Raw genomic sequence first — 57,671 nt, forward strand, 5'->3', positions numbered from 1 at the left:
TGTTGTTTGACATAATTGCAAATCAGTTGTAATGTTTCTATTTTAGTCTGATAATTAGCCGTTATTTTTTTTACTGGTTTATGACCAAATAATAGTAGAATTTTATGTTTCCGTTTGGCATAATCTAACAATTTTATAAGATATGGGACACTGAAATTGGGATGATCCGTATCGATGCCTATTGCGAAAACTAATTTCGAATGATTAAAATAGCAATTTTGGAAAAAAGGATCTTCAGCCCCGTAAGTCGTACCTCTAATAATTTTGAATTTTTTTAAAAGGGCAATATCTATGGCTGAATTTCTAAAACCAAAAGGATAGGCAAATGAAGTTACTTTTAAGGAATAAAAATGCATGACAGCAAGCATCGGATTTATTTCCTGATCAATGTAGGCGTCAATTTCGTTTTTCGCAACAAATTTAGGAGCATCAAAATGATTAAGGCTATGTCCTGCAATTTCATGTCCCTCCTTTTGTAAATCCAAGAGTTTCTTTATTTCAGAACGGTTTAACGTATTTATTTTAGAAACACAAAAAGTAGCTTTCCAAGAATATTGACGCAATATTTTATCTGCTTGGAACCATTCATTGATACTTGCATCATCAAATGAGATTACAACTCCAGGATTAATCTCTTTGGGTTTGCTTTTTTGAGGAGTGTTTTTATTTTGACAAGAAAATAAAAAAAAAGTGCAAAGTAATATGAATTTAAATTTTTTTTTGTTCGTATTGCTTTGCACTTTGGATTTGTTTTTGTTTAAATTCCCAAGAAATTACTTGGAGTGATTTGCATTAATTCGGCTTTAATTTCATCCGAAACCTCTAACGTTGCAATGAAACCATGAATTGCTTTTTTGTCAATTGCTTCATTGGTTCTAGTCAATCCTTTTAATGCTTCATAAGGATTAGGATAGGCTTCGCGACGTAAAATAGTTTGAATTGCTTCAGCAACAACTGCCCAGTTTTTCTCTAAATCTTCGTGGAATTTTGGTTCGTTCAATAGCAATTTGTTTAATCCTTTCAAAGTAGCTTCAAAAGCGATTATAGTATGTCCGATTGGTACACCAATATTTCTCAAAACCGTACTGTCCGTTAAATCACGTTGTAATCTTGACAATGGCAATTTAGCTGATAAATGTTCGAAAATAGCATTTGCAATTCCTAGATTCCCTTCCGAATTTTCAAAATCAATTGGGTTTACTTTATGTGGCATCGCTGAAGAACCAATTTCTCCCGCTTTGATTTTTTGCTTGAAATATTCCATTGAAACATACGTCCAAATATCTCGGTCTAAATCAATGATAATCGTATTTATTCTTTTCAACGCATCAAAAAATGCAGCGAAATGATCGTAATGCTCAATTTGTGTAGTAGGGAAGGAGTGGTGTAACCCAAGATTTTCTTCAACAAATTTCCCTCCAAATTTTCTCCAGTCAATTTGTGGATACGCCACGTGATGCGCGTTATAATTTCCTGTTGCTCCGCCAAATTTAGCTGCAAAAGGAATGTTGAACAACAAACGCATTTGCTCTTCTAAACGTTCTACAAAAACACCAATTTCTTTACCCAAACGCGTTGGTGAAGCCGGTTGTCCGTGTGTACGTGCAAGCATAGGAATGTCCTTCCATTCAATACTTAAATCTTTCAATTTGGAAGTTAAAGTAATCAAAGAAGGCATGTACACTTTCTCGAAAGCTTCTTTTGTGGAAAGCGGAATAGCTGTGTTATTGATGTCTTGGGAAGTCAATCCAAAGTGGATAAACTCTTTATATTCAGATAATCCTAATTTTTCAAATGCGTCTTTGATAAAGTATTCTACCGCTTTTACATCGTGGTTGGTCACTTTTTCGGTTTCTTTTATCCAAAGTGCATCTTCAGTAGAGAAATTTTTATAGATATTACGTAAACTTTCGAATAAATTCGGGTTTACGTTTTTTAGTTGTGGCAAAGGAACTTCGCACAAAGCAATAAAATATTCAATTTCAACCAATACGCGGTATTTGATTAAAGCTTCTTCAGAGAAAAATGGAGCTAAAGAAAGGGTTTTACTTCTATATCTTCCATCAATAGGAGAAATAGCATTCAATTCGTTTAAAGTAGTCATTGTTTTGTTGTTTGTTCGAAAGGCGCAAATATAAACTTTTCGTGACAAAATAGAAAACGAATGGTTTTTAAATAAGTCCGATTAGCTTCTTTTTTAGTATTTTCATTCCTTCAGAAGCCACTTCAGGAATTACATCTAGTGGATTTCTAAGATTTGGGATTTTTATGGGTTTTGGATCGATATAAAATATAGGCGTTTCGCGGACGGTGAAATCTACTAATCCAGCCGCAGGATACACTTGCAACGAAGTCCCGATAACAGCAAAATAATCTGCAGTTTGTGTTAGTGCAATAGCTTCTTCTAGTGCAGGAACTTCTTCGCCAAACCAAACAATATGCGGTCTTAGTTGGTTTTGATTGTCATCTAAATCACCAAAATTCAAATCATCATGCCAATCCAATATATAATTTACATTTTTAGTGCTTCTCACTTTTAATAACTCTCCATGAAGATGCAAGACATTGGAACTTCCGGCGCGTTCGTGTAAATCATCAACATTTTGTGTGATAATAAAAACATCAAATTCATTTTCTAATTCAGCGAGAATTTGATGACCCAAATTGGGTTGTACTTCTTTGAGTTGTTTTCGTCTTTGATTATAAAAATCCAGCACTAAAGCAGGATTTTTATGCCAGCCTTCGGGAGTGGCAACATCCATAACGTTATGCCCTTCCCAAAGCCCGTCACTATCGCGGAAAGTTTTTATACCACTTTCAGCACTTATTCCTGCTCCTGTCAAAACCACTAATTTCTTTTTCATATTTATTACAACTATACTATTTATTTGATGTATTCAAAGATAATCAAATGATAAATTTTTCAAACTAAATACTTATTTTAGCCAATATCAAATTATATAAAAATTGGCAACAGAACTTAAAGTGAAAATTAAAAGAAGCTTTTTAGACAATTATCAGAGACCCTTGTATCTTCATCCTGAATTTATACAATTTGAAGATAAAGATTTAGTTAATGATAGTTTTACATCTTTTAAGACTTCTGAAATTAAGGATTTTCGGTGGGGAGTTGTTTGGTATAAATATTATTTTGTTTTTGGAAGAGAATATCAGTTTTATATTAGAAATTGTAATAACGAAATTTTAAAAATTAACTTTAATACTTACTTTGGAATAAAGAAAAAAGAATGTCATGATCTTTATGTCAGCATAATTGATTCGCTTTGGGATTTATATTTTAATAAGCAAGTGAATGACTTTGTGGAAGAATTCGGAACCGGAGAAACATTTTATATAGGAGATGTTGTTATTAATCCTGAAGGTGTCATAATCTCAGTTTCTAAACTTTTGAAACAGGAAAAGGTTCAAATTCCTTGGGAATATTTGAGATATAGATTGTATGACTCGTATGTTTCTATTTATTCTAAAGAAAACCCAAAAGATATTAATCGAGGATTTTCGTATAAAGAAGATTGGAATACCTTTGTATTATACAATGTGATTAAAACTATTCTTAGCAATAAAAAAATAACCCATAATGATTGACATTGATTATCTTAATTTTCTCGAAAACATCCTGACCGATAACCGAAAAGAAAAATTTCTGAAAGTATTGGAAAACAGAACCAATCATTTTACCATTGCTGTTGAAGATATTTTTCAGATGCACAATACGAGTGCGGTAATGCGCAGTTGCGAGATTTTTGGGATTCAGGAATTGAATGTGATTGAGCAACGGTACGGAAAAAGTATCGATAAGGAAATTGCGATGGGCGCTCAAAAATGGGTTGACATCAATACATTTGACAGTATTACGAATTGTGTGGATACCTTGAAAAGTAAAGGTTACCAAATTATTGCCACGACACCTCACGAAAATGATTGTTTGATGGATGATTTTGATATTTCGAAACCAAGCGCTTTATTTTTTGGAACAGAAAGAGACGGGTTGTCTGAAGAAATTTTACAACGTGCCGATGGTTTTCTGAAAATTCCCATGGTTGGTTTTACAGAGAGCTTGAATATCTCGGTTTCAGCGGCCATAATTATTCAAAACCTGACAAATCGATTGCGCAATTCAAACATTGATTGGCATTTATCCGAAGAAGAAATTTTAGTAAAAAGATTGGCTTGGGCCAAGAATTCCATAAAAGATATTAAACGAATTGAGGAAAGGTATTTTGAAGAGAATCTAAGATAGTGTAAACGAACTCTTAAATTAGATTTTAGCGCTTTGCTGAGTCATTGCGAGGAACGAAGCAATCACATCCAGTATTTCGACAAAGTAAGTGACAAGTTTGTGGAAGTATGTAGTTTTTAGGTTAAGAAACTGCTTTACAAACGCTACGATGGTGCTCCAAATTAAAATGGGTACCCGTTGCAAACGAGGAACAAAGCAATCACATCTAGTATTTTCTTTTGATTAAGTGCTTATCGTGGTGGGCACGGATTGCAAATCCGCGCAATCGGGCTTTTGTTCTTAATATGTTTTGCCTTCTTGTTGTCAATGTTATTGTGCTAAAGTGAAAATATTTAAGTTAGGATTTTCTTTGTCCGTTTCTAATGATTTTACAAAATTGAATTTTAACAGAAGATTGGTTGAATTCTGATTCTCATAATGTGTAAAGGCGAGTATTTTTTTAAACTTTAAAGTCTGAAACACGTAGTCAATTACTACTTGAGTAGCTTCTTTCATAATTCCTTGCCCTTGAAATTTTGTCATAAGCTCATATCCAATTTCACAACTATTTTTTTCGTTTGAAAAGTCAAAAAGGCAAATTGTCCCAACAAATGTTTTTGTCTTTGTCAAGGTAATTACCCAATAAATTGAGTTGTTTTTTTTAATGTTATCATTAACCTTATTGATAAAGTTTATTGCATCTTCAATTGTCTTGCTTGGTTCTCTGTCAAGATATTTATTTATTTCTGTGTCGGAACGCAAAGCAAAAACATTTTGCTTGTCGTCACTTGATAATTGTCTAAGAGTTAGCCTTTCAGTTGTCAAAATTGGGAAAGGTGTGAAATTTCTATTTAACATTCTGTCATATTTACGTTGTCTAAGTTGAGGGTGTCATCGCCTGACCGCTACCGTTTGACCGCTTGGCGATGTGGGAGATTAAGGAAGCCTAAACTTTCGGTTAATGACTAATTTTTCAAGTACAAAACCAACTTCAAATTAAGCCTAAACCCGCCATATTGCCAAACGGCGATTATTGGCTGGTTTTATATTCAGTTTCATTTTTTATTAAATTTTTCCCCATAAAATATATTCCGATTATAATAAATGGAATACTCAAAATTTGTCCCATATTTAATTTCATTCCTTCTTCAAATTCCACTTGATTTATTTTTACAAACTCTATTAAAATTCTCATTGTAAAAATTAAAGTTATTGCCAAACCAAACAAAAATCCATTTCCTAACTTTATATTTTTGGTTTTGTAAACTGTAAAAACTATAATGAAAATTATTAAATAAGCGATTGCTTCATAAAGTTGCGCTGGATGTCTTGGTATATTGTCAACTTTTCTAAAAATAAACGCCCAAGGCATTGTAGTCGGATTACCAATCATTTCCGAGTTCATTAAATTAGCAAGTCTAATAAATGTTGCTCCAAGTGGTGCAACGATTGCAATTAAATCAAGTATTTTAAGATATTTTATTTTGTATTTTTTTGAATATAAATAAAGTGAAATAATTAGTCCAATTGTTCCTCCGTGGCTTGCTAATCCGCTATAACCAATAAATTTTACTTCTCCAATTTGATTTATTTTTATTGGTAAAAATATTTCTAAAATATTTTTTGAATAATATTCAAAGTCATAAAATAAACAATGTCCAAGTCTTGCCCCAACAAAAATTCCAATTATTCCATATACAAACAACGCTTCGTGTGCATTATCTTTTAAGTTTTCTTTTTTATAAATTCCTTTTAGAATATAAGTACTTAAAAGTAAACCACAACCAAATAGAAGTCCGTAATATTTTAACGGAAACCCAAAAATGTTAATTATTTCAGAGTCAAAATCCCAATTTATGTATGATGCAATCATATTTTTTATTAATTTTTGTTTTCTGCGGGTTTTTTGGTAAACTAGCCACTAACTAGTATATAGTACTGACGTTTATCAGACCTATCACCCCAAAATAGGGAAGATAGGTCTGATAAACGTCAGGCTTTATTATTTTCAAATATATAAATAAATCGCTGTTAATACTTATAAAATAAAATAGTGATTCATTTATTCTCAAAGATATATTCTTTGTTTACAGGATTAGTACGGGAAACCATAAACGGAGTTATTTACAGTAAATCCCTAGCCCCGACAGCAGCGTAAAGCCTATGCCGGTTGAAAACCACTTTTTTCTGATGGTGGCAGAGCGACCAAAGGAAGCTCCTGCCAGCGGCTAGAAAAAGGATTTGAAACCAAATAGCTTGCAGCGTAGGGCGGGAATTGCTCCAAAAAAAATCCCCAACTACTTTCGTAATTGAGGAATTTAATTTTAAATAAGAAATCGAAACGGTTATTAGTTAACAATAACCCATTGACCTGAGGCGATTAAGCTTTCGGCTTTTTTGAATTTCATTTCTTGTGTTTGTCCGTTAGCCACGTTTTGAATTGTAACGTTATCATTGCGATTGATTTTTGGCATATCTCTCACGATAGTTTCGGTTACTTGTCGTTGTTGCGTTTCTCCAGCCTCACGATTTATATTTTCGCTATTTGGAATTTCGTCTTTGCTCAATTTATAATCTTCTTTTTGACGAACTTCTTTTGCTTCTTGAATTTGTTGATTCTCTTGAGCCGGTAAATCACCTTTGAACAAGAATGAAATAACTTCTTTATTTACATTATCAAGCATTCCTCTAAACAAATTGAATGCTTCCAGTTTGTAAATAAGTAATGGATCTTTTTGTTCGTGAACGGCTAATTGAACAGATTGTTTCAACTCGTCCATTTTACGTAAGTGTTTTTTCCAAGCCTCATCAACAATAGACAAAGTAATGTTTTTCTCAAAATCAGCAACTAATTGCGCTCCTTGAGTTTCGTATGCTTTTTTCAAATCGGTAACCACATTTAAGGTTTTGATTCCATCAGTGAATGGAACTACGATACGCTCAAATTGATTGTTTTTATCTTCGTAAACATCTTTTATGATAGGAAAAGCTTCTCTGGCACTTCTTTCTGTTTTCTCCGTATAAAATTCTAGTGTCGCTTTATATACTTTACCGGTTAATTCCATTTCAGTTAATTTCACAAACTCACTTTCTGTAACCGGAGAAGTGATAGAGAAATAACGAATTAACTCGAATTCAAAGTTCTTGAAATTATTTGTTGCTTTGTTTTCGTCAATAATCAATTCGCAAGTGTCGTAAAGCATGTTCGCAATATCCAATTTCAAACGCTCTCCAAACAAAGCATGACGACGACGTTTGTATACAACTTCACGTTGTGCATTCATAACATCGTCATATTCCAATAAACGTTTACGAACACCAAAGTTGTTTTCTTCTACTTTTTTCTGAGCACGCTCGATAGATTTTGTCATCATAGAATGCTGAATCACTTCACCTTCCTGCAATCCCATTCTGTCCATCACTTTAGCCACTCTTTCAGAACCAAACAAACGCATTAGGTTATCTTCAAGAGAAACATAAAACTGAGAACTTCCCGGGTCACCTTGACGACCTGCACGACCACGCAACTGACGGTCAACACGACGTGAATCGTGACGTTCCGTTCCTACAATAGCTAATCCACCCGCCGCTTTTACTTCGGCAGATAATTTGATATCGGTACCACGACCAGCCATGTTAGTAGCAATCGTTACCACACCGGATTTTCCTGCTTCTTCAACGATTTGAGCTTCTTGTTTGTGCATTTTTGCATTCAATACATTGTGCGCAACACCTCTCATTTTAAGCATTCGGCTTAATAATTCTGAAATCTCTACCGAAGTTGTTCCAATTAATACTGGTCTTCCTGCATTCGATAATTGGGTTACGTCCTCAATTACGGCATTGAATTTCTCACGAGTAGTTTTATAAATAAAATCCTCTTTGTCTTTTCTGGCCATTCCTCTGTTAGTAGGAATTTCTACCACATCCAGTTTGTATATTTGCCATAACTCACCTGCTTCAGTTACAGCAGTTCCAGTCATACCGCCTAGTTTGCTGTACATTCTGAAATAGTTTTGTAATGTTACTGTTGCAAATGTTTGTGTAGCTGCTTCAATTTTCACGTTTTCTTTGGCTTCAATTGCTTGGTGCAATCCATCAGAATAACGACGACCATCCATGATACGACCGGTTTGCTCGTCAACAATCATGATTTTGTTGTCCATGATTACATATTCCACATCTTTTTCAAATAAAGCATAGGCTTTCAAAAGCTGTGTCAACGTGTGAATACGCTCACTTTTAATTCCGAAATCTTGGAATAATCTTTCTTTTTCTTCCGCTTCAGTATCTTTGTCCAGTTTTTTCTTTTCGATAGCTGCGATTTCGGTTCCAATATCCGGAAGTACGAAAAAGTCAGCATCGGTATCTCCTGAAAGGAATTTTATTCCATTATCAGTCAATTCAACTTGGTTGTTTTTTTCTTCAATTACAAAATACAATGCTTCATCAACCTTATGCATTTCGCGATTGTTGTCCTGCATGTATTGGTTTTCGGTTTTTTGAAGCAATTGTTTAATTCCTTCTTCACTCAAAAACTTAATTAAAGCTTTGTTTTTAGGTAAACTTCTGTACGCTCTTAACAATAAGAATCCGCCTTCTTTAGTATTTCCTTCTTTGATTAATTTTTTAGCTTCAGATAAAAAACCGTTAGCCAATTGACGTTGTAAACTAACTAAGTTTTCAATTTTTGGTTTCATTTCCATGAATTCATGACGATCTCCTTGGGGAACCGGACCTGAAATAATCAATGGTGTTCTTGCATCATCAATCAAAACAGAATCGACCTCATCGACAATGGCATAATTGTGTTTTCTCTGAACTAATTCATCTGGCGTATGCGCCATGTTATCTCTTAAGTAGTCAAAACCAAATTCATTATTTGTTCCGTAAGTGATGTCAGCATTGTATGCTTTTTTTCTTCCTTCTGAACTTGGTTGGTAATTGTCAATACATTCAACAGTCAATCCATGAAATTCGAATAAAGGTGCTTTCCATGTACTATCACGTTTTGCTAAGTAATCATTCACGGTTACTAAATGTACCCCGTTTCCAGTCAAAGCATTTAAGTACAGCGGTAAGGTTGCTACCAATGTTTTTCCTTCACCCGTTTGCATTTCAGCTACTTTTCCTTCATGCAAAACCATTCCGCCAATTAACTGTACGTCATAGTGAATCATGTCCCAAGTAATTTCTTTACCGGCAGCACTCCATGAATTAGCCCAAATTGCGTTGTCACCATCTAAAGTGATGTAGCTTTTAGTTGCTGAAAATTCACGGTCTTTTGCTGTTGCAGTTACAACGATTTGTGTGTTGTCTTTAAAACGTCTTGCTGTTTCTTTTACTACGGCAAATGCTTCCGGAAGAATTTCCAGTAATGTTTTTTCCGAAATATCATAAGCTTCTTTTTCCAGCGCATCGATAGCGATATAAATATCTTCTCTTTTATCAATGTCTTCAATGCTTTCCACTTCTTGTTTCAATGCGTCGATTTTCGCATCTTTTTCAGAACGGGCTTGTTTTATTTTATCTTTGAAAAATGCGGTACGCGCTCTAAGTTCATCATTAGATAATGCCATTAGAGGATTTTCAAAAGTTTTAATTTTGTTAAGATAAGGCTGTAAAGCCTTTACATCTTTTTGAGATTTATCTCCAACAAAGACTTTAATGATACTGTTTATAAAACTCATAATATGTTTTTATTTCTATTTGTGTAATTGTGTAAATTTAAACAAAAAAAAAGCCTCTTTTGAGACTTTTTCTTGGTTTACTTTTTAATATTCATCCTCATTCCAAAGATAATCTTCGTCTGTAGGATAATCTGGCCAAATTTCTTCCATTGATTCATATATCTCGCCTTCATCCTCAATAGATTGAAGGTTTTCTACTACTTCTAATGGAGCTCCTGCTCTAATAGCGTAGTCAATAAGTTCGTCTTTGTTAGCAGGCCACGGGGCATCACTTAAATAAGATGCTAATTCTAATGTCCAATACATCTGTTGTCGATTTAGTTTTGTGCAAAAATAAATTTTTTACTGAAAAAGACAAGTAAAAAATCATTTATTTTTAGTTAAAGTTAAGAACGTCTTTTTTTGTTTAAAGTTTAAGGTTTAAAAGTTTAAAGTTTTTGAACCAAAAATACAGCTGAAACTGACCACTGCATACTGAAAACTATTTCCTTGGAATCCATTGAATTTCCGCAGCGTTCAAATCATGAGACAACTTTCGTGCCAACACAAAAAGATAGTCAGAAAGTCGGTTCAGGTATTTGATTGCGATTTCAGCAACGGGTTCATTGTGGCTTAAATGTACTGCTAGACGCTCTGCTCTGCGACATACGCAACGTGCTATATGACAATATGACACAGTGGTATGTCCGCCGGGAAGTACAAAATGAGTCATTGGTGGCAATGCTTCTTCCATAGCGTCAATTTCATTTTCCAATAATTCAATATCGGACTCGATAATCCCCAATTTTTTTAAACGCAATTCCCCGTTTTTCATCACCTCTTTTTCCGGAGGCGTAGCCAAAAGGGCGCCCACGGTAAACAATCGATCTTGAATTTCGATAAGGATTTCTTTGTAATGGTTATTCATTTCTTGATCCCGAATTAAACCTATATGAGAATTCAATTCGTCAACTGTGCCATAACTTTCTATACGGGCATGGTCTTTTGGGACTCTGGTTCCGCCAAAAAGTGCTGTTGTTCCTTTATCTCCCGTCTTTGTATATACTTTCATCTCCCGTTTATTTGATTTTAAAAGAACAAATTTAGGATATTAATTCCACTATTGCCGCTACAAATCGGTCCAGTGAACCTTCACTGAGATTGAAATACAAATCGGGTTCGATGCATTCAATTTCCATTACGTACAAATCATTGTCAATTACTATTCCGTCCACTCTGGCATACAATAAATTGTCTTGAAAAGTATGGACAATTTTTAGTGCTTTTTCGATAAGTTCCTGACTTGGTTGAACCAAATTGTATTTTCCTCCAAATTGGGATTGTACTCTAAAATCCCCTTCAACGGGTTTCTTGTTGACACAATGGGAGAATTTTTTATTGAAAAAGATAAATGAAGTTTCACCCAAAGTTTGAATTTGGGGCATGAATTCCTGTAAAAGCAATTCTTTTTTTCGGGCGATAGTTTTGTATTGTTCGTTTATTTTTGGAATATCCGATATTTCAAAAACTTCGGTGTGATACGAGCCCGCAGAAAAGGCAGGTTTTATAACTGCTTTTTTCCAATGTAAGGGAATCCGTTCTGCAAGATTGAGATTATCTGTTTTATCTATAAAAACAGTCGGAAGAATTGTAATTCCCTGCTTTTCCATTTCACGCAAATAAAACTTATGTATATTTTGCTTGATTACTTCAATGGGGTTGAGTGTTTTAATTCCTAATTTTTCTATTTGGTCGAGCCAAATAGTAAATTCGGTTTCTTTTTCGAAATAATCCCAGGTATTGCGAAAAATTAAATAGTCAAAATCAGTCCAATTGATGGTTTTGTCACTCCAAATTACTGCTTTGGCTTCTATGGTATGTTTCGCTAATGCAGGGATTAATTTTTGGTCTTCGGGATTTAAGTCCGAGAGTTTTTCACAGGTCAGTAAAGCAATTTTCATTTGCTATGATTATTTGGAATTTTAAATATAATTGTAAGTAGGATTCCCTAGCCCGGATAGCAGCGATATCCTCTTTCTTTTTCTCTTTAGAAAAAAGAAAGAGATACAAGCAAATAGCCGGAAATAGCTCCTAAAAAACTATTTTATAGTATCACTTTCAATAAGTCCATCTCTTAAACGAATGATTCGGTGCGCATAAGCCGCGATTTCCTCTTCGTGCGTTACCAGAATAACGGTGTTTCCATTGGCATGGATGTCTCCAAAAAGTTTCATGATTTCTAATGATGTTTTACTGTCTAAATTTCCCGTAGGTTCATCGGCAAGAATGATAGATGGTTTGTTGACCAAGGCCCTTGCAATAGCCACACGCTGACGTTGTCCTCCCGAAAGTTGGTTGGGTTGGTGGTCCATTCTGTCTGCAAGATTTACTTGTTCCAAAACTTCAGTAGCTCGGACATTTCTTTCTGATTTAGAATAACCTGCGTAAATCATGGGTAAAGCCACATTATCCAGCGCAGTTGTTCTTGGCAAAAGATTGAAAGTCTGGAAAACAAATCCTATTTCTTTATTGCGAATTTCAGCTAATTCATCATCTTTCATTTGGCTGACATCTTTTCCGTTCAGAATATAACTCCCGGAAGTTGGCGTGTCTAAGCAGCCTAATAAATTCATTAAAGTAGATTTTCCGGATCCTGAAGGTCCCATTAATGCCACGTATTCCCCTTTATTTATTTGTAAATCAATGCCTTTTAGGACGTAAACGATTTCATTTCCGAGAACAAAATCTCGTTTGATATTAGTTATTTTGATTAACGGGTTTGCCATTGGGATTTTTGATTGCTAATTAACGATTTTTGGCTTTAAAAGTACAAAAGACTTTCGAATTATTAATAAGTAGTTGTTTTTTAAAATTTGTTACATTTTTTTGCTTCAATTTAGAATAGCGGAATGATTTATATTGGAATAACGTTTTTGTTTTCTTTAGATTTCTCTTAAACACGATTTTTAATATATAAAAACCCTCTTTATTGTTTTATACTATTTTAGTAATAATTTATATAATTTACGCTTTATTTCTTTTTATTTCATAATTATATGAATAATTTATAATATTTTTGTATTTGTATTAATTAATTAGCAATATTGTGTAGCTTTGTTTAAATAATATTTAATCAAATTCAAGAAATTATGGAAAGTAAAAAGTTATTATTAGGAGTAGCGGTAATCGCTTTAGGATTTACCTCTTGTAAGGATGAAAAAGCGGAGCAAGCTGAGAAATCAGTTGATAGCTACGTTATGTATGTAGATTCAGTTGGTAATGTTGCAGCAGAAGATGCTAGAGGGAATTGGCAAGGAATTGAAGCTACTTATGAATTGAAAAGCGGAGAAGCTGAAGCTGCTATAGCAAACATGAAAGATAATGCAGCAGCGCAAGAGCGTCTTGATGCAAGTAGAGCTAAATATGAAGCTTTAAAAGCTAAATATGAAGCTGAAAAAGCGCCAGAGCAACCAACTACTGATGTAACAATTAGCTCAAAACAACAATTAAGAAATGCTTTATTTGGTCAAGGAAAAATTGGGGATGATATGAATTTTAGCTGGGTAAATGCAGCTAATATACATAGTGTTTACCAACAATTTATCCATACTGCTGAAGATAATAAAGACAGTTATACACGTGAAGACTGGGATGAAATTAAATTAATGTACGAAGCATTGGACAGCAGAAAAAATACTGTTGAAAAAGAAGGACTTTCGTCTGAAGATAACAGAAAAATTGCTGCTTTAAAATTCAAATTTGCTCCAATGTTGAAAGTGAATAGAATGGGTGCAAAATCAGGAGAAATGAAAAGAGCAAAAGAATAAACGACTTACTAATTCAAGGTTAGAAATGACAGTCAGCAATGGCTGTCATTTTTTTTTGCATTAAATGCGAATTATAAAATGCTCTTTGGGCTGTTCTCTTCTAAAAAATACCAATCCCCATTGAAAAGTGTCAATCGTAACAGTAACTTTTGGATTTTTTTTTATGATTTTCCACGCTTCTTCCATTTCTGGTGACCAATGAATGTCATCGAATATCCAAACGGTTTCATTAGTAATCGTAGGAAGTAATAATCCGAAATATTCTAAAGTTGCTTTTTTCGAGTGATTGCCGTCGAAGTAAATGAGTTTAAAGTTTAAAGTTTGAAGTTTACTCAAATAAGCGTTGAATTCGGTTACTTCTGAATTTATATTGGTTAAACCAAATTGTATAAATTGGCTTTTTGCAATTGCCATTGTGTTAGGGCAACCTTCCAGCGTTGTGATTTTTGCTTTTAAATTACCTAATGAAAGCGCGGAAGTTGCTAATCCTAATGAAGTGCCAATTTCTAAAATAGATTGCATCGCCTGTTCGTTATCGCTCGGGTCTGGCTGTAAATAATTTGTGATTCTAAATAATAATTTGGCACGTTTTGGAGAAATTCCAGCCGTTTTTGCGATCTTGGAGATTACTCTAGTATTGAACTTGAAAACTTTCGAACCTACACCAAAATCAGTTACTTCAATGGTATTGCTGTTTTCTAAAAGTGAATTTCTGTAACTCTTTAAAACAGCATATTCGGGTTTTGATTTTTTGTCATAAAAGCATTTGGTCAATAAAGTAAATACAAACGGTGAATGTACTGCATGCTCATTTTTAGAGTGCCAAAGGAATTGTAAGTACGATTTTATTTGGAAAAACATAGATTATTAGGGCTTTTATAAAGAAAGCACGAAGATACAAAAAAGGAGTAATTAGTGCGGACTGAATAATCTGCGTAAATCTGTAAAATCTGTGTGAAAAATATAGGCACGCAGATTTGGCAGATTCTAAAGTGGAAACGTCTTAAAAGTTATTCTGGTATAGGTTAAACGCTATTAACTCTAAAAGCGATGCCTTGGTAATTAGTAATAATTCAGGTATTACATGAATCACTTCTCCCTAAATACTATTCACTTTAAATAGTATATTTGTACCCTTGGTATTTTTGCTAATAAAAATGCCTGTTTTATATAATGATAACATCAGCAATAGAAAATAAGACTGCCATAAGCTCGGAAGAAATTGACCGATGCATCGCTATTTTGGCGCAATTGAATACCGATACAGATCAAATATTTGATATCCCGAAAGAACAACGAACGGCCTTAATCAAAGCGGCAGGAATGTTTTCCAGACCGGATCGTGACGAACTTTCCCGTAGAAAAAAAGACGGGAAACTGGCAATCAAACGCAAAATGGAAAAGCGGGACAGAACCGCCCGTAAAGAAACCGGAATTCGACATGCCCGTGAAGCGAGTGTTTTTGTGGCACCCAAATTGTTGGCTATAAACCATCTCGCTCTTAAAGAACAATTAGAACTGGAAACTCCTAGAAATTGTTATGTATGTAAAACCGAGTTTACTAAAATGCACCACTTTTATGATACGATGTGTACCGATTGTGGTGATTTTAATTATGCCAAACGTTTTCAAACCGCAGACGTAAAAGGTCAAGTAGCTGTTATTACGGGTTCTCGCTTAAAAATAGGCTATCACATTACGTTGATGCTCTTACGCGGAGGCGCAACTGTTATTGCAACGACTCGTTTTCCGGTGGATTCAGCATTGCGTTTTTCTAAGGAAGATGATTTTATGGAATGGGGACATCGTTTAAAAATTCACGGATTGGATTTACGACACATTCCCAGTGTGGAAATTTTTTGCAATTTCATTGAGCAAAAATACGAACGATTGGATATCTTAATCAATAATGCGGCACAAACGGTAAGACGTCCCGCCGGATTCTATACTCATTTAATAGAAAACGAAGAACTTTCCATTGCTTCTTTGCCAAAACAAGCACAAGAATTATTACTGGATCATACCAATTGTCTGGATGAATTAAAAGTCTTGACATCAGGCGTTTCTTCGAATCAAAATATGCCGGTGACTTGGCATGGACCAGAACCTGGAATTGGTTTGCGCGCTTCCGCCAAATTATCCCAGATTCCGTATTCGTTTGATAATGCGCTCGTGGCAAATGAAGTTTTTCCGGAAGGGGAACTTGATGCCGATTTGCAGCAAGTAGATTTAAGAAAAACCAACAGCTGGCGTTTGCGTTTGGGACAAATAGAAACGACGGAAATGATTGAGGTGCAATTAGTTAATTCAGTAGCGCCTTTTGTATTGTGTAACCGCCTTTCGGAAGTGATGAAGAAAGACAATACTGGACAAAAGCACATCATCAATGTTTCGGCTATGGAAGGAAAGTTTCATCGCTTTTTCAAGGAAGACCGCCATCCGCATACCAATATGGCCAAAGCCGCTTTGAATATGTTGACCCATACTTCCTCTGGAACTTTGGCGAAAGATGGAATTTTTATGAATGCGGTTGATACCGGTTGGGTAACAGACGAAGATCCGGCAGAATTAGCCAAAAGAAAACAGGAAGAAGAAGACTTCCAACCACCACTGGATATTGTGGATGGTGCTGCACGGGTTATGGATCCATTGTTTGACGGTATCAATACAGGAAAACACTGGTGTGGGAAGTTTTTGAAAGATTACAATCCGATTCCTTGGTAAAAGCCATAAAGTTTATGAAATTTTTAGAGTTTTAAATTAGGTTCAAAACCGTTTTATTAATTATTTTTGTTGTAAATTAATAATTTAGGGGCTGTTATTCTGCAGTTTTCTTTATATTAGTATCTTTAATGTAGAATTCAATAAATATAAAAGTTGAGCATTATCTAATTTAACCACATTTTAATTTTAAATACTATGGTAATAGAGTATCAAGGGGAACAAAACGGAATTCCAACAAAATTTACTGTAAGAATCATCGGAAATAATATATCGAAAACGAGTTCGAATTACCAAATTGATTTATTGGTAGGAGACAAAAAATTGCCAACTTTTAAGACCTTAATCCATAAGAGTTTGGCTAATTGTTTGAAAGAAATTTACTTGTTCCGCAAATACAACGGTATCGAGTTTGATGCTTCTTCAGAAAAAGTTGCGCCTAAAGTAACCCTATATGATTCGATTTTATATAATTATCACAAGAAGACCTTGTTTTTTGCGTAAACCATTACAAAGGTTACGAGTTTTTAAAATAAAAAACCACAACAGAATTTGATTTTGTTGTGGTTTTTTGCTTAATTATTTTGTTGCTCATTGTAATGGGCGCAAAGTCAGAGACATTTGCAGCTTAACCAAGAACTATGTAAACTTCAAAGAGCGGGTTAAATAGTTATTTTAATTTTTCATTTAATTTCATTTTTGTTGCAATAATGATATCTTGAACATATTTTTTCATATACTTTTCTTCTTTGATTTGCATGTGGATTAATCCAGAGTGATTTGGAATATATTGTAATAGTATTGATTTTTCAGAACTTTCTAGTTTTCTAATGATGAATAAAAAAACATATCCGTTTATTATAAGTTTACAGTATTCATTTCCATTTTCATTAAGATATCTAGGATTTATAATTAAATTTTTTTCATCAACTTTATTTAATAAGTATGAAATAATTGGGTAATCTTCAATATTTTTTGCTTCATTATTTAAAAGCATTAATCTTATATTTTCAGAGTTAACCAAAGTTAAATTTACTTCTTTAAAAAACTCTAAATTGGATATTGAGGTTCTCCATAAAATTGACAATAACCCTAATTTAAACTTTTTATAATCAATATTTTTGTAAATCTTAAATTCTATATTTTTATCATCAGTATAAAAGTCTTCTTTATTATAATTTTCTTCATTTTCAATTAATATTTTACTTAAATTAGTTTCTAAAGAACCAATAATCACATTATCACAATTTTTACAGAGTAAATTCCCTTCATACATAGCGCCCGAAGGATTTTGCCAATGTTGTCGTTTTCCTTCAATAAACTTATCAGGCATCATAAGGTTATATTTTTTTTTATCGTCTTTTAAACCATAATGAAAAAATCTAGGAATTATATGAGATTCACTCAACAATTCGATATTATCTGATAAGCATAATTTACATTTACCAATTTTCATTCTTATTATATTTTTTTCTACGATTTGCCTTTAGCTTTGGTTTAAGACTAAACTTTGGAAATATAAGAACAACTTTAAATTATGCATGTAGTCCTAGATTTCTCCAAACTCTTGTTGTTCATTAATTCATATGCTATTCAATATTCTTTTCTTGAGCCTGTTAGTTTATTAATACCCTTTTGAAGATCTTCAATTGATTTAGCATTATCTATCCAGTAAGGCATGTAATTTTCAAAATTATAAAACATTTTTGTTAGTCCATCTAAATCTAATAAGGTTATTGGTTTTCCACGACAAAAATCCATTGTAGATTTACTAAAACCACCAGGTGCAGTTAAATAGGCATGTTTTGCATTTTGGGCAACCATTGTGCCATAAAGGTCTCTAGCCGAATTTGGACCTAACACTTTTTTATATGTTTTACATTGAACAATAGCATTAAAACCGTCTTTTTCAATAAATAAATCAACTCCTTGGTCTCCTTTGTAAGATGTTGTTCTAACATTCCATCCATTATCTTCAAATAATTCAGCTACAGCATTTTCGAATTCGATTGCACTTAATGAAAGCCAATAATTCCAAGCCGTTCTTCTTATATTTCTTTCAAAAAGTTCGTTTTTTTCGTTATAAATTGATTTTGCTTTTTCATATTTTGTAAAGTTCAAGTTTATAATTTCAAGGTTTTTACTTTTTGTTAAATCAAAAATTAATTCTACAAGTTCTTTTTTAGTTATTAATCTAATTATTTTTATAAATGTAACATATGATAAAAATAATGATGGGATAAAAAATATGACTTCTAATTCCCATTCAAATTTGAATATATGTATAATTAACCCTCCAAATGTCATCAATAACAAGAAAAGAGAGAATAAAATAATTTCATTTATTTTTTTGCAATTATTTCTAAAATTTTCTAATTTTTTGATAGATTCTTCGGTCAAATCGAATTCATCTATTTTTGGTTTAATAGGTTTACTATCTAAAATTGATTTTTCAGTTTGATTTTCGCTCATACTTTTATAATTTTATTTTTTTTCTCTAATTTAACGTTTGAATTACTGTCTACTAATATAAGGTCTTCTGAAATTATCCCAATCCGAACAGATATAGCTTGATTTGTCTGACAAACGTCAGGCTTTATTTCTCTCAAAAATATATAAAATAAACTACAAAACATCAAATGCACTTCTAATTTACTCAAATTTTTCTTACTAATTTCAAATCGCTTTTTTTGCCTAAAAAAAAACATCCCCAACATTTTTAGCGGTAACGCTGAAAATGTTGGGGATGTAAATAATATAAAATGATTCGTAGTGCTTTGTCATTTCGACGCAGGAGTAATTACATTAATTGCTCTCGTTATGTGATTTCTCCTGCGTCGAAATGACAAACTAGTCTTTTCTCGAATGAAACCTTATCCCTCTATCTTCGCACTCAACTCAAACCAGCGTTCCTCTTTCTCTTCAATTTTATTGATGATGTTTTTCAATTCATTAGCTTTCTTTTCAATATCAGCTTCTGCAATTTTTCCGTCGGAGAATAATTGTTCGATAGTTGTTTTTTGAATCTCTAAATCTTTGATTTCTCGTTCCGTTTTTTGGAATTCTTTTTGCTCGTTGAACGTTAGGTTTCCAGTTGGATTGTTTTGTTTCCAGTCTTTTTTGTCCGCTTTGTTTTCCTCTTTTTGGGCAACATCAGCACTGTCTTCATAGGCTCTAAAATCAGAATAATTTCCAGGGAAATCTTCCACCACACCGTCACCTCTAAAAATGAACAAGTGATCCACAATTTTATCCATGAAATACCTGTCGTGAGAAACTACAACTAAGCATCCCGGATAATCCAAAAGGAAACTTTCCAAAACATTTAGTGTTACAATATCTAAATCATTGGTAGGCTCATCCAGAATCAGGAAGTTTGGATTCTGAATCAATACCGTACACAAGTACAAACGTTTCAATTCTCCACCGCTCAATCTGTCGACAAAATCGTATTGTTTTTTGGAATCAAACAAGAAACGCTCCAACAATTGTGAAGCCGAAATCAATTTTCCTTTCATCAATGGAATAAATTCTCCGTATTCCTTAATCACATCAATAACGCGCTGACCCGGTTTTGGGTTAATCCCGCTTTGGGTATAATATCCTATTTTTATAGTCTCGCCAACCACTACTTTTCCACCATCAAGCGGAATGTTTCCGGTCAATAAATTCAAGAAAGTAGATTTTCCGGTTCCGTTTTTTCCAATGATTCCAATGCGTTCCCCACGTTGAAAATCAAAACTGAAATTATTCAAAATCACATGATCTTTGAATTTTTTGGAGATTTTGTGAAGCTCGATAATCTTGCTTCCCATGCGTTCCATATTAATTTCCAGCTCTACTTTGTTTTCACGACGGCGACTTTGCGCTTTTTCCTTGATGTCATAAAAATCATCCTGACGCGATTTCGATTTTGTCGTTCTCGCTTTTGGCTGACGGCGCATCCATTCCAATTCTTTCACAAAAAGATTCTGCGCTTTATCCACACTCGAATTCTCGGATGCGATGCGTTCCTCTTTTTTCTCTAAATAATACGAGTAATTTCCTTTGTATTGGTATAATTTTCCGTTGTCTAATTCGATGATTTCATTACAAACACGCTCTAAAAAGAAACGGTCGTGCGTCACCATAAACAACGTAATATTTTCTTTAGCAAAATAACTTTCCAGCCATTCGATCATCTCTAAATCCAAGTGATTCGTAGGTTCATCCAGAATCAATAAATCAGGACGATTGATCAAAATGATAGCCAGTGACAAACGTTTTTTCTGTCCACCCGAAAGATTCTTCACTTTCAGTTTGAAATCTTCTAACTTTAGTTTGAACAAAATTTGCTTGTACTGCGTTTCAAAATCCCACGCATTGTGCTGATCCATTCCGTCAAAAGCTTTTTGGTATGCTTCTTCGTCTTCAGGATTTTCTAATGCTTTTTCATATGCTTCAATCACTTTCAAAGTCTCGTTATCCGAAGCGAAAATGCTTTCTTCAATGGTCAGTTCGTCTTGCAAGTTGTTATTTTGCGAAAGGAAAGCCATTTTTATGCCTTTTCTCAAAACTACTTGTCCCGTATCAGACTCTTCTAAACCATTAATAATACTCATAATGGTAGTTTTTCCAGAGCCGTTTTTGGCTATGAAGGCAATTTTTTGGTCTTTATTGATTCCAAAAGAAATGTTTTCAAAAAGCGTTCTTTCTCCAAAAGATTTCGAGATATTTTCGACAGATAAGTAATTCACTTTGTAGGGTATGAGTTATAAATTATAAGCTATGAATTCGTTACGAAACATAACTTTTTTGCAAAAGTAATTCATTTACACCAAGTTTCAAGTTTTTGTGGTTCAAGTAATGTTAAAACTAAAAATTTAGGCTAATTTTTAGGAGCGAATGATTGGGTTTTATTTGGAAACATTGTTCCCGCTTTACGTTACAATCTTTTTCTTTTTAAAAGAAAAAGAAAAAGGATTTTCACTTCAATCGGGGCTAAGGAGAAACATGTTTTTGTGTTTTTTAATCTTCTTAAAAAAGCGTATATTTAATACTATTTTGGAACAACAAACAAAATCCAAGTCTTCTCAAGAAATTATTAAGATAATTTTCTAATTTTCTAATTGGCAAGTTTTCTAATTATATTTGTCAGATGCAACTATCCGTCATCATCCTCAATTACAATGTTTGTTATTTTCTCGAACAATGTGTTTTAAGCGTCCAAAACGCATTAGAAACAATTGATGGTGAGGTCATTGTAATTGATAATAATTCCCAGGATGACAGTTGCGAAATGATGAAAAAGCTTTTTCCAAACGTAAAACTCATTCAAAACAACGAAAATTCAGGTTTCCCAAAAGGTAATAATATTGGCGTTGCTCAAGCTCAAGGAGAATACATTTGCATTCTCAATCCGGATACCGTCGTCGCCGAAGATACTTTTACGAAAGTATTGGCTTTTGCAGAATCGCTTCATTCTTCGCAATTATGCGATTCAATGGGAATTATAGGTTGCAAACTCATTGACGGAACCGGAAATTTTCTACCTGAAAGCAAACGCGGCGTTCCAACACCTTGGGTCGCTTTTACCAAAATTACCGGTTTGTACAAATTGTTTGCCAAATCAAGAACATTCGGAAAATATTACGCACAGCATTTAAACGAAAATGAAACGGGAAAAGTGGACATTCTCGTAGGAGCTTTTATGTTGATGAAAAGAGAATTATATCTTGAAGTAGACGGTTTTGATGAAGATTGTTTCATGTATTCAGATGATATTGATTTGTCTTATATGGTGTTGCAAAAAGGAAAATCCAATTATTATTTCCATGAAACCACCGTAATACATTATAAAGGGGAAAGTACCGTTAAGGACGAAACCTATATGAAACGTTTTCAGGAAGCCATGAGTTTCTTTTATAAAAAGCATTTTCGTATATCCGCATTATTCTCTCTTTTTATGAAAGTAGGAATTGTCTTTTTTTCTTTTATAAAAATGTTTCAAGGGAAATCTGCAATAAAAATGACTCCAAAATCATATCTATTGTTTTCGGCTAACCAAAAATTAGTGGATAAACTCAGTTTAGTTTTGCAAAAAAAAGTTTCATTTCATGATTTAAAAACAGAAAAAATGGTAATTTCGTCTTCGCTAAGAAGCGGGGATGGAACCGAAATTATTTTGGATAACGAATTCGTTTCTTTTAAAGAAAGTATCGCAATTCTCGAATCTTCAAGGAATAAAGGATTTACCTTTAAGATCATACCAAAAAATGCTAATTTTTTAATTGGAAGTAATAATAGTAACGAAAGAGGTGAGATTATAAAAATAGAGTGAAAAATTACATTAAATGTAATTTATATTTAAAATATTTAGTAATTTCGCAAACTGAAAATCAAAATCACCTTCTAGGTTAACAATATGGCAAGATTTGAATTAAAGCTTCCAAAAATGGGAGAAAGCGTTGCTGAAGCGACCATTACAAATTGGTTGAAAGAAGTTGGAGACAAAATTGAAGCCGATGAAGCGGTACTTGAGATTGCTACTGATAAAGTCGATAGCGAAGTGCCAAGTGAAGTTTCGGGTGTTTTAGTCGAACAATTGTTTGGTAAAGATGATTTGGTTCAAGTAGGGCAAACCATCGCCATCATTGAAACAGATAGTACTGCCGTTACTGAAACAGTAAAAGAAATTGCAGCTCCGGCTGCCGTTGCGGCAATTGAAAAAACAGTTGATACAGCTAAAGAAGCGGTTTCGGTTCCGGCAGATTTCTCAAATTCTGAAAAATTCTTGTCGCCTTTGGTTAAAAATATAGCCAAAGAAGAAGGCGTTTCTGTTGCCGAATTAGAATCGATTTCGGGAACTGGAAAGGATGGAAGAGTTACTAAAAATGATATTTTAGAGTACGTAAAAGATAGAACAAGCCAGCCTGTAATTTCTACTGCGGTTGCAGCAGTTCAAAAAATAGTTTCAGCTCCAGTTGCTCAAAAAGCAGCTCCGGTATCTTTAAGTGGTGGGGATGAAATTATAGAAATGGACAGAATGCGCAAGCTAATTGCGGGTTATATGGTCGCTTCGGTACAAACATCAGCTCACGTACAATCGTTCATTGAAGTGGATGTGACGAATATTGTAAAATGGAGAGAAAAAAATAAAGTTGCTTTCGAAAAGAGAGAAGGGGAGAAGTTGACTTATACTCCAATTTTCATGGAAGCAGTTGCCAAAGCAATAAAAGATTTTCCTGGAATGAATATTTCGGTAGATGGTGATTTTATCATCAAGAAGAAAAATATCAACCTTGGAATGGCAGCGTCATTACCAAACGGAAACTTGATTGTTCCAGTAATTAAAAATGCAGATCAACTGAATTTAGTTGGAATGGCAAAAGCGGTCAACGATCTAGGAGGCCGTGCAAAAGCTGGAAAACTAAAACCAGACGATACGCAAGGCGGAACGTATACGGTTACGAATGTGGGAACTTTTGGAAGTGTTTTTGGTACGCCGATAATCAATCAGCCGCAAGTGGGGATTTTAGCGCTTGGAGCAATCCGAAAAATGCCAGCAGTAATCGAAACTCCAGAAGGGGATTTCATTGGTATTCGCCAGAAAATGTTCTTGTCACACAGTTACGATCATAGAGTTGTAGATGGCGCATTAGGAGGTAGTTTTGTAAAACGAGTAGCGGAATATTTGGAAGCTTTCGATATAGACAGAGATTTTTAAAAGTATATAATTGCAATATAAACCCGATTGATTTTTAAAATCAATCGGGTTTTCTTTTTTTGATATTTTATGGAACTTTAAAGTTTAAAGTTTAAACCCAAATTTCTATATTTGTACTCATACAAAATTTAAAAATGGAACTTAAACTCAATAAACCAATTTGCTTTTTCGATCTTGAAACCACAGGAATTGATATCGGAAAAGATAGAATTGTAGAAATATCAATATTTAAAGTTTTTCCAAACGGAAATAAAGAAAGCAAAACGTGGTTAGTGAATCCAACGATTCCTATTCCGCCTCAAACAACGGCTGTTCATGGAATTACGGACGAAAAAGTAGCCAATGAACCTACTTTTAATGAATTAGCGACACAGGTTTACAATATGATTAAAGACAGCGATTTGGCTGGATTTAATTCGGATCGTTTTGATATTCCGTTGCTTGCTGAAGAAATGTTGAGAGCCGGAGTAGATTTTGATATGAAAGGCAGAGTTTCAGTAGATGTACAAACCGTTTTTCATAAAATGGAAGAACGTACATTAGGCGCAGCACACAAGTTTTATTGTGGAAAAACGCTTGAAAATGCACATTCTGCCGAAGCGGATACTATGGCAACTTATGAAATTTTAAAAGCGCAGCTGGACCGTTATCCTGACTTGGAAAACGACATGAAATTATTATCGGAATTTACTACAAGAAAGAAAATTGCTGATTTTGCCGGTATGATTGCTTTTGATAAAGATGACGAAGAGATTTTTGCTTTTGGAAAACACAAAGGAGTAAAAGTGAATAAAGTTTTAGAAACAGAACCAGGTTATTTCAGTTGGATGCAAAATGCTGATTTTCCTTTGTATACCAAAAAAGTTTTAACAGCAATCAAACTTCGAAAACTGAATACGAAATAAGTATTAGTTTATAGGTATTGGGTACAAATTGTTCCTAAAAACCAGAACTCAAAATCCAAACCCTAAGTTATGAAAATAATCTGCATTGGTAGAAATTATGCCAACCATATATCCGAATTGCACAACGAAAGACCCACAGAACCGGTGGTTTTTATGAAGCCGGATTCCGCTGTCTTATTGAAACAACATCCGTTTGTAATCCCTGAGTTTTCGGAAGATATTCATCACGAAATTGAAATCATTGTCAAAATAAATAAGGTTGGTAAATACATCGAACCTAAGTTCGCCCATAAGTATTATGACGAAATTAGTGTGGGAATTGATTTTACTGCACGTGATTTGCAAAGTAAATTAAAAGCTAAGGGTTTACCTTGGGAAAAAGCAAAAGCATTTGATGGCTCAGCGGTTATAGGGGAATTTTTACCAAAAAATCAATTTAGTTCATTAGAAAATATTACTTTTGAATTAACCAACAACAATAAAACGGTACAAATTGGTAATTCTGGTCTTATGTTGTGGAAAATTGATGAGCTAATTTCGCATGTTTCTCAGTTTTTTACGTTAAAGATTGGAGATATCATTTTTACGGGAACACCGGAAGGAGTCGCTGCTGTAAAGCCAGATGACGTTTTAGAAGGGTTTTTAGAAGGACAACAACTATTTAGAATACAAGTAAAATAATGGCTATAAATTACAACCTTTCAAAAGTGTACGCGCTTTCAGACAACGATCCAGAATTTGTGACTGAAATTTTGACTTTGTTCGTTACTGAAGTTCCAGACGATTTATTGCAAATCAAAGAAGGAATAAAAAAGAAAGACCATAAGCATGCTTATGCTTATGCACACAAGATAAAACCAACGCTGGATTTAATGGGTTTAAACGTGGCTTTCGAAGAAATTCTTCAAGTTGAAGCCTGGACCAAAGCGGAGGGTAAAAAGAAAGACATCAAAGAAACTTTCAAGAGCGTTAAGAATCAAGTCAACGATGCCATCAAAGAAATCAAAAAAGACTTCAATTTGTAAAACTTGGGCGTGACCCGCTGAAAAAAAGGGTCGGGCTATCCGTTACAAACGAAGTTCACTGAACTCCTATGAAAATAACTATTAGGTGAAGTAATCTCCCGAAAAACGGGAGGATTTTTCACTTCTATCCCTCACGTAAAAAAAAAGGAACGTATTAATTTATACCTTTTTTTTTGGATTACAATCTCACAAAAAAAAACAGTACTAAAAAAATGAAAGCAACCATAGTTACTATAGGTGACGAAATTTTAATAGGCCAAATTGTCGATACAAATTCTGGTTTTATTGCCAAATCGTTGGATAAAATAGGTGTTGAAATCAACGAAATGATTTCGATAAGCGACGATAAAAAACACATTTTAGAAACGTTTGCGAAGCTTCAAAACACAGTGGATCTGGTTATTATTACCGGCGGTTTAGGCCCGACAAAAGACGATGTTACCAAGAAAACATTTTGTGATTATTTTGAAGATGAATTAATTGTCGATCAGAAAGTTCTTGCTCATGTTACCCATCTTATAGAAGGTTTTTATAAACGGACAATTACGCAAATCAATAAAGATCAGGCGCTGGTTCCTTCAAAATGCACCGTACTTCACAATCAGGTAGGTACGGCCCCAGGAATGTGGATGAAAAAAGAAAATACGGTGTTTATTTCGCTTCCCGGAGTCCCGTTCGAAATGAAATATTTAGTAGAGCATGAAATTATTCCAAAAGTAGTTCGAGAATACAAGCGTCCCTACATTCTACACAAAACAATTCTTACTTACGGTCAAGGCGAAAGTATGGTTGCTGAACGTATTGAAGAATGGGAAAACAGCCTTCCTGAATTTATAAAATTGGCTTATTTGCCTGCTCCGGGAAGAGTTCGTTTGCGCCTTTCAGCGCGAGGAACCGACAAAGAAAAATTAGAAGCCGCCATTGAAGAAAACGTAAAATCGCTGGATGCTATAATCCATGATATCATCGTTGGTTTTGATGATGATGAAACGCTGGAAGTGGTAGTAGGGAAAATATTAACAAAACAACATAAAACCATTTCAACTGCCGAAAGTTGCACGGGAGGAAAAATCGCTGAGGTTTTGACTTCGGTTTCAGGTTCTTCCCAATATTTTAAAGGAAGTGTTGTTTCGTACGCGACGGAGGTTAAAATTAATGTTTTAGGTATTCCGGAAAGCCTCATAAAAGAATATTCTGTTGTGAGCAGAGAAGTAGTTTCGGCTATGGCTTTGAGTGTACAAAAGATGATGAAAACGGATTATGCAATTGCTACAACCGGAAACGCAGGACCGTCAAAAGGAGACTCAGATGCTGAAATTGGATCCGTTTTTATCGCATTGGCTACACCAAGCGAAGTAATTGTTGAAGAATTTAATTTTGGCCAACCACGTGAAAAAGTGATAGATAGAGCCGTAATTAAAAGTTTAGAGCTATTACAGAAAGAAATTTTTAAAAATGTGTAATATTTTCTTTGCTTAATAGGTTTATTTTTCTTTTCTTTGCACCCTGATTTTGAATAACGATAAAAGATAAGTATAATGTCAAGAGTTTGTGACCTTACAGGTAAAAGAGCGATGGTAGGAAATAACGTTTCTCACGCTATGAACAAAACTAAGAGAAAATTTTCTGTAAACTTAGTTAAAAAGCGTTTTTATCTTCCAGAAGAAGATAGATGGATTACTCTAAGAGTAGCTGCATCTACGATAAAAACAATTAATAAAAATGGAATTGCTGCAGTTTTGAAAAAAGCTCAGTCAGAAGGATTTATTAAATAATCCCTTCCAAAATAAAAAAATAGCAAGATGGCAAAGAAAGGTAATAGAATCCAGGTAATTTTAGAATGTACTGAACACAAAACATCAGGTGTTGCAGGGACTTCAAGATACATCACAACAAAGAACAAGAAAAATACTCCGGACAGATTAGAGATTAAAAAATTTAATCCAATCTTGAAGCGTGTAACAGTTCATAAAGAAATTAAATAATAATTAGTCATGGCAAAGAAAACAGTAGCATCGTTACAGACATCTTCTAAGAGATTATCAAAAGCCATCAAAATGGTGAAATCTCCAGTAACAGGGGCATATACATTCGTAGAATCTATTATGACTCCAGAAGCAGTTGATGAATTCTTGAAAAAGAAATAATTCAGACGCACATTATATAGAAAAGCTACTTTCATTCGGAAGTAGCTTTTTTATTTTCTATATTTACCGATTAGAAAAACGTATGGGTTTTTAGGAATTATACATCATTTTTTACACCACAAATACAATGAGTTTTTTTAAAAGAATATTTTCTTCAGAGAAAAAAGAAACATTAGATAAAGGTCTTGAAAAGTCAAAAACAAATTTCTTTTCGAAATTAACTAAAGCCGTTGCCGGAAAGTCAAAAGTTGATGATGAAGTTTTAGATAATTTAGAGGAAATCCTTGTTGCCTCAGATGTTGGTGTGAATACTACATTGAAAATAATCACCCGAATCGAAAACCGCGTTGCCTCAGATAAATATCTGGGTATAGAGGAACTAAATGAAATTTTGCGGGAAGAAATCGCAGCTTTATTATCGGAGACCAACTCAGGTGAAGCAACCGAATTTGTAATTCCAATACAAACGAAACCATACGTTTTAATGGTGGTTGGGGTAAATGGAGTTGGGAAAACTACCACTATTGGTAAATTAGCGTATCAATTCAAAAAAGCGGGTTATAAAGTAGTTTTAGGTGCAGCAGATACTTTTCGAGCAGCAGCCATTGATCAATTGCAAATTTGGGCAGATAGAGTGGGTGTTCCCATTGTGAGACAAAACATGGGAAGTGATCCGGCTTCTGTAGCTTTTGATACTTTACAATCAGCAGTGGCTCAAAATGCAGATGTTGTTATTATTGATACAGCAGGACGTTTGCATAATAAAGTTAATTTAATGAATGAATTGACCAAAGTGAAGCGTGTAATGCAAAAAGTTGTTGGCGACGCGCCACACGACGTATTATTGGTTTTAGATGGATCTACCGGACAAAATGCTTTTGAACAAGCGAAACAATTTACTGCAGCTACAGAGGTTACTTGTTTAGCAGTTACCAAACTTGACGGAACTGCCAAAGGTGGAGTTGTCATAGGAATCTCAGATCAATTTCAAATTCCTGTAAAATACATTGGTGTTGGAGAAGGAATTGAGGATCTTCAAGTTTTTAATAAGTACGAATTTGTAGATAGTTTTTTTAAATAATATTTAGGCAATGAATTTTTCTTCTATCAAAAACACTAACCCAATCTATTTTTACTTTGTAAGTATTGTTTCTTTTATATTGGCTAATTTTATCCGAGATAAAAGTATTGGGTTCTATTATTTTTTGTTGGTAATTGGCTTGGTTTTCTTTATTTTAGGTTTTATTAAACGATTGAAAACGAAGTAGATTTATTGATGCAAGGCATTGATTTTTTGCCATAAAACATCATCAAAATCAGACAAAGCCAGATTGACATTGTCAGCTGCGTCGCCCATTCTGATTACTACCATTTTCTTACTTGGAATCACATAGATTTTTTGGTCATTTTTCCCTAATGCCATAAACATATCGTTTGGCGCAGATGGTATAATGCTTCCAGGAATTGTAAGTTGTGATTGTGGTAAATGGTAACTGGCTTTGCCATTAAGCCACCATAAATATCCATATCCAAGGTTTATATTTTGTGAAGTAGTAGTTGCTTCGGTAAAGTAGTTTTCATTCAAAATTATTGTGTTATCCCATTTTCCTTTATTGTACATCAACAGTCCAAAACGCGCCATACTTCTAGCTGTACTTCCATAAACAGAATTATTGCCAGACTGAAACCAAGTGCCATCCATTCCTATTTTGTCCCTTAATCGTGCATTGAAATAAGTGTTCCAAGTTTGACCGCTTGCCTGAGCAACCACATCTTGTAATTTTACATACACATTATGATAGGCCCATCGCGTTCCTGCATCGGCTTTGTATTGCAGACTTGCCGGAGAGACATCATCGCCATTAGCGATGTCCTCGATACCAGAAGTCATGGTGAGTAAGTTTTTGCAGGTAATTAGATTTTCTTTGGCTAATGTTTCGCTTGTCCAACCCGTTCCAATGTATTGTGAAACTTTATTGTTGATGTTCAAAAAACCTTCTTGTTGTGCAATTCCCGTAAGTGTTGCTGTCAATGTTTTTCCGGCGCTTGCCCAATACCAATTGGTTGCTGCTGCATGTCCGTTAAAATAATTTTCCATTACAATTCGGCCATTGACTAAAATAATGAAACCTTTGGAGTGTTTTAGCTCTAAATAGTTTAAAAGTGGCTGAACGGCGGTTTGTTTCCAGCCCAAACTTGCAATTGATTTTGTTTCCCAAGTTGTACCTGTTAACGGAGGAAAATAGAGTGTTTCTGTTGGTGTAGGCGTAGGATTTGGGTCGGCAGATTCTGAACTGCAACTCATGCACAAAAATGCGAAAAGCAGGCTGTAGATTGTTTTTGACATGTTCTGGCTATTTGTAGGGTAAGACCAAAAATATAGAAAATAGTTTAATGTGTTTTGAATTTTTTGTTTTTGTTTGAATTTATTAAGTTTAACTTTGTCGTTGGGATTAAGCTTCTTTTTAATTCGAATGCCATAGCCCTGATTGTAACGTAAATCCTTTTTATACGCCTTTTTCGGCGGATAAAAAGATTGAAGTGGAAAGCAGGAAATAGCTCCTAAAAAATAAATTAAATATGAAAAACACATTTAGTATTCTTTTTATAGCACTCTTTTTTGTGGCTTGTAAGCAAAAGATAAAACCTGCCGATGTTGAGAAATTAAATGGGTATTGGGAAATCGAGAAGGTTACTTTTGATACCGTAAAAGATAAGGATTACAACATCAATGAAAGTTATGATTATTTCAAAATTGACAAAAATAATAAAGGAATTCGGAAGAAAGTGATGCCGCAATTAGACGGGACTTTTTTAGTGAATGATGCTTATGAAAACGTGACGGTACGATTCAAGGACGATAAAACTTATATTGATTATTCAACTCCTTTTACGAAATGGAGTGAGGAATTAATCACTTTGACAGATGATGAATTAGTGTTGTTGAATGCAGAAAAAAAAGAATATCATTACAAGAAAACGGGACCAATAAATTTACTGGGCGATGGCAAAAAGGTTAAATAATCAAAGTACGATTGGGGATGTTTTGAAACAAATTATCCAAGTGAATAAACTGCAACCCGGAATGGATCAAATTGACGTTAAAGACGCATGGAAAAATCTGATGGGGAACGGTGTGAACAGTTATACGAATAATGTGGTTTTGAAAGGAAGTACATTGTACGTTGAGTTAACTTCCTCAGTATTAAGGGAAGAATTGAGTCATGGAAGATCTAAAATCGTTGCCATGATTAACGAGGAATTAAGACGCGATGTGGTTAAAGATGTTGTTCTGAGATGATGATTTTAGATTGTTGATCCACGATTTTAGAATTCTGTGATTGTAAATAAAAAAATCCCGTTTCAATTTTGAAACGGGATTTTCTGTTTTATAGGATTTTTAAATCTTAATTCAAAAATCTTTACTCTTCAATCATAAATCTAGAACTGCTCTCTTCCAGCAAAATGGAAAGCACCTTCGATAGCTGCATTTTCATCGCTATCAGAACCGTGAACCGCATTTTCTCCTATAGAAGTAGCGTATGCTTTGCGGATAGTTCCTTCAGCAGCTTCAGCAGGATTTGTAGCACCAATTAAAGTTCTGAAATCTTCAACAGCGTTGTCTTTTTCTAAAATAGCAGCAACAATTGGTCCTCTTGACATGAATTCCACTAATTCACCATAAAATGGTCTTGCAGCATGAACTTCATAAAATGCTTGAGCATCAGCTACAGTTAATTGTGTTAATTTCAAAGAAACAATTTTGAAACCTGCAGTGGTAATCATAGCAAGTATGTTTCCGATGTGTCCGTTAGCAACAGCATCAGGTTTAATCATTGTAAAAGTTCTATTCGTAGCCATTTTTGTGTTTTTTAAATTTTGTGCAAAAATAGTATTTTTTTATTGAATGTTTTTACAAATAATGTGTTGAAATAATACTGATTTTAATTAAAGTACAATTATATCAAAATTAGATTGTAACGGTTTTAATTGTTTCACCAATGCAGGAATTAAACGTTCTCCGTTTTCTAAATAGAATTCCGAAAAATTAGCTTGGCGTTCCTGTAAACTTTGGTTGGGAAATATTTCGTTTTGCAAGTCAATAATTCGTTGTAAAATATCGCTTAAATTTCTTTTTTGTGCTTTTAGTAATCGTTTTTCCAGATTTTCCAATCCTTTAATTTGTTTTACTTCTTGCGCTTTTACCGCTCCAATAAAAGATTCATCTGTTTTGTTTGCAACTTCATAAAGCGCTTCAAACTGTTTTTGCAATTGTTCTTTCAGGCTTGCCAAATCAATTGGAAATTCCGATAATTGTTTGGTTCTGTTATTTATTAAATTGGCTTGTTTTGAAAACAAATCGGTCCACGTTAAATCTAGTTTGTCTGCTTTTTTAGCTTGTTTTTCGGTTGCTAATAAGACTGAATTTCGAAGTAAAAGCATTGGAAAAGTCACTTTTGCGGAAGCAAAAAAGGATTTTAATTCTAACCAATACGCAATTTCTCCACCTCCGCCTATGTAACATAAATTGGGTAAAATCACTTCCTGATACAACGGACGCATAATCACATTAGGACTAAATTTTTCAGGATGGTTTTCTAAAAGTCCCAGGAATTCGGTTTCCGAAAACTCAATTTTAGTATGGTTTACTTTATATGTATTGTTTTCAAAAACGATGCGTTCGCGTAAATTATCCTCGATATAAAACAAGTTGATCTCACGAGGATTTACTTGAATGGTATATTCTTTTAGTTTTTCGGCAGTTTCAAGTACTAATAAATGAGAAGATTGGTGTAGTAATTCTTCTTTTATAAAAGGAATAAAGTTGCGTTTTAAATCTTGATTATCAGCGTCCAGAATTACTAATCCGTAAATTCCAAACAATGCATTCGCTAAATGTCTTGTGGCATCGGCTAGATTATCATGTTTGATGTATGAGTCCTCAAATAATTTTTTTATGGTATTTGCATTCAAGCTGGAACCAATTTCCAATGCAAATATTTCAAGAAATTCATCCAAACCCTCAGTGGATAATCTCCCAACAGGACCAGTACTTTCTCTGTTCCAGTGGAATTTTTTACCTTTAAAATTAAAATAATTGATTTCTTCAAAATCATGGTCTTCGGTTGCCATCCAATAAATGGGAACGAAGTTATACGTTGGATATTTTGCTTTTAATTCGGTAGTCAAATTAATAGTAGAAATAATTTTATTCAAGAAGTATAAAGGGCCGCTGAATAAATTTAATTGATGTCCTGTAGTGACAGTAAATGTATTTGTATCGTTTAAAGAATCAATATTTTGTTTTGTCAAAGCCGAAGTTTCAACATTCAAATATTGTTTTTGTAAAACGGAAACCAATATTTTTCTGGAAGAATCATCAAAATTTGCTTGCTTCTCCAGAATTTGTCCTTCAAAGTTTTCAAGCGTTGGGAATCTGTTGTATAGGGTTTGTAAGTTTGTCTTTTGGTTTAAATAATCATTCATCAAAGGAGAGAAATATCCGGAATTCTGATAGCTGATACAGTCGGTTGGCATAATAAATTTTTATATGTCGCTAATTTACCAATAATAATTGGAACTATAATATTTGTTACTTTCGAAAAATAGTATCAATTTTATCGAAATATTTTAACATTCCTATGAAAGATAATTCAAATCCGAAGAAAGAAAATTCATTAAAACATGTTCTTTTTGGCAGTTTAATTGGTACAACTATAGAATTTTTCGATTTTTACATTTATGCAAATGCTGCCGTTTTGGTTTTTCCTCAATTGTTTTTCCCTTCAACAGACAATACTAATTCGGTGTTGCTATCCCTAGCGACGTTTTCGATAGCATTTCTTTCTCGACCTCTTGGTTCAGCGGTTTTTGGTCATTATGGAGATAAAATCGGTCGCAAGACTACCTTAGTCATTGCTTTGTTGACGATGGGTATTTCAACGGTGAGTATTGGTTTCTTACCGAGTTATGCAAGCATTGGAATTGCTGCCCCTTTATTATTAATGTTGTGCCGCTTTGGTCAAGGAGTGGGTTTAGGAGGAGAATGGGGTGGAGCCGTATTATTGGCCATTGAAAATGCTCCGCCTAATAAACGCGCTTGGTATGGTATGTTTCCCCAATTGGGAGCACCAATAGGCTTATTGCTTTCGGGAGGGACTTTCTTGATTTTGACCGATACGATGAGTGCCGATGCTTTTCTGGATTATGGCTGGAGGATTCCGTTTATAGCGAGTTCGTTACTGGTTGTCGTAGGTTTTTATATCCGATTAAAAATCACCGAAACTCCTGCTTTCGAAAATTCAAAAAAAGAACAAGAAGAAGTGAAAATCCCGTTTATTACTTTATTGAAGTTTTATAAAAACCAATTGATTTTTGGCACATTTGCTGCCATTACTACTTTCTTGGTGTTTTATCTCATGACGGTATTCACGCTCAGCTGGGCAACTTCTGATTTGGGTTATTCCAAAAGAGATTTTCTATTAATACAATTGTTTTCGGTATTGTTTTTTGCACTTTTTATCCCTGTTTCGGCTCTAATTGCGGATCGTATTGGGCGAAGAAAGATGCTAATTTACGCCACGACAGCTATTGCTTTTTTTGGTTTTGCATTTTCTTTTTTCTTAAACTCAGGAAGTACAATTCTAGTAACTCTGTTTTTATGTGTTGGAATGGCTTTGATGGGATTTACTTATGGTCCTTTGGGTACTTTCTTATCAGAATTGTTTCCTACTACCGTTCGTTATTCGGGTACTTCTTTGACATTTAATTTGGCAGGAATCATCGGAGCTGCTTTTGCACCCATGATTGCAATTTGGTTGGCAACGCAGTATAGTTTGACCTATGTTGGTTTTTATTTGAGTACCGCAGCCTGTATCTCTTTATTTTCGTTGTTGATGATTAGTAAAAAGGAGCATAAGTTTTGATGATGTGCTATCTCTTCAAACTAAGATGACCTCGATATTCTTTTCCATTTGCTCTGGTAACAATAAACCAATAATCAGTGGATGGAAGTGGCTGACCGTTGCTTGTTCCGTCCCAACCAGTAGTTTTCGGCAAGTCTGTAATGAATTTTCCATAGCGATCAAATATTTTAATGATTAAGCCATCTTCAAAATCTGAAAAGTTGATTTTCCAAGTGTCATTATAACCATCTCCGTTAGGGGTAAAGAATTTTGGATACATTAACAAATAGACTTCATCGGTTACAGTTCCACAACCATTTTTGTCTCTAACAGAAACGGTATATTGTCCATTAATGATGTTCAAAAATTGATTGCTATCCTGAAAATGAATACCGTCTATTGAATATTCAAAATCTCCGATGCCTGTAACGTAAGTTGTTATACTATTTTGATTGTCCGTCCAGTCTTGAGTCTCAATAGAAGTAATTGTGGCGATATTTGATTTTTTTACTATGAAATTTTTTGTGTTCGAACAATAAAAGGAATCATAATCATCGGTTACTGTTACAGAAAAATTACCGGGATTTGCCACAATTATGGACTGAGTAGTAGCTCCGTTTGACCATAAATAAGTATCAAAACCAGAACCGGCATCAATGGTGATTGCATTGTTTTCACAAATGGGTACAACATCAGGAATCGTTATTTTAGGTTTGGATAAAAGGGTTAGTTTTAATTCGGCAATCGCATAACATGGCGTATTTGAATTGATACGGACATAAATTTTGTTGTCCCCCAAAACTAACTTATAATTTGAAATAGTAGTAATTTGATTGGTTGCCAATTGATTTTCTGCACCTGAAAAAGTCGAATAATGAGAAAAGGTATATCCGGAAGTATTTGAAATTAGCTTTGAATTATAAGCGGATAAATTCACTTTCTCAGAACCACCATTCAAATCATCACAAAATAATTCGGTATAATTGTTTGCAGGTAAAGTGCTTATTAAGGAAACGGTAACAGCAAGTTTTGTTGTGCTTTCGCAATCATTAATTGTTTGCGAAGCATAATAAGTCGTTTCATCTTGCAATGGAGTTGAATTAGACAAAAGAATACCAACACTATTATACCATTTTATTGCAGCTCCTGAAACTATGATAGTATCTAAAGTTGGATTTTGACTTGAGCAAAAAGTTTGAGTTGTATTTCCTGTTGGAGCAGTCGTATTTTGGATATTGATTGCAACGGGAATTCGATCACTTTCGCAACCGTTTATGGTTTGCGAGGCGTAATAAGTGGTGCCGTTTTGTAATGAAGTTGTGTTTGATAAAAGAGTACCATTGGTTAAAGCATTATACCATTTTATGTTTTGACCCGTTATATTGATGCTGTTTAATTTTGCATTTTGTTGAATGCAAAAAGTTTGTGGAGAAGTTGTGGTTGGAACTAAAGGTTTTGCAACAGTGTAAAGTTTTAAATTTGTCTCAACAAAACAGTAAGGGTTATCTTGAAAAGAACTTCTAATTATAATAGTCTCTTCATTTTTATTTTTATTTGTATAAGGATTAGGTAATGGGCTTGGTAATGTATTTCCATTTGAATCAAAATATTCAACTTTTAAATTTGTTTGATTTCCAATTATATCAGAATTTATATTTGAAGTGTCAAAAAAATTAGAAATTCCAGATCCGGAAATGGTTTCACAAGCATAAATAGGATTTACTATATTAATAGATGGGGTATTGGTGATTGTAATCTCTTTTTCTATAGTTTGCGAATCAGTGCCGCAGTTTACAACTACTTTTATATGATAAGTGCCTGAAGCTGAAAACTGGTGTGTTGGATTATTAATTGTTGCACTATTTGATGATGAATTAGGGTCGTTAAAATCCCAGGCAATTGAATCAAATGTTCCGTTTACATTAAAGTTTGTGAGTGTATTAAAACAGGTGTTTTTAGCGATTATTTCACCAGTAGCAGTTGATGCATCAAGTTTATATTTATAAAGCATAACATCGCTGGCATTGTTACCGCTATTATTATTGATAACAGAACCGTTGATAGTCAATGGTGAACTTTGAAAACTTGCGGTTAAATACAGTTCATTTCCATTAAATAAAATCGGGTTAGCAGCATCAGTAGACATGCCTTGCGAATAATAATTTGTTCCAGATGATTTTAGGATAAATTCAGATTCAAAGTTGTTTAAGTTTACTTTAAAAAGTACTAAATCCTCATCATTGTACACAGACGCACCACTAGTATAAGTTCTACTTTTGATGTTTACATTAGGAAATGTCATTGTGCCGGTAAAACTGGAAAAAATATACAATTCATTTCCTTTTTCAGTTAAATAAGCCGTATTTCCTGAAGAGTTGCCATCCATTCCGGGAATATCCAAACTAGATGAGTTGTTAATTTGTTTAATTCTTTCTAAGTTTCCTGTGGTTATATTGAATTCTGACAGAATACTTTGGGTTAAATAAAATCCCGTGTTAGGATCTGTATAAATAGTTCCAAGTATATCTGCTAGTTTGTAAAAAGCACCCCACAGATATAATTTGTCATTATTAGGGTTATAATGTAAAAGTGTTGGTCTAAAAAAAGATTCATTCTTAGTTTTATTGTTAGAAATTTCTTTACTCCAAACAACATTGAGATTGGTATCGATTTTATCAATGTCTGAATGAGTATAATTACTATTAGAATTTGAATATCTTGAGAAATATAAATCTCCATTTTTATCCATTTCCGAGCTAGTATAATCATCATTGCTATTTCCAAATTTTTTAGCTTCTTTTAGATTTCCATTAAGATCAAATTTAGCAATGAATAATAATGGATGATACACATAATATCCAGTATAAGCAGTATTTGTGAGTGTTATTTGATTGTTGATTGTTATGCCAGTATAAAATGTTCCAGTTATATAAATAATATCATTGTGGATATAGATATCTCTCATTCCGTAATCCGCACCACTACCTATTGATCGGTTCCAAACAAAATTTCCATTTTTATCAAATTTAAGTAGATTTAATCCAGGATACATAGGCAAACCGCTAAATAATTGCGGAAAAGGTCCTACATTATTATGAGCATCATACCAAGTAAATAAAACATATATATTGTCTTGGCTGTCAATTACTAACTTGCTTATGTAGAGACTCCTTTCATCAATTTCTTTTTTCCAAACCAAATTGCAATTAAAATCATATTTGTAAATAGACATCCAATCTCCAAAATTCCCTCCATTCTTTGCTAAGTATATACCATCGCTTGCTTTCTTTAAATCGGCAGTAGCATCACCATTCCAACCACCTAAGTTTTTGGCACAATCAAAACATTGACTTTGCATTGTAAATGAAAAAGTAAAAAATAAAAAAAGTAAAACTCGCTTCATAAGTAAGATTTATAGCAAGGCAAATGTAATTAAATATCTAAAAAATAAATCCAAAGATCAAACATTAAAAATAGAAATAGAACCTCAAAAATCTTTTCCTGAAAAGATTATAAAATCCCTTATTTTTGCACAAAACTTATTTCTTTTGAAAACCAAATTATTCTTAATCACGCCTCCTTTTACCCAACTGAATACGCCGTATCCGGCAACTGCTTATATCAAAGGATTTCTGAATACTAAAAATATTGAGTCTGTTCAGGCAGATTTAGGAATCGAAGTGATTTTGAAATTGTTTTCTAAAGAAGGTTTGCGAAGTTTATTTATCGTTGGAGGTTTAAAGTTTAAAGTTGGAGAAATCTCAGACAATTCTAAACGTATTTTTGCTTTACAAGACGAATATCTAAAAACTATTGATTCTGTAATTGCTTTTTTGCAAGGAAAAAATCCAACATTGGCACTTCAAATTTGTCAGGAAGATTTCCTGCCTGAAGCATCACGATTCGCACAATTGGAAGAATTGGATTGGGCATTCGGTACCATGGGAACGCAGGACAAAGCAAAACATTTGGCGACTTTATATCTCGAAGATATTTCGGATTTTATTGTGGAATGTGTTGATGCTAATTTTGGTTTCAGCCGTTATGCGGAACGTTTGGGACGAAGTGCTAATTCTTTTGACGAATTGTATGAAGCCTTGCAACAGGAACCAACCTATATTGATAATTTACTTCTTTTAATTCTAAAAGAGAGAATAGAAACTATTCAACCTACATTATTCTTGATTTCAGTTCCGTTTCCAGGGAATTTATATTCGGCTTTTCGTTCGGCCCAATGGGTGAAAAAAAATTATCCTAATATAAAAATTTCAATGGGTGGTGGTTTCCCAAATACCGAATTGCGTTCGCTTTCGGATGCTCGAGTGTTTGAGTTTTTCGATTTCATTACATTGGATGATGGTGAAATGCCAATAGAAGAAATAATTTCCAATATTGAAAATCCAGATTACAATTCATATAAGAGAACTTTTCTTTTACAAAACGGAAAAGTAGTTTATAAAAATAATTCCCTAAAACACGATTACAAACAATCGCAAGTGGGAACTCCCGATTATTCGGATTTGCTTTTGGATAAATACATTTCGGTTATAGAAATTGTGAATCCAATGCACCGAATGTGGAGCGACGGTCGCTGGAATAAACTCACTATGGCGCACGGTTGCTACTGGGGGAAATGCACTTTTTGCGATATTTCTTTGGACTATATAAAAGTATACGAACCTGTTGCTGCCAATTTATTGTGCGACCGAATGGAGGAAATGATTACTCAAACAGGCGAGAACGGATTTCATTTTGTTGACGAAGCAGCTCCTCCTGCTTTGATGCGCGCTTTGGCACTCGAAATCCTTCGCAGGAAATTAGCGGTGACGTGGTGGACCAACATTCGGTTCGAAAAAAGTTTTACCAAAGATCTATGTTTGCTCCTAAAAGCTTCCGGTTGTATCGCTGTTTCTGGCGGACTCGAAGTCGCTTCGGACAGATTATTAAAATTGATTGATAAAGGTGTAACTGTGGAACAAGTTGCTAAAGTAACTCGAAATTTCACCGAAGCTGGCGTAATGGTTCATGCGTATTTGATGTACGGTTATCCTACGCAAACCATTCAGGAAACCGTGGACAGTCTCGAAATGGTCCGACAATTATTTGAAGTTGGCGTGTTGCAATCCGGGTTTTGGCATCAGTTTGCGATGACTGCGCACAGTCCAGTGGGCTTGTATCCAGAGAAATTTGGTGTGGTAAAAGAAACTGAAATCTTAGGAACTTTCGCCAATAACGATATTAACTATACGGATTCAACAGGAATCGACCACGATAAATTCAGTTTTGGACTTAAGAAATCGTTATTCAATTTTATGCATGGAATCTGTTTTGATTATGAATTACAGGATTGGTTTGAATTTAAAATTCCAAAGACTAAAATTTCACCTGATTTTATTTTTGACGCTTTACAAGAAGACAATGATTTTAACATCAAACCCACTGCCAAAATCGTTTGGCTAGGGGGGAAGCCATTTATTGAGCATTTTACCAAATCCAAAAAAGGGAATTCCTGGGAGCTAATGACGTTAACCTTCCATGATAAAAAAGAAAGTTTCAGCATTCACACAAATAAAAAAGAAGGAGAATGGCTTGTGGAAATACTACAGAAAATATCGGTTTCCAATGCTAAAATCTACACGTTTCAAGAAATAAAAACAGATTTTGAAAAACAATTGGAAGACTTTGAATTGTTTTGGTACTCAAAACCAGTTAAAACTCTTAGGGAATTTGGATTGTTAGTGTTGTAAATTTATTTTACGATAACTATATCAAATTAGCATAAAACTTTTATTTTTCGATTACGAAAACGTTTTCTTTACTTATTTTTACAACCAATTAAATAAATACACGTATGAGTATTGGTTATAAAGTAAATGTAAATGATGCTTTCCATTTTGATTTGGAAAAGGAAAGTATTTCACAACTTGATGCAGTTAGTGCGGAAGCTAATAAATTTCATATACTACATCAAAATATTCCTTATCAAGCGGAAATCCTAACTTCTGATTTTCTTCAAAAAAGCTATACGGTAAAGGTAAATAACAACACCTACGTTGTGGTAATTTCAAATCCTTTGGATATTCTTATCAAAGAAATGGGGTTTGAAGTGGGGCTTATCAAGCAAGTTAATTTTATCAAAGCACCAATGCCCGGATTGATTTTAGAAATCAGCGTTGTGGTGGGGCAAACTGTAAAAGAGAATGATAACCTAATTATTTTGGGAGCCATGAAAATGGAAAATAGTTTTCTTTCTCCTCGTGACGGCGTTATAAAAACGATTTCGGTAATGATGGGAGATGCTGTAGATAAAGGACAGTTATTAATTGAATTCGAATAGAGAAAAAGATAATAGAGTATAGAAAATAGAAAAAAGATAAATAAAACAAGAATTTTCGGCTCTTTGTTCTAGCAGTGAAACGGTCTTTATTCTTTTAGTCTTAATAAATATGAAAAAATTATTAGTTGCCAATAGAGGTGAAATTGCCATCAGGGTGATGAAAACCGCACAAAAAATGGGCATTAAAACCGTAGCAGTTTATTCAACGGCTGACAGGAATGCACCACACGTAAAATTTGCCGATGAAGCCGTTTGGATTGGTGAAGCTCCTTCAAGTCAATCCTATTTATTAGGTACTAAAATCATTGAAGTGGCGAAAGCCTTAAACGTGGATGCCATTCATCCAGGTTATGGATTTTTGAGTGAAAATGCGGATTTTGCCGAAGAGGCCGAAAAAAATAACATCATCTTTATTGGTCCCAAGTCGAAAGCGATAAAAATCATGGGGAGTAAATTAGCGGCCAAAGATGCAGTTAAGCAATACAATATTCCAATGGTTCCCGGTTTTGACGAAGCTATTACCGATGTCGAAAAAGCTAAAGTAGTTGCTAAGAAAATTGGTTTTCCAATTTTGATTAAAGCTTCAGCAGGTGGCGGTGGAAAAGGAATGCGTGTGGTAGAAAGTGAAGCTGATTTTGAGTCCCAAATGGACCGTGCAATAAGTGAAGCGATTTCTGCTTTTGGAGATGGTTCGGTTTTTATCGAAAAATATGTGGGCTCGCCAAGACATATCGAAATTCAAATTATGGCAGACAGTCATGGCAATGTTTTGTATTTATTCGAAAGAGAATGCAGCATCCAGCGTCGTCATCAAAAAGTGATAGAAGAAGCGCCTTCCTCGGTTTTAACTCCGGAATTGCGTAAAAAAATGGGCGAAGCCGCCGTTTTGGTTGCCAAATCCTGTGATTATTTAGGAGCTGGAACTGTCGAGTTTTTATTAGATGAAAACAATGATTTCTACTTTTTGGAGATGAATACGCGTTTGCAGGTGGAACATCCCGTTACGGAATGGATTACAGGAACTGATTTAGTAGAATTACAAATCAGAGTGGCAAGGGGAGAAGCATTGACAATCAGACAAGAAGATTTGAAAATAAAAGGGCACGCGATGGAATTGCGTGTGTATGCCGAAGATCCGATGAATAATTTTCTACCAAGCGTAGGTCATTTGGATGTGTATCAATTGCCTATTGGCGAAGGTATTCGGGTGGATAACGGTTTTGAACAAGGGATGGATATTCCCATTTATTATGACCCAATGTTGGCCAAACTGATTACTTACGGAGAAACCCGAGAAGAAGCGATACAAATTATGTTGAAAGCCATTGAAGGGTATCAGGTATCAGGTGTTCAAACCACTTTGTCTTTCGGGAAATTTGTTTTTGAACACGAGGCATTTCGTTCCGGAAAATTTGACACGCATTTCGTAAAGAACTATTACAATGCCGACGTATTGAAAAACCAAATGGCACAAGAGGCCGAAATCGCTGCTTTAGTCGCGTTGAAACAGTATTTTGAAGATCAAAAAATCGTACGCTTACCAATTCAATAAAGTATGGAATCTAAAATAAAAACACTAAACGATAAAATTACTCAAGCTCATTTGGGTGGTGGTAAAAATAGAATTGCAAAACAGCATTCGAATAAAAAACTGACTGCAAGAGAACGCGTCAATTATTTGATGGATGAAGGCTCTTTTGAAGAAATCGGGATGTTAGTAACGCACCGAACGTCTGATTTTGGAATGGAAAAAGAGCTGTATTATGGTGATGGAGTCATTACAGGATACGGAACCATAAACGGACGATTGGTTTATATTTTTGCACAGGATTTTACCGTTTTTGGAGGTTCACTATCCGAAACACATGCCGAAAAAATCTGTAAAGTCATGGATATGGCAGTCAAAATGGGAGCACCCATGATTGGACTGAATGATTCGGGTGGGGCACGTATTCAGGAAGGTGTTCGTTCTTTGGGCGGTTATGCCGATATTTTTTATCGAAATGTACAAGCCAGTGGTGTGATTCCGCAAATCTCTGCGATTATGGGACCCTGCGCCGGTGGAGCCGTTTATTCTCCTGCTATGACCGATTTTACGATGATGGTTGAAGACACCAGTTATATGTTTGTTACAGGACCAAATGTGGTAAAAACCGTGACGAATGAAACCGTAACTTCGGAGGAATTGGGAGGTGCGAGTACGCATTCCACTAAATCGGGTGTAGCGCATTGCACGTCAGCAAATGATGTGGAATGTCTGGAAGATTTGAAACGCTTGTTGAGTTATTTACCACAAAGCAATAAAGAAACGCCCCGTAATTTACCCTACGTGCTGAACGATGAGGTACGAACTAAATTAGCGACCATTATTCCGAATAATCCAAACAAACCGTATGATATGCACGAGGTGATTGGTGGAATTATTGATGAAGATTCGTTTTTTGAAATTCATAAAAATTATGCCGAAAATATCCTAGTGGGTTTTGCCCGATTGGGAGGGAAAAGTATTGGGATTATAGCGAACCAACCGATGATTTTAGCCGGTTGTCTCGATGTGAACAGTTCGAAAAAAGCGGCTCGATTTACTCGTTTTTGTGATTGTTTTAATATTCCGTTATTGGTTTTGGTAGATGTACCGGGATTTTTGCCGGGAACCGATCAAGAGTGGAGCGGGATTATCGTTCACGGAGCTAAATTATTATACGCTTTAAGTGAAGCAACCGTGCCAAGAGTGACCGTGATAACCCGTAAAGCATACGGTGGTGCGTATGATGTAATGAACTCGAAACACATTGGTGCCGACATGAATTTTGCCTGGCCAACTGCTGAAATTGCCGTAATGGGAGCCAAAGGTGCCAGTGAAATTATCTTCAAGAAAGAAATTAACGAAGCCGAAGACCATGAAGCTAAACTCTTGGAAAAAGAAGCAGAATATGCTGATTTGTTTGCGAATCCCTACACAGCTGCGCAACGTGGTTTTGTGGATGAGGTAATCCTACCACAAGATACCCGACGCAAATTAATAAAAGCCTTTAGCATGCTCGAAAATAAAGTAAGCGTAACCCCTAATAGAAAACACGGGAATATTCCTTTGTGATTGTTGGATTGAAATTGAAAAACCACCTGATAAAGGTGGTTTTTTTGTTTTAGTTTCTTAAGCTTCGAATATTTATGCAGGCTAAATTAGTTGTTGATTAACAAAATTTCGAATTATTTTTCATAAGCTTCTATTGTTTTTAAAAGCAGGTCTGAATAATTGAAAATTTCATCTAAATTTCCAATTTCATTTTTAATTTCTTTTTTGTTCTCATCAAATGTTCCAATATATTTCTTAACTCCATTTAAGTAAAGTCTACATACTGCTTTGCGATTGTTATCGTCTAGAAATACAGCAAAATAGGATTGAGCATCTCGATACGTTATTCTTGTTGCAGGAGTTTTTTGGCGCAAAATTGTTTTTACAATCATAAATCCTTCTAATTCTTCTTCGGTGGTATTAATTTTGCTACTCTCTTCTAAATTTGGTTCGATAGAAATGTTGATTTCATTAATTTTTTCATCTTCTTTTGACAAGGCTGTTTTTAATCTTTCGGTGATTAAATCACTAATATGTTGTTGAACAGATTTTTTGGTTAATTCTGTAAATTGCTCTAAAATTTTTGCAGTTACAACACTCGGATAGACTTGTTTTGCAAAATGTTTTACAAATTCGGGTGTTGGATTTGTAAGTTCTAGATTTAGTAAAATTTTTAGTTCATTCATAAATTTCAATTCACTTGCGGTATTTACAATACTTTCAGCATCGAAATTAGTTTTATGAAATTTTTTTAATTCTTCAATTTGATTGTCTTTAACATCTATAATGTTGAATTCCAAGAATGGTTTTTCGTCCATTTTGTTTGGGGAAACTAAATCAGAGTAAAAACGGTAAACGATTCCGTTTGTTAAAATTCCAAATTTAGCTTTTGATACGTGAAAATATCTTAATAGTTGTCCATCGTGAATATTTAAGTTTTGTGCCCAATGTTTGCACTCAATCAATATTGTTGGATTTCCATCTTTAAAGATTGCGTAGTCAATTTTTTCACCTTTTTTAATTCCAATATCCGCTATGAATTCAGGTACAACTTCTAGAGGATTAAAAACATCATACCCTAAACTTTGCAAAAACGGCATCACAAATGCATTTTTTGTTGCTTCTTCAGTTTGTATTTGGTCTTTGTGTTTTGTTCTGTCAGCAATTACTTTAATTTGGTCTTTTAAATCCATAATTTTTTATCGTATTTGTTATTAATTTTTTAGTTTTCAACAATCATTTATGCAATCAATATGTTAGATGACTAAATCTTTTTTTTTTATATAAATCACTAAAACAGATTTAGTTAAATGAAATTCTTTTAGTATACAAATTACACACTCTTTTTTTAGTATTCCTTACGGTTTTCCGTAAAAGGGTGATATTTTTTCAACCGATAAATTTTCAACTTATTTTTTGTCATTTAAAAAAACCGGTTGGTGTTTTTTTAGTATCATTGGACATTTTAGTATCTTTCGCAACTGACTAAAAAAACCTAAATTAGAATTTGATTAAAAAAAACAAACAGATGAAATACAATAGATGTGGAAAAAGTGGTTTATTACTGCCACAAATTTCTCTTGGCTTATGGCATAACTTCGGTTCAGTGGATAATTTTGAAAATGGAGAAAATATAGTTAAAGCAGCTTTTGATAAAGGAATTACCCATTTTGATTTAGCCAACAATTACGGTCCGGTTCCAGGTTCGGCAGAGACTAATTTTGGTAAAATCCTGAAGAATAATTTTCATGGAAACCTGCGAGATGAAATTATAATTACTACTAAAGCCGGTTACACGATGTGGGACGGTCCCTATGGCGACTGGGGTTCCCGAAAATATTTATTATCAAGTTTAGATCAGAGTTTGAAACGTATGAATCTGGATTATGTGGATATTTTTTATTCACATCGTTTTGATCCGGAAACACCTTTGGAGGAAACCATGATGGCTTTGGATTATGCTGTACGAAGCGGAAAAGCATTGTACGCTGGGATTTCCAATTATAATGCAGAACAAACCAGAGAAGCAACTGAAATCTTGAAAAGTTTGGGAACACCTTGTTTAATTCATCAAGTAAAATATTCGATGTTTGTTAGACAACCAGAAGCAGGTTTATTAGATGTTCTAGAAGAAAAGGGAGTGGGATGTATTGCTTTTTCACCTTTGGCACAAGGACTTTTAACAGACAAATACCTAAAAGGTATTCCAGAAAATTCAAGGGCTTCGAATCCAAACGGTCATTTAAAAACGGATGAAGTTTCGGTGGAAAGAATCCAGAAAATTATTCAGCTGAATACCATTGCACAGGAGAGAAATCAATCTTTGGCTCAAATGGCTTTGGCTTGGTTATTAAAAGACAAGCGAATCACTTCGGTTTTGATTGGCGCGAGTTCTGTTGGCCAATTAAATAATAATATTGAGAGTTTGCAGAATTTGGATTTCTCCACAGCCGAATTATTGGAGATTGAGGGGATTTTGGGATAACAATTAGACAGCGGGACAGTAGGTATTATTACTTTTTCGAAAGTAAATATCTGAAAATAATTCATGAAAAAGGCTGTCTAAAAAAGACAGCTTTTTATAACATTATAGAAATAGATTAAATCACGTATTCATCGGCAATAGTCAATGCCTGAGAAATAATGGCTAGACCTTCATCAATTTGTTCTTCATTTATCATTAAAGGTGGAGCAATAAAAATATAACCCCAACGCACAAAAGTGTACAATCCTAGTTCTCTTAATTTGGCACCTACTTTATTCATAACTTCCATCTCGGCAGCATTAGCGTTGAAAGGAGCTATCAATTGATACGGTTCTTTGCTTTTTACAATATCTAAACAACCCAATAATCCTTTGTTTCTAAAATCACCTATGGAAGGATGTTTTGCGCGCATTTCGTTGATGCGTTTCTCCATATAAGCACCCATTTTATTGGTGTTTGCTATCAAGTTGTCACTTTCATAAATATTGATAACCGCCAGAGAAGCCGCCAAAGAAACCGGATGCGAATTATAAGTTAATCCCAACCATAAAGGAGAATCGTCAAATTTTGCCGCGATTTTATCCGAAACCATCAAACAGCCTAACGGAAGGTAAGAGGAAGTCAACCCTTTTGCCATGCAAATCATATCTGGTATAATATTGCTATGTTCAAATCCGAACCATTTTCCGGTTCTGCCAAAACCACTCATCACTTCATCCGCAATAAACAGAATTTCATATTTTTCACATAATGCTTTAATGCCTTTTAAATATCCTTTTGGATAATGGAGGCAACCGGAGGAACCGCTTTCTCCTTCGAAAATAAAGGCCGCAATGGTATGACCGCCTTCATAACGAATGATTCTTTCTACAGAATCCAAACTCCATTTTAATCTCGTTTCTTCATCTAGATCGCTTAAACCATAAAAATCATAAGGATCATCAAGATGAAAAATATTAGTCGATTGTTGTGCGTCCGTATATTGTTTTCTAGGATCGCCACCCACCGTCATACTTGCCGATGAATTTCCGTGAAAGCCTCTGTATCTTCCAAATATTTTATGTTTTCCGGTGTATAAACGGGCTAATTTTATAGCATTTTCAATAGATGAAGCACCACAAAGTGTAAAAAAAGCCTTGTTTAAATCTCCGGGACAAATGGACGCTAATTTTTTAGCTAATTTGGCTCGGATTTCTGTGGTGCAAGAAGGCGTCACGTAACTTACTTTTTGCATTTGTTCGACTACGGCATCCGTAACACGCTGGTCGCCATGACCTATATTCACCGACATTAATCCGCTGGAGAAATCAATAATTTTTTTACCGCCTACTTCATATAAATAAACACCTTCGGCTCTTTCGATTGGAATAGGATTTACATTTTTTTGGGTAACCCAAGTAAACAAGCTGTATTGCTTGCTATCATTTATTATTTGGTCTTTAGTCAACATGCTGTTATTTATATAGTTTGTTTTATTTTACAACAAGATCATAGCTGTAAAGATGTTCGTCTCTTATGAACCCCATTTTGTGATAGAGTCCTTGTGCCGGGCTGTTGTTTTTTGCCGTTCTCAACCGAATTAAATCGGAACCTAATTCTTTTGCCAGATCAACAGTTTTTAAAATTAATTGTTCTCCAATTCCTTTTTTTCGAATAGTAGAATCAACAAATAAATCATTTAAAATCAGTATTTTATTCAATGCCAAAGAAGAAAAAGTGACATATATTAAAGTAAATCCTATTGCTTTTTCTATATTGTCTTCATCAAAAGCTAAAAAAATAATGGCTTCATTATTCTCTAATCGTTCTTTTAAATACGTTTTGTGTTTTTCGGTATCAGATGGTTTTTTATAGAAAACCAAATATTGGTCAAACAATGGCGTCAATTGATCTAAATCTTGTAAAGTAGCTTTTCGTATCATAATTGTTTATTTTTAAATGGTTTGAATATTAAAAATACAAATTATTATTTAATTTCCATGTTACTCTCCTTTGGGGAGTTCACAAAGCTTCTTTAATGTAGGATTAACTCATCCAGTTAGTACCCGCTTCAGGATTCCATTTGGTCGTAGTTTTCTTTTCTTTGGTGAAAAATCCTATAGCACTTTTTCCTGTAATATCTCCTGAGCCAAATCTCGATTCATTCCATCCGCCAAAACCAAAAGGTTCTCTGGGAACAGGAACACCAATATTTACACCACACATTCCTGCGGAAGCATTTTCAGTAACATAATTTGCCAAACCGCCACTTTGTGTAAATACGGAACAGGCGTTTCCATAGGGATTCGCATTTTCAATTGCCAAAGCTTCGTCAATCGTGTTAACGCGAACAATAGTAAGAACTGGCCCAAAGATCTCTTCTTTCGCAACTTTCATATCGGCAGTCGCGTAGTCAATAATCGTTGGTCCAACATAGAAACCATTTTCTTTTCCGGGAACAATAGTATTTCTACCATCCAAAATGATTTTTGCACCTTGTTGCTCAGCTTCAGTAATATAAGACTCAATTCTTTCTTTGGCTGCTTTTGAAATTACAGCGCCTAATGTTGTTCCACATTGAATTTTATTGGCATCATCGATTAATTTGTCTAGGATAGCATCGCAATTTCCTACTGCTATTAAAGTAGCCGCTGCCATGCATCGTTGCCCTGCGCAGCCACTCATGGAAGCCACAATATTTGAGGATGCCATATCAGGATGCGCATCTGGAAGGAGAATGATATGGTTTTTTGCTCCGCCAAGGGCTAAAACCTGTTTCAAATTATGACTGGCTCTTTGATACACTATTTTTGCCACTTTAGTAGAACCCACAAAAGTGATGGCTTTGATACCCGGATGATCACACAAATTCTCAACAGTAGATTGTGTGCCATTTATGATATTGAACAAACCGTCAGGAAGTCCAGCTTCTTTCAATAGTTTTGCGGTGTATTGGCTGCTGATTGGTACGGCTTCGGATGGTTTCAAAATGAAAGCATTTCCTAATGCAATTGCATTTACAATGGTCCAATGAGGAACCATAGTTGGAAAATTAAAAGGAACAATCGAAGCCACAATTCCTAATGGTAATTTAGTAGAAGAACAAAAAACGCCTTTACTGACTTCCATATTCTCTCCATTTACAAATTGTGGCAGTGAGCAGGCAAATTCGGTCAATTCAATTGCTTTGTCAATTTCGGCTTTGGCTTCCCCGTGAATTTTTCCGTTTTCACGATAAATAATTTCGGTTAGTTCAGTACTGTTTTGTTCCAATAATTGTTTGTATTTATAGAAAACCTGTACGCGTTCTTTTAAAGTAACTTTTTGCCAGGCTTTTTGTGCTTTTTGAGCAAAACTGATAATTTCATTCAAGTCTTCCATTGTGGATTCTTTGAAAGTAGTCAATTCATTTCCGTCTAAAGGGGATATAACAGCATGAATTTTATTGGAGCTTCCGGATTTAAACTCCCCATTTATAAAGTTTTTTACTTCATCAAATACCATAACTATACTTTTTTAAGTTTTTCAAATATACACTATTTAATAAAAACACAATAATATTTTTTGTATGTATTAAAAATATTGTTAGATTTACAAAATAGTAAGCTATATATTAATTTATTTGCAATATGTAATAAAGAGTGAGCATGAGTTTAAATACTAACCAGTTTAAATTATTCTATTAACCAAAAACAAATCAATGAAATCAATTTCAACTATTATCGGAGTCTCCTTACTATTTCTGGCAGGACTTTGTTATTTTATCAATTGGCATGCTTTAGTTCCTGCGTTTACTGTATTAGGAATTGCAATAATGACAAGAAAAGCATTGGAACCATTAATTATTGGTTGTGCTGTGGGATTTGTTTTATTAGCAATGCAAGGTGGATCTAAAGAATTTTTTCCTGAAGGGGAAGGTATGATTTTTCCATTGAATATGTTTGATGGTATGTTTTCCTCCATTTCTAGAGATGCACATGACCAAGGATTAATATGGGTAATATTAGTATGTATATTATATGGTGCATTTGTACAATTATTAGTGGCTTCCGGTGGAATTAATGCAGTTGGGAAATATTCTGAAAATCATGTTACAAATAAAAAGCAGTCGTTAATTATGACTTATTTTCTAAGTTTTTTCTTTTTTCTGGATGATTACTTAAGTGCATTGTCTATTGGTAATACGATGAGACCTATTACAGATAAATTTGGTGTTTCAAGAGAAAAATTAGCTTTGGTTTTGAGTTTTGTTTGTGTACCGTTAACTATAATATTTCCAATTTCGACTTGGACTATTTTTTATGGAACTCAAATAGCAGCTATTGAAGGAGGTGTTTTAAATAGTGCAGGAAAAGTTATAACAAGTCCTATTGAAGCATTTTTGGGAACAATTCCGTATAATTTTTCGGCTTGGATTTCTTTAATTCTAGGAGCATTAGTGGTGTTTCAGTTAATCCCAGATTCAAAATCGATCAGAGAAGCGGAGGCAAATGTAAAAGTAATTGATGTTGATGTTGTAAAGGTTAAGAAAAAACCTGCGAAGGAAGGGAAGTTAGTATATTTCATTTTGCCTTTGGTTATTCTAATCTGGTGTACCATTTTTCCTTATCCGTATGATTCAGAATATTGGGGTAGTGTAACTTTTTCTTCCGAATCAATTTTTAGCAGTATCGATGCACTTCGTGGAATAGCCACCGCTTGTGTTTTTACGTATTTGTTTTATTTAGTATTGGGGGTAATTAAATTCAATAAAATATCAAACAACTTTGTGAAAGGGATGGAATCAATCACTTTCGTGTTAGTAGTTTTAGGAATGACTTATTTATTAAAAGATGTTCAAAACGGATTGGGATTTAATGAATTTGTAGCCGAGAAATTGCAAGGAATTAGTTGGTTGAATAGTGCGACACTTCCTTTTGTTGTTTTTGCATTAGTGGCATGGATTTGTTGGGCTACGGGCTCAAACTGGGGAATATATGCGATTTTAGTTCCAACGACTGCTATATTATCTCGTTCCCTTGGAGCTGATTTTTGGCTAACCCAAGGTGCGTTGGCTTCTGGAACTGTGTGGGGAGCTGCGGCTTGTTTCTTCTCTGACAATAGAGTTCTTACGGCGCAATCTTGTAAAATAGATATGATGAAACATGGGATTTCACAATTTCCATATCAGTTAGTAATATTTGGAATATCATCCATACTATATCTTTTGGCAGGTTTCATTTTGTAATAACATAAACCTATGATTTGTAAAAAGATTTTAAACGATCAATTTCTGATACGGAATGCAACTCAGGACGATGGTATTGAGATGGAGTATGTACAATCACAATGTTATCCAACATTGCATCAATCGGAGATTTTAGACAGGAATCATTTTGCGAATCATATTAAAATATTTCCAGAAGGTCAAATTGTTGTGGAAAAAGACGGAAAGATTGTAGCGTCAGCAAGTACTTTCAGATGCAATTTCCCGGAACACGACAGTACTTTTTTGGAAGAAACAGATAATTTATGGCTTACTAATGTTCAAATACCGGATGGAGATTGGATGTATGGCATTGATATGGGTGTGTTGCCGGAATACAGAGGTTTAGGCCTTTCTAAAGAACTGTATAAAGCGCGGCATGAAGTGTGTAAAAACCTTGGAGTCAAAGGACAGATTATTGCGGGAATGACCATTGGTTACGGAAAAGTAAAAGATAAAATGACCATTGCAGAATATTGCGAAGCATTGGAGAAAAAAGAATTTACGGATCCAACCATTACACCGCAACAAAATACAGGGTTTAGATGGATAAGGACTTTATACAATTATATCAATGATCCAGAAGCGGGATATGCCAGTATTTTAATGTACTATCCGGTCGATGAAAATTATAGTTTATAATTGCTCTGTAAAAAGAACAACAACAAGTTAGAATAAAATTCAGAATATAATTAAATAAAAAAAAATGGGAACTCAAATTAAAAAAGTATCAGAAATTCCTGGACCAAAGAGCAAAGAAATGTTAGCAAGAAGAGCAGCTGCTTTACCTGCCGGTTTAGGGAAATCTACCGAAGTGGTTGTTGAAAAGGCTGAAGGCGCTTTAGTATGGGATGTAGATGGGAATCAATTGATTGATTTTGCTGGAGGAATTGGGATGGTAAATTTGGGTCACCGACCTCAAGTAGTTGTTGATGCCATAAAAGACCAAATGGATAAATACCTTCATACGGGTGCACTAGTAACTACTTTTGAACCGTATTTAGAGTTTGCAGAATTGCTTAATAAAATTACTCCGGGAGATTTTCCTAAAAAAACATTATTGGCTTGTTCCGGATCTGAGGCAGTAGAAAATGCAGTGCAAATTGCACGATATTACACGAAACGACCTGCAGTTATTTGTTTCGAAGGAGCGTATCACGGGAGAACTTTACTTACGTTGAGTTTAACCAGTAAATATGCTTTGTTTAAAAAAGGGTTTGGTAGCTATGCCCAGGATATCTATCGTTTTCATTCTCCAAATGTATATCGCAAACCAGATAATTTTACGGAAGAAGAATATATAGATTTTTGTATTGAACGTTTCGACCAGAACTTAATTTCACATGTTGACCCTTCTTCGGTTGCAGCAATTATTATCGAACCGGTTCAAGGTGAGGGTGGTTTTATTCCTGTTCCAAAACGTTTCTTGGAAAAAATCAGAAAAGTTTGTGATGAACATGGTATTGTTTTTATTGCCGATGAGGTTCAGGCTGGAGCAGGTAGAACTGGAAAATTCCTTTCTATTGAGCACAGCGGAGTGATTCCTGATATGGTAACGATGGCAAAATCGATAGGCTCAGGATTGCCAATTAGCGCCGTTACCGGTAGAGCTGATATCATGGACGCTCCACATTTAGGAGGCGTAGGAGGAACGTATTCTGGAAGTCCAATTGCTGTAGTTGCCGCGCTTGAAACCGTAAAACAAATTAATACACCGGAATTTTTAGCAAAATCGGTTCATGTGGGAGATGCCATTAGAACACGATTAAATACAATGGCAGATAAATTTTCTTGTATTGGTGATGTTCGTGGAATAGGAGCGATGCTGGTAGTTGAATTTGTAAAAGACAGAAAAACCAAAGAGCCTGATATGGATTTTGCTATGGCAGTAATCAAAAAATCAGTTGCGAATGGATTGATTTTAATCAGAGCGGGATTGTATACAAATTGTATTCGTTTTTTACCTCCAATTGTTATTACTGACGAACAATTGCACGAAGGATTGGATGTGATTGAAAATGCAATCCAAGAAGTGTTGAACGAAAGAGTTTAAGGAAAGTGTTCAGCAATCAAGTCAATTTCTGTTAGAGAATAAAATTAAAATCATTAAATAAAAAGAAAGAGTGCTACTAATTTTAATTCATAATGCCAATATTATTACTATGGATTCTGCTTTTGCAAAAGCGGATTCCATGGTAATTAACCATTTGGGAAAAATTGAGGGAATTGGAACCGAATCCGAATTGCGAAATCAATTTGGTTCTTTTTCCAATGAATTTGATTTTAATGGACAAACAGTTGTTCCGGGTTTGAATGATGCGCACATCCATGTTTGGAAAATTGGACATCTTCGCACGTACATGTTGGATGTTCGGGGTGTAAAATCCATAATGGAATTCAAAAGATTATTAAAAGAGTTTGCCGAGAAAAATCCAAATTCTGAATGGATTATGGCTCGTGGAATTAATGAAATGGTACTCGAAGAAAAACGGTTGCCAACCAAAGAAGATTTGGACGAAATTATTTCTGACAGACCTGTTTTTGTAATTAGAACTTGTGCTCACATTGGAATTGCCAATTCGAAAGCCATAGCAATTTCAGAAGTTGATGAAGCTACTGAAGTTCCTTTTGGAGGAGAAATTCGCAAAAACCAAGATGGAAGCCTGCAAGGTATTTTTACCGAAAGAGCTTTGGGATTAATCATGAATAACATTCCTCCGTTTACTTTCGAAGAATATAAAAACATGATTCTGGAAGCGCATAAGTATTTATTGAGTTTAGGAATTACAAGTGCGACTGATCCGGCTGCGAATGGAGAGTTATTGGCAGCTTACATTAAATTGGATCAAGAAGGTTTGTTGAAAGTGCGAATGAATGTTTTCCCGCTTCGAATTCCAGACGGAAGTGATGAAATTCAGGTTTTACCGGAACAATATGAATCGAAATTTTTACAAGTAAAAACCGTGAAGTTCTTTTGTGATGGAGGTTTGAGTTCGGCTACTGCGGCATTGAATGTTCCTTATAAAAATACGGATGGTTACAAAGGCGTTTTGAGATTGGATTATGAGAAGTTTTATCAAACAGCCAAAGAAGCTGTTGAAAAAGGATTTTCCGTTGCCACACATGCAATTGGTCATCAAGCAGTTGATTTGACTTTGAAAGTGTATCGTGATTTATTCGAAATAGATAATACTTTAAAACACAGGATTGAGCATGTTGGATTTTTATCCAATGAAAATATAAAAGATTTTAAACACATGAATATGACTGCAGCGATGCAACCCATTTTCATTTATGAATTGGCAAACAATTTCAAAAGCACTTTGCCAGACGAATTATTAGATGTAGTTTACCCTTGTAAAACGGTTTTGGATAACGGAATAAATTTAGCCCTATCTACGGATGGTCCCGTGGTAAAAGAGATTAATCCTTGGGTTAATATGGAAACGGCGGTTACCCGAAAAGCGATGGATGGCTTTATTATTGGCGAAAGCCAGAAAATAACTTTTGAGCAAGCATTACGCGCCTATACTGTAGGAAGTGCGATTGTGGATAATTTAGAAAATATAAAAGGAAGTCTTTCCACAGGGAAATATGCCGATTTTATTGTTTTGAATAAAAATCCATTTAAATTAGACGATGTTTCTACCGTTGAAGCCAATGAAACTTGGGTAAATGGAGAATTAAAATATAAAAAAGAGTAGAAAATCATACGTTATCAGGGTTTTAAATCCTGATAAGGTTTTTAAAAAAATAAAAGATGAGTGCATTAGATGATGAATTAGATTACCAAATATTGAAACTTCTTCAAAAAGATGGCAGAATGTCGTTTACTGAAATTTCCAAAGAAATTAATGTGGCAGTAAGTACCATTAGACACCGTTATATTAACTTAATTGAAGATGGGACTTTGCAAATTATTGGAAGGGTAGATCCTAATAAAATTGGGTTTAATGCTTACGCAAGTGTTTTGATTTCGGTTAAACCAAAATCATACATGAAAACCATTTTTGAGGAATTAGCAAAGTTGCCTGAAATTAGTTTCTTGGCATCTGTTTCAGGGGATTATGATATTGAAGCCAATATTATGTGTCGGGATATGGAACATTTGAATGAATTATTAGGAGATAAAATTCATGCGATGGAAGGTGTTTTTGATACCAAAACGAATATGTATATGAAGATTTACAAATTCGCGCAACCCGATTTAGAATTAGCAAAATTATCAAGCAAGCAAAATGAATAATACAGATAAATTATACGAAAGAAGAAAAAAAAGTGTTCCAAACGCTTTGGGAATTTTCAATCCATCCAGCATTCAATCTGCCAAAGGAGCCATTATTATTGACGCCGATGGTAGAGAATTGATTGATTTTGCAGGAGGAATCGGGGTAAATAATGCGGGACATGGTGTGCCAGAAATTATTGAAGCAATCAAAAGTCAAGCAGATAAATTTATTCATGCTTCCTTCAATGTTTCTGTTTACGAACAATATTTAGACTTAACGGAAAAATTATGTGAGATTTTGCCACACGGTGAATCTACTAAAGCAATGCTGACTTTATCTGGTGCTGAATCAGTTGAAAACGTAATCAAAATTGCTCGTGCCGTAACGGGAAAATCAGGAATTATCTGTTACGACGGTTCCTTTCACGGACGTACAATGATGGCGATGACATTGACATCCAACGTGAAATACAAAGAAGGTGCCGGACCTTATGCTCCTGAAGTATACCGTCTTGAATTCCCGTATTACAAACCGAGTATGAGCGCCAGAATGACCTCAGATGAGTTTGATGATTTGATGATTCTGAAGTTGCATAAAACTTTTTCATCAACCGTTTCAGTAAGTCAAACCGCTGCAATTATTTTGGAATTAGTACAAGGTGAAGGTGGTTTTACTGTTGCTTCCAAAAAGTATGTGCAATACTTACGTAAATTCTGTACCGAAAATAACATTTTCTTGATTTTTGATGAGGTCCAATCCGGTTTTGGACGTACCGGAAAATGGGCCGCTTTTGAGCATTATGGAGTGACTCCAGATTTGTCTACTTGGGCAAAATCTATGGGCGGCGGAATGCCTATTGGTGCTGTTATTGGAAAACAAGAAATTATGGATGCCGTTAAACCGGGACTTATTGGAGGAACGTATTTAGGAAATCCATTGAGTTGTGTGGCTTCATTAGCAAGTATCAATTACATGCAAAAAAATAACATCAATGCTGCTGGTGAAAAAGTGGGCAAGATAGTTCGAGATAGATTCAATCAGTTGCAGGCTAAATATCCGAAAAACATTACTGATGTCCGCGGATTGGGAGCTATGTTGGCTATAGAATTTTTTAATCCAGAAACTAAAATGCCTGATGGTGATGCCACAAAAGCAATCGTCAATAAATGTTTAGAG

51 protein-coding genes (2 of these 51 cut by a window edge) are annotated in these 57,671 nt (G+C 34.5%); 29 read left to right on the forward strand and 22 right to left on the reverse strand.

Annotated elements, in window-relative coordinates:
• The 3 genes from ACM55K_RS07065 to ACM55K_RS07075 all read right to left on the reverse strand — a co-directional run.
• Positions 1-740 carry the 5' portion of a polysaccharide deacetylase family protein gene (locus tag ACM55K_RS07065; RefSeq protein WP_416849530.1) on the reverse strand. The gene continues 46 nt to the left of window position 1, outside the view, so 740 of the gene's 786 nt are visible here — the first part of the coding sequence; it begins with the start codon at positions 738-740; the stop codon falls past the left edge of the window.
• 17 nt (positions 741-757) lie between these two features.
• The gene (gene purB, locus ACM55K_RS07070; protein WP_416849531.1) at positions 758-2,104 is read right to left on the reverse strand and encodes an adenylosuccinate lyase; all 1,347 of its coding nucleotides are present in this window, start codon (positions 2,102-2,104) and stop codon (positions 758-760) included.
• A 67-nt stretch (positions 2,105-2,171) separates the two neighbouring features.
• Positions 2,172-2,864 carry an SIR2 family NAD-dependent protein deacylase gene (locus tag ACM55K_RS07075; RefSeq protein ID WP_416849532.1) on the reverse strand — a complete coding sequence of 231 codons (693 nt, stop codon included), beginning with the start codon at positions 2,862-2,864 and terminating at the stop codon, positions 2,172-2,174.
• A gap of 103 nt (positions 2,865-2,967) precedes the next feature.
• Here ACM55K_RS07075 and ACM55K_RS07080 point away from each other — a divergent pair, with 103 nt between their 5' ends.
• Positions 2,968-3,606 carry a hypothetical protein gene (locus ACM55K_RS07080; RefSeq protein WP_416849533.1) on the forward strand — a complete coding sequence of 213 codons (639 nt, stop codon included), beginning with the start codon at positions 2,968-2,970 and terminating at the stop codon, positions 3,604-3,606.
• On the forward strand, positions 3,599-4,261 hold the full coding sequence (locus ACM55K_RS07085) for a TrmH family RNA methyltransferase (RefSeq protein ID WP_416849534.1): 663 nt from the start codon (positions 3,599-3,601) through the stop codon (positions 4,259-4,261). Before ACM55K_RS07080 ends, ACM55K_RS07085 begins: the two co-directional genes overlap by 8 nt.
• 309 nt (positions 4,262-4,570) lie before the next feature.
• On the opposite strand, the gene ACM55K_RS07090 is transcribed toward ACM55K_RS07085, so the two are convergent.
• The 7 genes from ACM55K_RS07090 to ACM55K_RS07120 form a co-directional block, all read right to left on the reverse strand.
• Complete coding sequence (locus tag ACM55K_RS07090; RefSeq protein ID WP_416849535.1) at positions 4,571-5,098, reverse strand: GNAT family N-acetyltransferase; 528 nt, start codon at positions 5,096-5,098, stop codon at positions 4,571-4,573.
• Positions 5,099-5,270: 172 nt separating this feature from the next.
• The gene (lgt, locus tag ACM55K_RS07095; RefSeq protein WP_416849536.1) at positions 5,271-6,113 is read right to left on the reverse strand and encodes a prolipoprotein diacylglyceryl transferase; all 843 of its coding nucleotides are present in this window, start codon (positions 6,111-6,113) and stop codon (positions 5,271-5,273) included.
• Positions 6,114-6,588: 475 nt separating this feature from the next.
• A complete protein-coding gene (secA, locus tag ACM55K_RS07100) occupies positions 6,589-9,930 on the reverse strand; it encodes a preprotein translocase subunit SecA (protein ID WP_416849537.1) in 3,342 nt (1,113 codons plus the stop codon).
• An 84-nt stretch (positions 9,931-10,014) separates the two neighbouring features.
• Positions 10,015-10,236 carry a DUF2795 domain-containing protein gene (locus tag ACM55K_RS07105; RefSeq protein ID WP_007138072.1) on the reverse strand — a complete coding sequence of 74 codons (222 nt, stop codon included), beginning with the start codon at positions 10,234-10,236 and terminating at the stop codon, positions 10,015-10,017.
• A 175-nt stretch (positions 10,237-10,411) separates the two neighbouring features.
• Positions 10,412-10,981, reverse strand: coding sequence for a cob(I)yrinic acid a,c-diamide adenosyltransferase (locus ACM55K_RS07110; RefSeq protein WP_416849538.1), 570 nt, complete (start codon positions 10,979-10,981; stop codon positions 10,412-10,414).
• A 31-nt stretch (positions 10,982-11,012) separates the two neighbouring features.
• A complete protein-coding gene (locus ACM55K_RS07115) occupies positions 11,013-11,870 on the reverse strand; it encodes an ATP-grasp domain-containing protein (protein WP_416849539.1) in 858 nt (285 codons plus the stop codon).
• Positions 11,871-12,008: 138 nt separating this feature from the next.
• Positions 12,009-12,695, reverse strand: a complete 687-nt coding sequence (locus tag ACM55K_RS07120; protein ID WP_416849540.1) for an ABC transporter ATP-binding protein — start codon at positions 12,693-12,695, stop codon at positions 12,009-12,011.
• A 363-nt stretch (positions 12,696-13,058) separates the two neighbouring features.
• Here ACM55K_RS07120 and ACM55K_RS07125 point away from each other — a divergent pair, with 363 nt between their 5' ends.
• Positions 13,059-13,736 carry a hypothetical protein gene (locus tag ACM55K_RS07125; RefSeq protein WP_416849541.1) on the forward strand — a complete coding sequence of 226 codons (678 nt, stop codon included), beginning with the start codon at positions 13,059-13,061 and terminating at the stop codon, positions 13,734-13,736.
• A gap of 60 nt (positions 13,737-13,796) precedes the next feature.
• On the opposite strand, the gene ACM55K_RS07130 is transcribed toward ACM55K_RS07125, so the two are convergent.
• The gene (locus ACM55K_RS07130) at positions 13,797-14,597 is read right to left on the reverse strand and encodes an O-methyltransferase (protein WP_416849542.1); all 801 of its coding nucleotides are present in this window, start codon (positions 14,595-14,597) and stop codon (positions 13,797-13,799) included.
• Between the two features lie 312 nt (positions 14,598-14,909).
• On the opposite strand from ACM55K_RS07130, the gene ACM55K_RS07135 reads away from it, so the two are divergent.
• The gene (locus ACM55K_RS07135) at positions 14,910-16,460 is read left to right on the forward strand and encodes an SDR family NAD(P)-dependent oxidoreductase (protein ID WP_416849543.1); all 1,551 of its coding nucleotides are present in this window, start codon (positions 14,910-14,912) and stop codon (positions 16,458-16,460) included.
• Between the two features lie 195 nt (positions 16,461-16,655).
• Positions 16,656-16,961, forward strand: a complete 306-nt coding sequence (locus ACM55K_RS07140; RefSeq protein WP_416849544.1) for a hypothetical protein — start codon at positions 16,656-16,658, stop codon at positions 16,959-16,961.
• Between the two features lie 166 nt (positions 16,962-17,127).
• On the opposite strand, the gene ACM55K_RS07145 is transcribed toward ACM55K_RS07140, so the two are convergent.
• The 3 genes from ACM55K_RS07145 to ACM55K_RS07155 all read right to left on the reverse strand — a co-directional run bounded on the left by ACM55K_RS07145 (position 17,128) and on the right by ACM55K_RS07155 (position 21,193).
• On the reverse strand, positions 17,128-17,913 hold the full coding sequence (locus tag ACM55K_RS07145) for a hypothetical protein (RefSeq protein WP_416849545.1): 786 nt from the start codon (positions 17,911-17,913) through the stop codon (positions 17,128-17,130).
• Positions 17,914-18,050: 137 nt separating this feature from the next.
• Complete coding sequence (locus ACM55K_RS07150; protein ID WP_416849546.1) at positions 18,051-18,929, reverse strand: restriction endonuclease; 879 nt, start codon at positions 18,927-18,929, stop codon at positions 18,051-18,053.
• A gap of 401 nt (positions 18,930-19,330) precedes the next feature.
• Complete coding sequence (locus ACM55K_RS07155) at positions 19,331-21,193, reverse strand: ABC-F family ATP-binding cassette domain-containing protein (protein ID WP_416849547.1); 1,863 nt, start codon at positions 21,191-21,193, stop codon at positions 19,331-19,333.
• 401 nt (positions 21,194-21,594) lie between these two features.
• On the opposite strand from ACM55K_RS07155, the gene ACM55K_RS07160 reads away from it, so the two are divergent.
• From ACM55K_RS07160 to ftsY, 10 genes are all read left to right on the forward strand, one after another.
• On the forward strand, positions 21,595-22,776 hold the full coding sequence (locus ACM55K_RS07160; protein WP_416849548.1) for a glycosyltransferase family 2 protein: 1,182 nt from the start codon (positions 21,595-21,597) through the stop codon (positions 22,774-22,776).
• An 84-nt stretch (positions 22,777-22,860) separates the two neighbouring features.
• Positions 22,861-24,162 carry a dihydrolipoamide acetyltransferase family protein gene (locus ACM55K_RS07165; protein ID WP_416849549.1) on the forward strand — a complete coding sequence of 434 codons (1,302 nt, stop codon included), beginning with the start codon at positions 22,861-22,863 and terminating at the stop codon, positions 24,160-24,162.
• A 134-nt stretch (positions 24,163-24,296) separates the two neighbouring features.
• Positions 24,297-25,067, forward strand: a complete 771-nt coding sequence (locus tag ACM55K_RS07170) for an exonuclease domain-containing protein (RefSeq protein ID WP_416849550.1) — start codon at positions 24,297-24,299, stop codon at positions 25,065-25,067.
• A 69-nt stretch (positions 25,068-25,136) separates the two neighbouring features.
• Positions 25,137-25,748: a fumarylacetoacetate hydrolase family protein gene (locus tag ACM55K_RS07175; protein ID WP_416849551.1), complete on the forward strand. Its 612-nt coding sequence runs from the start codon at positions 25,137-25,139 to the stop codon at positions 25,746-25,748.
• Positions 25,748-26,092: an Hpt domain-containing protein gene (locus ACM55K_RS07180; protein WP_416843636.1), complete on the forward strand. Its 345-nt coding sequence runs from the start codon at positions 25,748-25,750 to the stop codon at positions 26,090-26,092. Before ACM55K_RS07175 ends, ACM55K_RS07180 begins: the two co-directional genes overlap by 1 nt.
• Before the next feature lie 212 nt (positions 26,093-26,304).
• On the forward strand, positions 26,305-27,555 hold the full coding sequence (locus ACM55K_RS07185; RefSeq protein WP_416849552.1) for a CinA family nicotinamide mononucleotide deamidase-related protein: 1,251 nt from the start codon (positions 26,305-26,307) through the stop codon (positions 27,553-27,555).
• A 75-nt stretch (positions 27,556-27,630) separates the two neighbouring features.
• Complete coding sequence (rpmB, locus tag ACM55K_RS07190) at positions 27,631-27,867, forward strand: 50S ribosomal protein L28 (protein WP_024980263.1); 237 nt, start codon at positions 27,631-27,633, stop codon at positions 27,865-27,867.
• Positions 27,868-27,894: 27 nt separating this feature from the next.
• Entirely contained in the window at positions 27,895-28,077 is a 183-nt protein-coding gene (gene rpmG, locus ACM55K_RS07195; RefSeq protein ID WP_017495179.1) for a 50S ribosomal protein L33, read from the forward strand.
• Positions 28,078-28,086: 9 nt separating this feature from the next.
• On the forward strand, positions 28,087-28,239 hold the full coding sequence (locus tag ACM55K_RS07200) for a DUF4295 domain-containing protein (protein WP_143386768.1): 153 nt from the start codon (positions 28,087-28,089) through the stop codon (positions 28,237-28,239).
• Between the two features lie 127 nt (positions 28,240-28,366).
• Positions 28,367-29,320 (forward strand): signal recognition particle-docking protein FtsY, encoded by a 954-nt coding sequence (ftsY, locus tag ACM55K_RS07205; protein WP_416849553.1) that lies wholly within the window; start codon positions 28,367-28,369, stop codon positions 29,318-29,320.
• Between the two features lie 189 nt (positions 29,321-29,509).
• On the opposite strand, the gene ACM55K_RS07210 is transcribed toward ftsY, so the two are convergent.
• Positions 29,510-30,586, reverse strand: coding sequence for a serine hydrolase domain-containing protein (locus tag ACM55K_RS07210; RefSeq protein WP_416849554.1), 1,077 nt, complete (start codon positions 30,584-30,586; stop codon positions 29,510-29,512).
• Between the two features lie 233 nt (positions 30,587-30,819).
• Here ACM55K_RS07210 and ACM55K_RS07215 point away from each other — a divergent pair, with 233 nt between their 5' ends.
• Both ACM55K_RS07215 and ACM55K_RS07220 read left to right on the forward strand, forming a co-directional pair.
• Positions 30,820-31,263 carry a hypothetical protein gene (locus tag ACM55K_RS07215; RefSeq protein ID WP_416849555.1) on the forward strand — a complete coding sequence of 148 codons (444 nt, stop codon included), beginning with the start codon at positions 30,820-30,822 and terminating at the stop codon, positions 31,261-31,263.
• Positions 31,244-31,540, forward strand: a complete 297-nt coding sequence (locus tag ACM55K_RS07220; protein WP_035673647.1) for a DciA family protein — start codon at positions 31,244-31,246, stop codon at positions 31,538-31,540. Before ACM55K_RS07215 ends, ACM55K_RS07220 begins: the two co-directional genes overlap by 20 nt.
• Before the next feature lie 140 nt (positions 31,541-31,680).
• Here the strand turns inward: ACM55K_RS07220 and ACM55K_RS07225 are convergent, their stop codons facing one another.
• Complete coding sequence (locus ACM55K_RS07225; protein ID WP_039109514.1) at positions 31,681-32,100, reverse strand: nucleoside-diphosphate kinase; 420 nt, start codon at positions 32,098-32,100, stop codon at positions 31,681-31,683.
• Between the two features lie 87 nt (positions 32,101-32,187).
• A complete protein-coding gene (bshC, locus tag ACM55K_RS07230; protein ID WP_416849556.1) occupies positions 32,188-33,777 on the reverse strand; it encodes a bacillithiol biosynthesis cysteine-adding enzyme BshC in 1,590 nt (529 codons plus the stop codon).
• Between the two features lie 104 nt (positions 33,778-33,881).
• On the opposite strand from bshC, the gene ACM55K_RS07235 reads away from it, so the two are divergent.
• Positions 33,882-35,165 carry an MFS transporter gene (locus ACM55K_RS07235; RefSeq protein WP_416849557.1) on the forward strand — a complete coding sequence of 428 codons (1,284 nt, stop codon included), beginning with the start codon at positions 33,882-33,884 and terminating at the stop codon, positions 35,163-35,165.
• Positions 35,166-35,172: 7 nt separating this feature from the next.
• On the opposite strand, the gene ACM55K_RS07240 is transcribed toward ACM55K_RS07235, so the two are convergent.
• Positions 35,173-38,547 carry a T9SS type B sorting domain-containing protein gene (locus tag ACM55K_RS07240; protein ID WP_416849558.1) on the reverse strand — a complete coding sequence of 1,125 codons (3,375 nt, stop codon included), beginning with the start codon at positions 38,545-38,547 and terminating at the stop codon, positions 35,173-35,175.
• A 145-nt stretch (positions 38,548-38,692) separates the two neighbouring features.
• Here ACM55K_RS07240 and ACM55K_RS07245 point away from each other — a divergent pair, with 145 nt between their 5' ends.
• The 4 genes from ACM55K_RS07245 (at position 38,693) to ACM55K_RS07260 (ending at position 44,578) form a co-directional block, all read left to right on the forward strand.
• Positions 38,693-40,891, forward strand: a complete 2,199-nt coding sequence (locus tag ACM55K_RS07245; RefSeq protein WP_416849559.1) for a B12-binding domain-containing radical SAM protein — start codon at positions 38,693-38,695, stop codon at positions 40,889-40,891.
• Between the two features lie 104 nt (positions 40,892-40,995).
• Positions 40,996-41,481, forward strand: a complete 486-nt coding sequence (locus ACM55K_RS07250) for an acyl-CoA carboxylase biotin carboxyl carrier protein subunit (protein ID WP_416849560.1) — start codon at positions 40,996-40,998, stop codon at positions 41,479-41,481.
• 109 nt (positions 41,482-41,590) lie between these two features.
• Positions 41,591-43,033 (forward strand): acetyl-CoA carboxylase biotin carboxylase subunit, encoded by a 1,443-nt coding sequence (gene accC, locus ACM55K_RS07255; RefSeq protein ID WP_416849561.1) that lies wholly within the window; start codon positions 41,591-41,593, stop codon positions 43,031-43,033.
• Positions 43,034-43,036: 3 nt separating this feature from the next.
• On the forward strand, positions 43,037-44,578 hold the full coding sequence (locus ACM55K_RS07260) for an acyl-CoA carboxylase subunit beta (protein WP_416849562.1): 1,542 nt from the start codon (positions 43,037-43,039) through the stop codon (positions 44,576-44,578).
• 113 nt (positions 44,579-44,691) lie between these two features.
• Here ACM55K_RS07260 and ACM55K_RS07265 read toward each other — a convergent pair whose 3' ends face one another.
• The gene (locus tag ACM55K_RS07265) at positions 44,692-45,750 is read right to left on the reverse strand and encodes a type I restriction endonuclease (RefSeq protein WP_416849563.1); all 1,059 of its coding nucleotides are present in this window, start codon (positions 45,748-45,750) and stop codon (positions 44,692-44,694) included.
• A gap of 335 nt (positions 45,751-46,085) precedes the next feature.
• Here ACM55K_RS07265 and ACM55K_RS07270 point away from each other — a divergent pair, with 335 nt between their 5' ends.
• Entirely contained in the window at positions 46,086-47,042 is a 957-nt protein-coding gene (locus ACM55K_RS07270) for an aldo/keto reductase (RefSeq protein ID WP_416849564.1), read from the forward strand.
• Positions 47,043-47,157: 115 nt separating this feature from the next.
• Here ACM55K_RS07270 and ACM55K_RS07275 read toward each other — a convergent pair whose 3' ends face one another.
• The 3 genes from ACM55K_RS07275 to mmsA all read right to left on the reverse strand — a co-directional run bounded on the left by ACM55K_RS07275 (position 47,158) and on the right by mmsA (position 50,525).
• Positions 47,158-48,492 (reverse strand): aminotransferase family protein, encoded by a 1,335-nt coding sequence (locus tag ACM55K_RS07275; RefSeq protein ID WP_416849565.1) that lies wholly within the window; start codon positions 48,490-48,492, stop codon positions 47,158-47,160.
• Between the two features lie 22 nt (positions 48,493-48,514).
• Positions 48,515-48,964, reverse strand: coding sequence for a GNAT family N-acetyltransferase (locus ACM55K_RS07280; protein ID WP_416849566.1), 450 nt, complete (start codon positions 48,962-48,964; stop codon positions 48,515-48,517).
• 103 nt (positions 48,965-49,067) lie between these two features.
• The gene (gene mmsA, locus ACM55K_RS07285) at positions 49,068-50,525 is read right to left on the reverse strand and encodes a CoA-acylating methylmalonate-semialdehyde dehydrogenase (protein ID WP_416849568.1); all 1,458 of its coding nucleotides are present in this window, start codon (positions 50,523-50,525) and stop codon (positions 49,068-49,070) included.
• Between the two features lie 196 nt (positions 50,526-50,721).
• Between mmsA and ACM55K_RS07290 the strand changes: the two genes are divergently transcribed.
• The 6 genes from ACM55K_RS07290 to ACM55K_RS07315 form a co-directional block, all read left to right on the forward strand.
• The gene (locus tag ACM55K_RS07290; RefSeq protein ID WP_416849570.1) at positions 50,722-52,248 is read left to right on the forward strand and encodes a Na+/H+ antiporter NhaC family protein; all 1,527 of its coding nucleotides are present in this window, start codon (positions 50,722-50,724) and stop codon (positions 52,246-52,248) included.
• Between the two features lie 12 nt (positions 52,249-52,260).
• A complete protein-coding gene (locus ACM55K_RS07295; protein ID WP_416849572.1) occupies positions 52,261-52,908 on the forward strand; it encodes a GNAT family N-acetyltransferase in 648 nt (215 codons plus the stop codon).
• 64 nt (positions 52,909-52,972) lie between these two features.
• Complete coding sequence (locus tag ACM55K_RS07300) at positions 52,973-54,319, forward strand: aspartate aminotransferase family protein (protein WP_416849574.1); 1,347 nt, start codon at positions 52,973-52,975, stop codon at positions 54,317-54,319.
• A 70-nt stretch (positions 54,320-54,389) separates the two neighbouring features.
• Positions 54,390-55,970 carry an amidohydrolase gene (locus tag ACM55K_RS07305; RefSeq protein ID WP_416849575.1) on the forward strand — a complete coding sequence of 527 codons (1,581 nt, stop codon included), beginning with the start codon at positions 54,390-54,392 and terminating at the stop codon, positions 55,968-55,970.
• 56 nt (positions 55,971-56,026) lie between these two features.
• The gene (locus ACM55K_RS07310) at positions 56,027-56,512 is read left to right on the forward strand and encodes an Lrp/AsnC family transcriptional regulator (RefSeq protein WP_039109557.1); all 486 of its coding nucleotides are present in this window, start codon (positions 56,027-56,029) and stop codon (positions 56,510-56,512) included.
• Positions 56,505-57,671, forward strand: partial view of an aspartate aminotransferase family protein gene (locus ACM55K_RS07315; RefSeq protein ID WP_416849576.1) — the 5' portion only. 135 nt of this gene lie beyond the right edge of the window; the window shows 1,167 of its 1,302 coding nt (coding positions 1-1,167); its start codon is at positions 56,505-56,507; its stop codon lies beyond the right edge, outside the window. The genes ACM55K_RS07310 and ACM55K_RS07315 overlap by 8 nt, the downstream gene beginning before the upstream one ends.

The sequence above is a fragment of the Flavobacterium arabinosi genome (assembly GCF_048158725.1).
GTDB lineage: Bacteria > Bacteroidota > Bacteroidia > Flavobacteriales > Flavobacteriaceae > Flavobacterium > Flavobacterium arabinosi.

What these genes read in the sequence shown, in the direction of transcription:
- purB (WP_416849531.1), bottom strand. Translation starts at nt 2,104, where the DNA reads ATGACTACTTTAAACGAATTGAATGCTATTTCTCCTATTGATGGAAGA.
- ACM55K_RS07075 (WP_416849532.1), bottom strand. Translation starts at nt 2,864, where the DNA reads ATGAAAAAGAAATTAGTGGTTTTGACAGGAGCAGGAATAAGTGCTGAA.
- ACM55K_RS07085 (WP_416849534.1), top strand. Translation starts at nt 3,599, where the DNA reads ATGATTGACATTGATTATCTTAATTTTCTCGAAAACATCCTGACCGAT.
- ACM55K_RS07090 (WP_416849535.1), bottom strand. Translation starts at nt 5,098, where the DNA reads ATGTTAAATAGAAATTTCACACCTTTCCCAATTTTGACAACTGAAAGG.
- lgt (WP_416849536.1), bottom strand. Translation starts at nt 6,113, where the DNA reads ATGATTGCATCATACATAAATTGGGATTTTGACTCTGAAATAATTAAC.
- secA (WP_416849537.1), bottom strand. Translation starts at nt 9,930, where the DNA reads ATGAGTTTTATAAACAGTATCATTAAAGTCTTTGTTGGAGATAAATCT.
- ACM55K_RS07105 (WP_007138072.1), bottom strand. Translation starts at nt 10,236, where the DNA reads ATGTATTGGACATTAGAATTAGCATCTTATTTAAGTGATGCCCCGTGG.
- ACM55K_RS07110 (WP_416849538.1), bottom strand. Translation starts at nt 10,981, where the DNA reads ATGAAAGTATATACAAAGACGGGAGATAAAGGAACAACAGCACTTTTT.
- ACM55K_RS07115 (WP_416849539.1), bottom strand. Translation starts at nt 11,870, where the DNA reads ATGAAAATTGCTTTACTGACCTGTGAAAAACTCTCGGACTTAAATCCC.
- ACM55K_RS07120 (WP_416849540.1), bottom strand. Translation starts at nt 12,695, where the DNA reads ATGGCAAACCCGTTAATCAAAATAACTAATATCAAACGAGATTTTGTT.
- ACM55K_RS07125 (WP_416849541.1), top strand. Translation starts at nt 13,059, where the DNA reads ATGGAAAGTAAAAAGTTATTATTAGGAGTAGCGGTAATCGCTTTAGGA.
- ACM55K_RS07130 (WP_416849542.1), bottom strand. Translation starts at nt 14,597, where the DNA reads ATGTTTTTCCAAATAAAATCGTACTTACAATTCCTTTGGCACTCTAAA.
- ACM55K_RS07135 (WP_416849543.1), top strand. Translation starts at nt 14,910, where the DNA reads ATGATAACATCAGCAATAGAAAATAAGACTGCCATAAGCTCGGAAGAA.
- ACM55K_RS07140 (WP_416849544.1), top strand. Translation starts at nt 16,656, where the DNA reads ATGGTAATAGAGTATCAAGGGGAACAAAACGGAATTCCAACAAAATTT.
- ACM55K_RS07145 (WP_416849545.1), bottom strand. Translation starts at nt 17,913, where the DNA reads ATGAAAATTGGTAAATGTAAATTATGCTTATCAGATAATATCGAATTG.
- ACM55K_RS07150 (WP_416849546.1), bottom strand. Translation starts at nt 18,929, where the DNA reads ATGAGCGAAAATCAAACTGAAAAATCAATTTTAGATAGTAAACCTATT.
- ACM55K_RS07160 (WP_416849548.1), top strand. Translation starts at nt 21,595, where the DNA reads ATGCAACTATCCGTCATCATCCTCAATTACAATGTTTGTTATTTTCTC.
- ACM55K_RS07165 (WP_416849549.1), top strand. Translation starts at nt 22,861, where the DNA reads ATGGCAAGATTTGAATTAAAGCTTCCAAAAATGGGAGAAAGCGTTGCT.
- ACM55K_RS07170 (WP_416849550.1), top strand. Translation starts at nt 24,297, where the DNA reads ATGGAACTTAAACTCAATAAACCAATTTGCTTTTTCGATCTTGAAACC.
- ACM55K_RS07175 (WP_416849551.1), top strand. Translation starts at nt 25,137, where the DNA reads ATGAAAATAATCTGCATTGGTAGAAATTATGCCAACCATATATCCGAA.
- ACM55K_RS07180 (WP_416843636.1), top strand. Translation starts at nt 25,748, where the DNA reads ATGGCTATAAATTACAACCTTTCAAAAGTGTACGCGCTTTCAGACAAC.
- ACM55K_RS07185 (WP_416849552.1), top strand. Translation starts at nt 26,305, where the DNA reads ATGAAAGCAACCATAGTTACTATAGGTGACGAAATTTTAATAGGCCAA.
- rpmB (WP_024980263.1), top strand. Translation starts at nt 27,631, where the DNA reads ATGTCAAGAGTTTGTGACCTTACAGGTAAAAGAGCGATGGTAGGAAAT.
- rpmG (WP_017495179.1), top strand. Translation starts at nt 27,895, where the DNA reads ATGGCAAAGAAAGGTAATAGAATCCAGGTAATTTTAGAATGTACTGAA.
- ACM55K_RS07200 (WP_143386768.1), top strand. Translation starts at nt 28,087, where the DNA reads ATGGCAAAGAAAACAGTAGCATCGTTACAGACATCTTCTAAGAGATTA.
- ftsY (WP_416849553.1), top strand. Translation starts at nt 28,367, where the DNA reads ATGAGTTTTTTTAAAAGAATATTTTCTTCAGAGAAAAAAGAAACATTA.
- ACM55K_RS07210 (WP_416849554.1), bottom strand. Translation starts at nt 30,586, where the DNA reads ATGTCAAAAACAATCTACAGCCTGCTTTTCGCATTTTTGTGCATGAGT.
- ACM55K_RS07215 (WP_416849555.1), top strand. Translation starts at nt 30,820, where the DNA reads ATGAAAAACACATTTAGTATTCTTTTTATAGCACTCTTTTTTGTGGCT.
- ACM55K_RS07220 (WP_035673647.1), top strand. Translation starts at nt 31,244, where the DNA reads ATGGCAAAAAGGTTAAATAATCAAAGTACGATTGGGGATGTTTTGAAA.
- ACM55K_RS07225 (WP_039109514.1), bottom strand. Translation starts at nt 32,100, where the DNA reads ATGGCTACGAATAGAACTTTTACAATGATTAAACCTGATGCTGTTGCT.
- bshC (WP_416849556.1), bottom strand. Translation starts at nt 33,777, where the DNA reads ATGCCAACCGACTGTATCAGCTATCAGAATTCCGGATATTTCTCTCCT.
- ACM55K_RS07235 (WP_416849557.1), top strand. Translation starts at nt 33,882, where the DNA reads ATGAAAGATAATTCAAATCCGAAGAAAGAAAATTCATTAAAACATGTT.
- ACM55K_RS07240 (WP_416849558.1), bottom strand. Translation starts at nt 38,547, where the DNA reads ATGAAGCGAGTTTTACTTTTTTTATTTTTTACTTTTTCATTTACAATG.
- ACM55K_RS07250 (WP_416849560.1), top strand. Translation starts at nt 40,996, where the DNA reads ATGAGTATTGGTTATAAAGTAAATGTAAATGATGCTTTCCATTTTGAT.
- accC (WP_416849561.1), top strand. Translation starts at nt 41,591, where the DNA reads ATGAAAAAATTATTAGTTGCCAATAGAGGTGAAATTGCCATCAGGGTG.
- ACM55K_RS07260 (WP_416849562.1), top strand. Translation starts at nt 43,037, where the DNA reads ATGGAATCTAAAATAAAAACACTAAACGATAAAATTACTCAAGCTCAT.
- ACM55K_RS07265 (WP_416849563.1), bottom strand. Translation starts at nt 45,750, where the DNA reads ATGGATTTAAAAGACCAAATTAAAGTAATTGCTGACAGAACAAAACAC.
- ACM55K_RS07270 (WP_416849564.1), top strand. Translation starts at nt 46,086, where the DNA reads ATGAAATACAATAGATGTGGAAAAAGTGGTTTATTACTGCCACAAATT.
- ACM55K_RS07275 (WP_416849565.1), bottom strand. Translation starts at nt 48,492, where the DNA reads ATGTTGACTAAAGACCAAATAATAAATGATAGCAAGCAATACAGCTTG.
- ACM55K_RS07280 (WP_416849566.1), bottom strand. Translation starts at nt 48,964, where the DNA reads ATGATACGAAAAGCTACTTTACAAGATTTAGATCAATTGACGCCATTG.
- mmsA (WP_416849568.1), bottom strand. Translation starts at nt 50,525, where the DNA reads ATGGTATTTGATGAAGTAAAAAACTTTATAAATGGGGAGTTTAAATCC.
- ACM55K_RS07290 (WP_416849570.1), top strand. Translation starts at nt 50,722, where the DNA reads ATGAAATCAATTTCAACTATTATCGGAGTCTCCTTACTATTTCTGGCA.
- ACM55K_RS07295 (WP_416849572.1), top strand. Translation starts at nt 52,261, where the DNA reads ATGATTTGTAAAAAGATTTTAAACGATCAATTTCTGATACGGAATGCA.
- ACM55K_RS07300 (WP_416849574.1), top strand. Translation starts at nt 52,973, where the DNA reads ATGGGAACTCAAATTAAAAAAGTATCAGAAATTCCTGGACCAAAGAGC.
- ACM55K_RS07310 (WP_039109557.1), top strand. Translation starts at nt 56,027, where the DNA reads ATGAGTGCATTAGATGATGAATTAGATTACCAAATATTGAAACTTCTT.